This window comes from Corynebacterium sp., assembly GCF_022712195.1.
Classification (GTDB): domain Bacteria; phylum Actinomycetota; class Actinomycetes; order Mycobacteriales; family Mycobacteriaceae; genus Corynebacterium.
Window position 1 is genome coordinate 56,743 of the sequence record NZ_JALAGY010000085.1, and the last position, 49,481, is coordinate 106,223.

At 69.8% G+C, this 49,481-nt stretch carries 46 protein-coding genes (1 of these 46 running past the window's edge); 6 read left to right on the forward strand and 40 right to left on the reverse strand.

Annotation, left to right across the window (positions count from 1 at the left end; genetic code table 11):
* Positions 1-488, forward strand: the 3' portion of a protein-coding gene (locus Q0A34_RS11550; protein ID WP_291480180.1) for a heme A synthase. 553 nt of this gene lie to the left of the window's left edge; the window shows 488 of its 1,041 coding nt (coding positions 554-1,041); the start codon falls outside the window, past its left edge; the stop codon is at positions 486-488.
* Between the two features lie 107 nt (positions 489-595).
* Here the strand turns inward: Q0A34_RS11550 and Q0A34_RS11555 are convergent, their stop codons facing one another.
* Positions 596-1,522, reverse strand: a complete 927-nt coding sequence (locus Q0A34_RS11555) for a heme o synthase (protein WP_291480133.1) — start codon at positions 1,520-1,522, stop codon at positions 596-598.
* 276 nt (positions 1,523-1,798) lie between these two features.
* Between Q0A34_RS11555 and tkt the strand changes: the two genes are divergently transcribed.
* From tkt to pgl, 5 genes are all read left to right on the forward strand, one after another.
* Complete coding sequence (gene tkt, locus Q0A34_RS11560) at positions 1,799-3,880, forward strand: transketolase (RefSeq protein WP_291480134.1); 2,082 nt, start codon at positions 1,799-1,801, stop codon at positions 3,878-3,880.
* A 99-nt stretch (positions 3,881-3,979) separates the two neighbouring features.
* Positions 3,980-5,074: a transaldolase gene (gene tal / locus Q0A34_RS11565; RefSeq protein ID WP_291480135.1), complete on the forward strand. Its 1,095-nt coding sequence runs from the start codon at positions 3,980-3,982 to the stop codon at positions 5,072-5,074.
* Entirely contained in the window at positions 5,071-6,606 is a 1,536-nt protein-coding gene (zwf, locus tag Q0A34_RS11570; protein WP_291480136.1) for a glucose-6-phosphate dehydrogenase, read from the forward strand. The genes tal and zwf overlap by 4 nt, the downstream gene beginning before the upstream one ends.
* Positions 6,606-7,658, forward strand: coding sequence for a glucose-6-phosphate dehydrogenase assembly protein OpcA (locus Q0A34_RS11575; protein ID WP_291480137.1), 1,053 nt, complete (start codon positions 6,606-6,608; stop codon positions 7,656-7,658). Before zwf ends, Q0A34_RS11575 begins: the two co-directional genes overlap by 1 nt.
* A complete protein-coding gene (gene pgl, locus Q0A34_RS11580; RefSeq protein WP_291480138.1) occupies positions 7,655-8,458 on the forward strand; it encodes a 6-phosphogluconolactonase in 804 nt (267 codons plus the stop codon). Before Q0A34_RS11575 ends, pgl begins: the two co-directional genes overlap by 4 nt.
* A gap of 100 nt (positions 8,459-8,558) precedes the next feature.
* Here pgl and secG read toward each other — a convergent pair whose 3' ends face one another.
* From secG to Q0A34_RS11775, 39 genes are all read right to left on the reverse strand, one after another.
* A complete protein-coding gene (gene secG, locus Q0A34_RS11585; RefSeq protein WP_291480139.1) occupies positions 8,559-8,798 on the reverse strand; it encodes a preprotein translocase subunit SecG in 240 nt (79 codons plus the stop codon).
* Positions 8,799-8,879: 81 nt separating this feature from the next.
* A complete protein-coding gene (gene ppc, locus Q0A34_RS11590; RefSeq protein ID WP_291480181.1) occupies positions 8,880-11,639 on the reverse strand; it encodes a phosphoenolpyruvate carboxylase in 2,760 nt (919 codons plus the stop codon).
* A 99-nt stretch (positions 11,640-11,738) separates the two neighbouring features.
* Positions 11,739-12,521 (reverse strand): triose-phosphate isomerase, encoded by a 783-nt coding sequence (gene tpiA, locus Q0A34_RS11595; RefSeq protein ID WP_291480140.1) that lies wholly within the window; start codon positions 12,519-12,521, stop codon positions 11,739-11,741.
* Between the two features lie 12 nt (positions 12,522-12,533).
* Entirely contained in the window at positions 12,534-13,745 is a 1,212-nt protein-coding gene (locus Q0A34_RS11600) for a phosphoglycerate kinase (protein WP_291480141.1), read from the reverse strand.
* A 150-nt stretch (positions 13,746-13,895) separates the two neighbouring features.
* The gene (gene gap, locus Q0A34_RS11605) at positions 13,896-14,903 is read right to left on the reverse strand and encodes a type I glyceraldehyde-3-phosphate dehydrogenase (protein WP_291480142.1); all 1,008 of its coding nucleotides are present in this window, start codon (positions 14,901-14,903) and stop codon (positions 13,896-13,898) included.
* Between the two features lie 77 nt (positions 14,904-14,980).
* On the reverse strand, positions 14,981-16,030 hold the full coding sequence (gene whiA, locus Q0A34_RS11610; RefSeq protein WP_291480143.1) for a DNA-binding protein WhiA: 1,050 nt from the start codon (positions 16,028-16,030) through the stop codon (positions 14,981-14,983).
* The gene (gene yvcK, locus Q0A34_RS11615) at positions 16,014-17,114 is read right to left on the reverse strand and encodes a uridine diphosphate-N-acetylglucosamine-binding protein YvcK (RefSeq protein WP_291480144.1); all 1,101 of its coding nucleotides are present in this window, start codon (positions 17,112-17,114) and stop codon (positions 16,014-16,016) included. The genes whiA and yvcK overlap by 17 nt, the downstream gene beginning before the upstream one ends.
* Positions 17,111-18,055, reverse strand: a complete 945-nt coding sequence (gene rapZ, locus Q0A34_RS11620; RefSeq protein WP_291480145.1) for an RNase adapter RapZ — start codon at positions 18,053-18,055, stop codon at positions 17,111-17,113. The genes yvcK and rapZ overlap by 4 nt, the downstream gene beginning before the upstream one ends.
* Positions 18,056-18,064: 9 nt before the next feature.
* Positions 18,065-20,152, reverse strand: coding sequence for an excinuclease ABC subunit UvrC (uvrC, locus tag Q0A34_RS11625; RefSeq protein WP_291480146.1), 2,088 nt, complete (start codon positions 20,150-20,152; stop codon positions 18,065-18,067).
* Positions 20,153-20,171: 19 nt separating this feature from the next.
* On the reverse strand, positions 20,172-20,603 hold the full coding sequence (locus Q0A34_RS11630; protein ID WP_291480182.1) for a PH domain-containing protein: 432 nt from the start codon (positions 20,601-20,603) through the stop codon (positions 20,172-20,174).
* A 170-nt stretch (positions 20,604-20,773) separates the two neighbouring features.
* Positions 20,774-21,256, reverse strand: coding sequence for a 6,7-dimethyl-8-ribityllumazine synthase (gene ribH, locus Q0A34_RS11635; RefSeq protein WP_291480147.1), 483 nt, complete (start codon positions 21,254-21,256; stop codon positions 20,774-20,776).
* A gap of 27 nt (positions 21,257-21,283) precedes the next feature.
* Positions 21,284-22,519, reverse strand: coding sequence for a bifunctional 3,4-dihydroxy-2-butanone-4-phosphate synthase/GTP cyclohydrolase II (locus Q0A34_RS11640; RefSeq protein WP_291480183.1), 1,236 nt, complete (start codon positions 22,517-22,519; stop codon positions 21,284-21,286).
* A gap of 44 nt (positions 22,520-22,563) precedes the next feature.
* On the reverse strand, positions 22,564-23,214 hold the full coding sequence (locus Q0A34_RS11645) for a riboflavin synthase (RefSeq protein WP_291480148.1): 651 nt from the start codon (positions 23,212-23,214) through the stop codon (positions 22,564-22,566).
* A 49-nt stretch (positions 23,215-23,263) separates the two neighbouring features.
* Complete coding sequence (locus Q0A34_RS11650; protein ID WP_291480149.1) at positions 23,264-23,404, reverse strand: hypothetical protein; 141 nt, start codon at positions 23,402-23,404, stop codon at positions 23,264-23,266.
* 83 nt (positions 23,405-23,487) lie between these two features.
* Positions 23,488-24,576 (reverse strand): bifunctional diaminohydroxyphosphoribosylaminopyrimidine deaminase/5-amino-6-(5-phosphoribosylamino)uracil reductase RibD, encoded by a 1,089-nt coding sequence (ribD, locus tag Q0A34_RS11655; RefSeq protein ID WP_291480150.1) that lies wholly within the window; start codon positions 24,574-24,576, stop codon positions 23,488-23,490.
* Positions 24,573-25,256, reverse strand: coding sequence for a ribulose-phosphate 3-epimerase (gene rpe / locus Q0A34_RS11660; RefSeq protein ID WP_291480151.1), 684 nt, complete (start codon positions 25,254-25,256; stop codon positions 24,573-24,575). The genes ribD and rpe overlap by 4 nt, the downstream gene beginning before the upstream one ends.
* 47 nt (positions 25,257-25,303) lie before the next feature.
* Complete coding sequence (locus Q0A34_RS11665) at positions 25,304-26,806, reverse strand: transcription antitermination factor NusB (protein ID WP_291480152.1); 1,503 nt, start codon at positions 26,804-26,806, stop codon at positions 25,304-25,306.
* Positions 26,806-27,807, reverse strand: coding sequence for a methionyl-tRNA formyltransferase (gene fmt, locus Q0A34_RS11670; protein ID WP_291480153.1), 1,002 nt, complete (start codon positions 27,805-27,807; stop codon positions 26,806-26,808). The genes Q0A34_RS11665 and fmt overlap by 1 nt, the downstream gene beginning before the upstream one ends.
* Positions 27,804-28,307: a peptide deformylase gene (gene def / locus Q0A34_RS11675; RefSeq protein WP_291480154.1), complete on the reverse strand. Its 504-nt coding sequence runs from the start codon at positions 28,305-28,307 to the stop codon at positions 27,804-27,806. The genes fmt and def overlap by 4 nt, the downstream gene beginning before the upstream one ends.
* 67 nt (positions 28,308-28,374) lie before the next feature.
* Entirely contained in the window at positions 28,375-30,399 is a 2,025-nt protein-coding gene (locus Q0A34_RS11680) for a primosomal protein N' (RefSeq protein ID WP_291480184.1), read from the reverse strand.
* A 111-nt stretch (positions 30,400-30,510) separates the two neighbouring features.
* On the reverse strand, positions 30,511-31,770 hold the full coding sequence (gene metK, locus Q0A34_RS11685; protein WP_291480155.1) for a methionine adenosyltransferase: 1,260 nt from the start codon (positions 31,768-31,770) through the stop codon (positions 30,511-30,513).
* A 181-nt stretch (positions 31,771-31,951) separates the two neighbouring features.
* A complete protein-coding gene (gene coaBC / locus Q0A34_RS11690; protein ID WP_291480156.1) occupies positions 31,952-33,208 on the reverse strand; it encodes a bifunctional phosphopantothenoylcysteine decarboxylase/phosphopantothenate--cysteine ligase CoaBC in 1,257 nt (418 codons plus the stop codon).
* 129 nt (positions 33,209-33,337) lie between these two features.
* Entirely contained in the window at positions 33,338-33,610 is a 273-nt protein-coding gene (gene rpoZ / locus Q0A34_RS11695) for a DNA-directed RNA polymerase subunit omega (protein ID WP_038548496.1), read from the reverse strand.
* A gap of 26 nt (positions 33,611-33,636) precedes the next feature.
* Positions 33,637-34,242 carry a guanylate kinase gene (gmk, locus tag Q0A34_RS11700; RefSeq protein WP_291480157.1) on the reverse strand — a complete coding sequence of 202 codons (606 nt, stop codon included), beginning with the start codon at positions 34,240-34,242 and terminating at the stop codon, positions 33,637-33,639.
* 5 nt (positions 34,243-34,247) lie between these two features.
* On the reverse strand, positions 34,248-34,568 hold the full coding sequence (gene mihF, locus Q0A34_RS11705) for an integration host factor, actinobacterial type (RefSeq protein WP_291480158.1): 321 nt from the start codon (positions 34,566-34,568) through the stop codon (positions 34,248-34,250).
* A gap of 311 nt (positions 34,569-34,879) precedes the next feature.
* On the reverse strand, positions 34,880-35,713 hold the full coding sequence (pyrF, locus tag Q0A34_RS11710) for an orotidine-5'-phosphate decarboxylase (RefSeq protein ID WP_291480159.1): 834 nt from the start codon (positions 35,711-35,713) through the stop codon (positions 34,880-34,882).
* Positions 35,700-39,050, reverse strand: a complete 3,351-nt coding sequence (gene carB, locus Q0A34_RS11715) for a carbamoyl-phosphate synthase large subunit (protein ID WP_291480160.1) — start codon at positions 39,048-39,050, stop codon at positions 35,700-35,702. Before carB ends, pyrF begins: the two co-directional genes overlap by 14 nt.
* Positions 39,051-40,238, reverse strand: coding sequence for a glutamine-hydrolyzing carbamoyl-phosphate synthase small subunit (gene carA / locus Q0A34_RS11720; protein ID WP_291480161.1), 1,188 nt, complete (start codon positions 40,236-40,238; stop codon positions 39,051-39,053).
* Positions 40,235-41,626, reverse strand: a complete 1,392-nt coding sequence (locus tag Q0A34_RS11725) for a dihydroorotase (protein ID WP_291480162.1) — start codon at positions 41,624-41,626, stop codon at positions 40,235-40,237. The genes carA and Q0A34_RS11725 overlap by 4 nt, the downstream gene beginning before the upstream one ends.
* Positions 41,623-42,624 carry an aspartate carbamoyltransferase catalytic subunit gene (locus Q0A34_RS11730; RefSeq protein WP_291480163.1) on the reverse strand — a complete coding sequence of 334 codons (1,002 nt, stop codon included), beginning with the start codon at positions 42,622-42,624 and terminating at the stop codon, positions 41,623-41,625. The genes Q0A34_RS11725 and Q0A34_RS11730 overlap by 4 nt, the downstream gene beginning before the upstream one ends.
* Positions 42,621-43,217 (reverse strand): bifunctional pyr operon transcriptional regulator/uracil phosphoribosyltransferase PyrR, encoded by a 597-nt coding sequence (gene pyrR, locus Q0A34_RS11735; protein WP_291480164.1) that lies wholly within the window; start codon positions 43,215-43,217, stop codon positions 42,621-42,623. Before pyrR ends, Q0A34_RS11730 begins: the two co-directional genes overlap by 4 nt.
* A gap of 120 nt (positions 43,218-43,337) precedes the next feature.
* The gene (gene nusB, locus Q0A34_RS11740) at positions 43,338-43,943 is read right to left on the reverse strand and encodes a transcription antitermination factor NusB (protein ID WP_291480165.1); all 606 of its coding nucleotides are present in this window, start codon (positions 43,941-43,943) and stop codon (positions 43,338-43,340) included.
* Positions 43,944-43,949: 6 nt separating this feature from the next.
* Positions 43,950-44,513 (reverse strand): elongation factor P, encoded by a 564-nt coding sequence (gene efp, locus Q0A34_RS11745; RefSeq protein WP_291480166.1) that lies wholly within the window; start codon positions 44,511-44,513, stop codon positions 43,950-43,952.
* Between the two features lie 59 nt (positions 44,514-44,572).
* Positions 44,573-45,637, reverse strand: a complete 1,065-nt coding sequence (locus Q0A34_RS11750; protein ID WP_291480167.1) for an aminopeptidase P family protein — start codon at positions 45,635-45,637, stop codon at positions 44,573-44,575.
* Positions 45,638-45,647: 10 nt separating this feature from the next.
* Entirely contained in the window at positions 45,648-46,094 is a 447-nt protein-coding gene (aroQ, locus tag Q0A34_RS11755) for a type II 3-dehydroquinate dehydratase (protein WP_291480185.1), read from the reverse strand.
* A gap of 28 nt (positions 46,095-46,122) precedes the next feature.
* Positions 46,123-47,223 carry a 3-dehydroquinate synthase gene (aroB, locus tag Q0A34_RS11760; protein ID WP_291480168.1) on the reverse strand — a complete coding sequence of 367 codons (1,101 nt, stop codon included), beginning with the start codon at positions 47,221-47,223 and terminating at the stop codon, positions 46,123-46,125.
* Entirely contained in the window at positions 47,220-47,801 is a 582-nt protein-coding gene (locus Q0A34_RS11765) for a shikimate kinase (RefSeq protein WP_291480169.1), read from the reverse strand. The genes aroB and Q0A34_RS11765 overlap by 4 nt, the downstream gene beginning before the upstream one ends.
* Positions 47,802-49,028: a chorismate synthase gene (aroC, locus tag Q0A34_RS11770; RefSeq protein WP_291480170.1), complete on the reverse strand. Its 1,227-nt coding sequence runs from the start codon at positions 49,026-49,028 to the stop codon at positions 47,802-47,804. It lies immediately after the preceding gene.
* Positions 49,029-49,061: 33 nt separating this feature from the next.
* Positions 49,062-49,481, reverse strand: a 420-nt coding sequence (locus Q0A34_RS11775; protein ID WP_363316452.1) for an A24 family peptidase, incomplete at its 5' end; no start/stop codon positions are given.

Genomic DNA, 49,481 nt, shown 5'->3' on the forward strand with positions numbered 1-49,481 from the left:
GCGCGACCATGCCGAGGCCCCTGCGGTGGGCCACCTGGGGATCGGCCCTGACCCTGGCCGTCACCCTGGTGACCGGCACCATGACCACGAGTTCGGGGCCCCACGCCGGTGACGAGGCGATCCAGGAGGGTGACCGTCTGCAGGTCGCACTCTTCGAGATCGCGAACCTGCACGCCCACGCGATGTACCTCTACATGGGCATCACCGTCGGTCTGCTGGCCGGCCTGCTGGCCGTGCACGTCGACCGTCGGATCAAGACCGCGGCGACGGTCCTGATCGCCGGGATCATCGTCCAGGGCATCGTCGGCGTTGTCCAGTACAACCTGGGCGTGCCCCGGTGGACCGTGCCGCCGCACGTGCTCGGCTCGGCCATCGTCACCGCGGCCACCGGCCTGCTGTGGTCGATGCGGTTCCGCCGTGGTGACGATGCCGCCGACCGCGACTACGACACCGAGGACGCCGTCAGCGACGAGGCGGCGGGCCGGTAGAGGCAGTCACCCCTGTCCGGCCCCTGTGACCCGGTACAGCCCCGTCCCCCACCGAATGGGGGACGGGGCTGTACGGCGTCCGGTGTCCGACGGTCAGGGCCGGAGGGTCAGAGGCCGAGCATGGACGGGACGGTCTCCAGACCGAGCACCGCGTCCACGGAGAGGCCCACGAACAGCACCGAGAGGTAGTTGTTCGACAGGAAGAAGAGGTTCATCGGCTTGACCTTCACGCCCTTCTTCACACCGTTGTGTAGGCCGTGCGCCCGCAGGATGAACCAGGCGCCACTGAGCAGCGCCACGACGGTGTAGACCCAGCCCGTGGCAGGGACCAGCAGCAGTGAGGTGACCACCGTCGCCCACGTGTACCAGAGGATCTGGCGCGTGACCTCGAGCGGGGGCTTGACCACGGGCATCATCGGGACGCCGGCGGCCTCGTAGTCCTCGCGGTACCGCATGCCCAGCGCCCAGGTGTGCGGCGGCGTCCAGAAGAAGATGATGAGGAAGAGCACGAGTGCCTGGCCCCAGGACATCCAGCCGGCGTTGAAGGATCCCCCGTTGGCCTCGGTGACGGTGGCCCAGCCGACCATCACGGGCATGCAGCCGGCGGCACCGCCCCAGATCACGTTCTGCCAGGTACGCCGTTTGAGCCACTTGGTGTACACGAAGATGTAGAACCAGATGGTCAGCAGGATGAACCCAGACGCCAGCCACGAGTCGCACAGGAAGCCGAGCCACAGCACACTGCCGACGGTCAGTGACCACGCGAAGATCCTGGCCTCGGTCTTGTTCACCGTGTGCTTCGCCAGCGGGCGGCGGTGTGTGCGACGCATCTTCTGGTCGATGTCGTAGTCGGCGACCATGTTGAAGGTGTTCGCCGCCGCGGCGCCCATCCACCCGCCGACCAACGTCATCAGGATCAGTCCGAGGTTGATCTCCCCGCGCTGCGCCTGGAGCATCGACGGGATGGCGGCGACAAGCAGAAGCTCGATGACCCGGGGTTTCGTCAGCGAGATGTACGCCTTGATCTTGTCCACCGGTCAGTCCGCCTCCATAAACGCCATCGGTCACCGTGGGAACTGGGATGTCAGGACACACGGATCTGCCAAACCGACAGGTTACCCGAGCCGGTGGTGGGACCGAAAACCGTTGTTCCCGACCCGGGTGGGGGCCGGTCCCGCGAGATCCTCCAGTGACACGGTCGACCCCGGGCCACTACACTGGTCCGGGTTACACGGGCTCCGTCCTGCGACCAGCTGTGGTCACTGCGCCCGTGTCCTCTCATGCCACAGACGACAGGAAGGCTACCCAGCGTGACACTCCCCAAGGACCTCGAAGCCCGCACGGTCCGGAACTACCCGGGCGACTGGAGCGAGCTGGATACCCGTGCAGTGGACACGGCCCGCGTCCTCGCCGCCGACGCTGTCGAGAACTGCGGTTCGGGGCACCCCGGGACCGCGATGTCCCTCGCCCCGCTGGCCTACACCCTCTACCAGCGTGTGCTTCGCCATGACCCGTCGGACCACAACTGGCCCGGCCGTGACCGGTTCGTGCTGTCGGCGGGCCACAGCTCGCTGACCCAGTACATTCAGCTCTACCTCGGTGGCTTCGGTCTGGAACTGGACGACATCAAGGCGCTGCGCACCTGGGGCTCCAAGACCCCGGGCCACCCCGAGGTCGGCCACACCGACGGTGTGGAGATCACCACCGGTCCCCTGGGGCAGGGCCTGGCGTCCGCGGTGGGCATGGCTGTCGCCGCGCGCCGTGAGCGCGGGCTGTTCGACCCGGAGGCAGCGGAGGGCGAGTCGCCGTTCGACCACCACATCTACGTCATCGCCTCCGACGGCGACCTGCAGGAGGGTGTCACCTCCGAGGCGTCGTCCTTCGCGGGCACGCAGCAGTTGGGTAACCTCATCGTCTTCTGGGACGACAACAGCATCTCCATCGAGGACAACACCGACATCGCCTTCGGCGAGGACGTCACCGCACGGTACGGGGCCTACGGCTGGCAGACCCTCGAGGTGAACGCCGAGGACGTCACCGCGATCCTCGACGCCGTGGAGTCGGCGAAGGCCGACACCACCCGCCCGAGCTTCATCCGCGTGCGTTCGGTGATCGGCTACCCCGCACCGACCAAGATGAACACCGGTGCCGCCCACGGTGCCGCCCTGGGCGCCGAGGAGATCGTCGGGATCAAGGAGACCCTGGGCTTCCCCGTCGACGAGGACTTCCCCGTCGAGACGGAGGTGCTCGAGCACACCCGTCGGCTGGTCGACCGGGGCCGCGAGGCGCACGGCGAATGGCAGCGGAACTTCGACGCCTGGGCGGAGAGGAACCCGGAGGCCCGCGCTATGCACGACCGCATCGCCGCCCGTGAACTGCCGGAGGACTTCGACGCCGGGCTGCCCTCCTGGGACGCCGGCGACAACCTCGCCACCCGCAAGGCCTCCGAGGCCGCCCTCCAGGCACTGGGAGCGACGCTGCCGGAACTGTGGGGCGGGTCCGCCGACCTGGCCGGTTCCACCAACACGATCATCAAGGGCGAGAAGAGTGTGGGCCCGGAGTCCATCTCGACCGACGCCTGGGACGCCCACCCCTACGGCCGCAACCTCCACTTCGGCATCCGCGAGCACGGGATGGCGGCCATCCTCAACGGAATCGCCCTGCACGGTGCCACCCGTCCGTACGGGGCGACGTTCCTGCAGTTCTCGGACTACGCCCGTGGCGCGGTCCGGCTGGGTGCCCTGATGAGCAGTGACGTCTACCACGTGTGGACCCACGACTCCATCGGCCTCGGCGAGGACGGTCCCACCCACCAGCCGGTCGAGCACCTCGCGGCGCTGCGGGCCATCCCGAACTTCTCGGTGATCCGCCCGGCCGACGCCAACGAGACAGTCCAGGCGTGGGCGGCGGCACTGAAGGCGCCGGCCGCCCCGAAGGCGCTGGTGCTCACCCGGCAGGGTGTGCCCGTGCTCGACGGGACGAAGGAGAAGGCCGCCGAGGGCGTGGCACGTGGGGCGTACGTCCTGGTGGAGTCCTCCACCGCGACCCCGCAGGTCATCCTGATGGGCTCGGGCTCCGAGGTGCAGCTGGCCGTCGAGGCCGCCACCGCCCTGGAGGCCGAGGGCATCGGCACGCGCGTGGTCTCTGTCCCGTGCATGGAGTGGTTCGACCAGCAGGACGCCGGGTACCGGGAGTCCGTGCTCCCCTCCTCGGTCACCGCCCGGGTGTCTGTCGAGGCCGGCATCTCGATGCCGTGGAAGGGATACACCGGCACCGCGGGCCGCAACGTCTCCCTGGAGCACTTCGGTGCGTCCGCCGACTACAAGACGCTGTACCGCGAGTTCGGCATCACCGCGGACGCCGTCGCCGCCGCCGCCCGCGAGATCCTCTGACGGCCGGGCCGTCGCACACCGCCATCCACCACCGCACAACCTCCCCCCCCCGCCGTCCCGACTCTGACACCCCTAGAGCAGAAAGCTGGTTGATCACCCGTGAACCACGTACATGAACTCTCCGCCGCCGGTACCTCCGTGTGGCTGGACGACCTCTCCCGCGACCGACTCACCACCGGGAACCTCGCCGAACTGATCAGTGAGACCGGGATCGTCGGTGTCACCACCAACCCCGCGATCTTCGCCAAGGCAATGTCGTCCGGGAACGCCTACGACGAGCAGGTCGAGGCGCTGAAGTCGGCCGGTACCGACGTCTCCGACGCCGTGTTCACCATGGCCGTCGAGGACGTCCGCAACGCCTGTGACGCCTTCGCCCCGGTGTACCGGGCCACCGGCGGCGTCGACGGCCGGGTCTCCATCGAGGTCGACCCCGGCCTCGCCGACGACCGCGAGGGCACCGTGGCGCAGGCGAAGCAGCTGCACGCCGACGTCGGGCGCGAGAACGTGATGATCAAGATTCCCGCGACGGAGGCCTGCCTCCCCGCGATCACCGAGGTGCTGGCCGCCGGCATCAGCGTGAACGTCACCCTCATCTTCAGTGTGCAGCGCTACCGCCAGGTCATCGCCGCCTTCATCGAGGGTGTCACCCGTGCCCGTGACAACGGCCACGACATCTCCACCATCCACTCGGTGGCGAGTTTCTTCGTCTCCCGCGTGGATACCGAGATCGACCGTCGTCTCGACGACATCGGCACCGCGGCGGCGCTGGCGGTGCGGGGCAAGGCCGGTCTGGCCAACGCCCGTCTGGCCTACGAGGCCTTCACCGTCGACCTGCTGCAGGACTCCAGGTGGGAGCAGCTGCAGGCCGCAGGCGCCCACGCGCAGCGGCCCCTGTGGGCCTCCACCGGGGTGAAGAACCCCGACTACCCCGACACCCTGTACGTCACCGGTCTCGTCGGCCCGCAGACGGTCAACACCATGCCGGAGGACACCCTCAACGCCACCGTCGACCACGCCACGGTCACCGGCGACACCCTCACCGGCACCGGCGACGACGCCCGCGAGGTCTTCGCCGCGCTCGAGGACCTGGGTGTCGACCTCGACGACGTCTTCCGCGTGCTCGAGCACGAGGGCGTCGAGAAGTTCGTCAGCTCCTGGCAGGAGCTCCTCGACACCATCGGGGAGCGTCTGTGAGTTCCGGATCCCCGCTGTGGGAGAACCCCCTCCGCGATTCCGCGGACCGTCGTGTGCCCCGGATCGCCGGCCCCAGCGGTCTGGTGATCTTCGGCGTCACCGGTGACCTGGCCCGCAGGAAGCTTCTCCCGGCCGTGTACGACCTGGCGAACCGGGGACTGCTGCCGGCCGGCTTCAGCCTGATCGGGTACGGGCGCAGGGACTGGACGAAGGAGGAGTTCGAGTCGGAGGTCCTCTCCGCCGTCCGCGACCGGGTGCGTACCCCCTGGCGACAGGCGGTGTGGGACCAGCTCGCCGCCGGCATCCAGTTCGTCAAGGGCGACTTCGTCACCGACTCCGCCTTCGACGACCTGGCCGCGATGACCCGTCGGATGGACGAGGAACGCGGTACCGGCGGCAACTGGGCCTACTACCTGTCCGTCCCGCCCCAGTACTTCTCCGAGGTCTGCAACCAGCTGGAACGTTCCGGTCTGGCGGACTCCACCCAGGGGTGGAAGCGGGTCGTCATCGAGAAGCCCTTCGGGCACGACGAGCACTCCGCCACGGAGCTGAACCGTATCGTCAACTCGGTGTTCCCGGAGTCCTCGGTCTTCCGCATCGACCACTACCTGGGCAAGGAGACCGTCCAGAACATCCTGGTGCTGCGTTTCGCCAACCAGATGTTCGAGCCGCTCTTCGGCTCCGGCTACATCGACCACGTGCAGATCACCATGGCCGAGGACATCGGTCTCGGCGGCCGGGCCGGCTACTACGACGGCATCGGCGCCGCCCGGGACGTGATGCAGAACCACCTGCTGCAGCTCCTGGCGCTGGTGGCGATGGACGAGCCGGTGACCTTCTCCCCCGACGAACTCAAGGCCGAGAAGCTCAAGGTGCTCAAGGCGACGCGGCCGGTGGGCCCGTTCGCGCAGACCACCGCCCGTGGCCAGTACACCGCCGGCTGGCAGGGGTCGGAGTACGTGCCCGGCCTCCGTGAGGAGGAGGGTTTCGACCCGGCCTCCACCACGGAGACTTACGCCGCGGCCACCTTCGAGATCAACTCCCGGCGGTGGGCCGGTGTGCCCTTCTACCTGCGTACCGGTAAGCGGCTGGGCCGGCGTGTCACCGAGATCGCCCTGGTCTTCAAGGACGCCCCCCACCAGTCCTTCAGCCCGGAGCAGACCGAGGCCCAGAACTCCAATGTGCTCGTCATCCGGGTCCAGCCTGACGAGGGCGTGCTGCTGCGCTTCGGTTCGAAGGTGCCGGGGTCGGCCATGGACGTGCGCGACGTGAACATGGACTTCTCCTACTCCGAGGCGTTCACCGAACAGTCGCCGGAGGCCTACGAGCGGCTGATCCTCGACGCGCTGCTGGACGAGGCCAGCCTGTTCCCCACCAACGAGGAGGTCGAGGAGTCCTGGCGGATTCTCGACCCGGTGCTGAACTACTGGGCGACCGCGGGTCGTCCCGAAGACTACGAGTCCGGTACCTGGGGCCCCTCGGGTGCCGACAGGATGCTGTCCCGCCACGGCAGGAAATGGAGGCGTCCCTGATGCCGTCGACAACCTTCACCGACGCCGGCGACCACGCCGCTGTCGTCGACCTGGGAACCACGACCACCCACGAACTGACCGACCAGCTCCACCGCCTGCGGGAGGAGCGGGGCGAGATCGCCACCGGCCGGGTGCTGACCCTCATCGTGTCCGTGCGTTCCGAGGAGGACCTCGACACGGTGGTCAACGCCACGGTCGAGGCCTCCCGTGAACATCCGGCCCGGGTGATCTTCGTCGTCCACGACAGGTCCACCTCCGAGGTCAGCATGGACGCGGCGATCCACCTGGGCGGAACCGCGGGCGCCTCGGAGATGATCCTGATGCGCCTGCACGGTGCACTGGCCGACCACGCGGACAATGCGGTCACCCCCCTGCTGCTCCCGGACACCCCGGTGGTGGTGTGGTGGCCGTTCACCTCACCCCGCAACCCCGCCGCCGACTCCCTCGGTGCGCTGGCGACCCGTCGGATCACCGACAGTTTCGCCGACGCCGCCGCCGGGCGCGGGACCGAGGCGATCTTCCGCCGGCGGATCGGCTACTCCCTCGGCGACTCGGACCTGGTGTGGAGCAGGATCACCCCGTGGCGCGGCCTGCTGTCCAGCGCGCTGGACCAGCGCGCAGGGGACTCCATCCGCTCCGCGGAGGTCTCCGGTCCCGCCGACGATCCGGCCGTCGACATCGCCGCAGGTTGGCTCGCCGACCGTCTCGGTGTCCCGGTCACCCGGTGCGCCGACGGCTCCCCGGCGGTCCCCCTCGACGACGAGGGCGAACCGATGTCTCCGGTCCAACGGACCGTGATCCACTGTTCCGGTGGCACGGTGGAACTCACCGTACTCAACCACCGCTCCGTGCGGGTGAGCACCGGTGTCGGGACGGACACCGTGGTCAACCTCTCCCGTCGGCAGGTCGGTGACTGCCTGGCCGAGGAACTTCGGCACCTCGAGCCTGACCGTGCCTTCGGCCAGGCGCTGCACGGCCTGCCGCGCGTACGCACGCCGCGGGACGGCATGAGCGCCTCCATCCCCTTCTCGGCACAGGAGAGCACCCGATGAACGACACCAGGAACCTCACCGTCACCCGCTGGGAGTCGGGTGACGCCCTGGCGGAGGGCGTCGCGCGTGACATCGTCGAACTGGTCGCCGGCGTCCAGAGGGACGGCGGTGTCAGTGACGACGGTTACGCCCGGATCGTGGTGACCGGTGGCGGAGCCGGAGGCGCGGTCCTCCGGGAACTCGCCGCACTCGACCATGCCGCCCGGGTCTCCGCCGACTCCTTCCCCGTCACCGCGGTCGACTGGGGCAAGGTGCACGTCTTCTTCGGTGACGAGCGCTTCGTGCCGGTGGGCACGACCGGCCCCACGGCCCGCAACGACGGACTGGCGGACGCGGAGCTCCTCTCCCACGTGGATGTGCCGGAGACCAACGTCCACCGTGTCGCCGTCCCCCGGGAGGGTGAACCGGCTGACGGCCCGGCACTCGACGCGGCCGCCGCAGCGTACGCCGAGGCACTCGCAGCCTTCGCCCCGGACGGTTTCGACCTGCACCTTCTGGGCATGGGTCCGGAGGGGCACGTCAACTCGCTGTTCCCGTACACCCCAGAGCTGAACCCGGAACCGGGGACCACGGTGGTCCCGGTGCGAGGGTGCCCGAAACCTCCGGCGGAGCGGGTGTCCCTGACCCGTGAGGCGGTCCACCGCGCCGCGGAGGTGTGGCTCCTGGTCACCGGCGGGGCCAAGCGTGAGGCCGCCGCCGAGGTGCTGTCCGGGGCGGACCCGGAGCAGTGGCCCGCGGCGGGGGTGTCGGGGTCCCGACGGACCGTCCTGCATGTCGACGCAGAGGCGGATCCCCGCTGACCTGGCCGAGGAGACGTGAGGAAAGGCCGCTGCCCGTCAGGGACAGCGGCCTTTCCTCACGTCTCCTCAACGGCTCCCGGACGTCCGGGAACCTGGCGGGTCAGCCCACGTTGTAGTGGACGACCAGGTTCAGCCCGATGATGGCGGCGATCCAGATCACGGCGACGGTGACCGTCAGCCGGTCCAGGTTCTTCTCCACGACCGTGGAGCCGGAGAGACTCGACTGCATTCCACCGCCGAAGAGGCTGGACAGACCGCCGCCCTTCCCCTTGTGGAGAAGAACGGACAGCCCCAGGATGAGGCTGGTGACCACCAGAAGGATCTGGAGGGAGAGAACCATGCGAACTGCCTTACGTCGGTCGGGGCCATGCGATAACCACACCATCATAGCCCACGTGGGCGAAACGGGACACCCGCGACACTACCCGGAGTTGCGCAGTCCGGTCGCCAGGCCGTTCATCGTCAACCGGATTCCGTCGAGGACATCCTCGCTGCGGTCACCCGCACGGTAGCGTCGCAGGAGTTCCAGCTGCAGAAGGTTCAGCGGCAGCAGGTACGGGAAACGGTTGCGCACCGAGAGCGCCAGCGCGGGGTTGTCGGACAGCAGGCTGTCCTGACCGGTGATGTCCAGGCACATGCGCAGTGTCAGGTGAAACTCCTCGACGATGGTGTCGTAGATACGACGGGCGTCGTCGCTGTCGGGCACCAGGTGTGAGTAGAGCTCGGCCACCGACAGGTCTGCCTTGGCCATGACCTGCGCCATGTTCGACAGCACCGACCGGAAGAACGGCCAGGTACGGTGCAGCTCACGGAGGTAGTTGAGCCGGTCCTCCCCGGCGGCGATCCAGTCGCGGAGGGCTGAGCCCACGCCGAACCAGCCGGGCAGCATGATGCGGGACTGCGACCAGGACAGCACCCACGGGATGGCCCGCAGGTCGGAGATGCTGCTGGTCTGCTTGCGGGAACTGGGCCGGGACCCGATGTTGAGGTTGCCGATCTCCTCCAGCGGTGTCGAGGAGGTGAAGTAGTCGATGAAGCCGTCGTCCTCGTGCATCAGGGAGGAGTAGGCGGCACGCGACAGTTCGGCGATCTCGCGCATCGCCGCGTAGGCGCTGTCGGCGTCGTCGATCCGGTCGACGGGCAGCAGGCTGGCCTCCAGGGTGGCCGAGACCAGGGCCTCGAGGTTACGCCGGGCCACGGAGGGCACCCCGTACTTGGCGGAGATGATCTCGCCCTGTTCGGTGATCCGCACGCTGCCCTGTACCGCGCCCTCGGGTTGGGCGAGGATCGCCTCGTGGCTGGGTCCTCCCCCTCGCCCGACGGTGCCGCCGCGGCCGTGGAACAGCCGCAGGCCCACGCCGGCCTCACGGGCGGCCTCGACGAGTGACAGTTCGGCGTCGTAGAGGCCCCAGTTCGCCGCGAAGTACCCGCCGTCCTTGTTGGAGTCGGAGTAGCCCAGCATGATCTCCTGGACGCCGCCACGCTGGGTCACGTAGTCCCGGTAGAAGCCGTGCCCCCACAGTTCCTCCATCACCGTGGCACCGTTGGCGAGGTCGTCGATGGTCTCGAAGAGGGGGATCACGTCTACCCCGCCGGTCACCACCCCGTCCGTGACGTCGATGAGACCGACCTCCTTGAGCAGGACCATCGGTTCGAGGATGTCGGAGACACTCGAGGCCATGGAGATGATGCAGTGCGGGACGGCGTCAGGTCCGAGCCGGTCGACGGCGTCGGCGGCGGCGCGGAAGATCCCGAGTTCGCGTTCGGTCGCCTCGCTCCAGCGGGCCCGCTGGTCGGTGAGCGGTCTCGGTGAGTGCAGTTCCCTGGTCAGCAGGGCGACGCGCTGCTGTTCGTCGAGGGTGCCGTAGTCACCTGTGTCGCCGGTGACACCGGCGCGGGCGAACATCTCGGTGAGGATGTTCTCGAAGCTCTCGGAGTTCTGTCGCAGGTCGAGGCTGCTGAGGTGGAAGCCGAAGGACCGGGCGGCGGCGATGACGGTCGCGAGACGGTGGTCGGCGATGAGGTCGTCGGCGCTGGCGCGCAGGGAGGCGTCCACGGTGTGCAGGTCGGCGAGGAAGGCCTCGGCGTCCGCGTAGGGCTCGTGGGGGCCGAGGGAGGTGGTCTCCGGATGAACGATCTCGCTGAGCCGCGCGGTGGCGGTGGCGGCGATCCGCCCGCGGATGCCGTGGACGGCGCGCCGGTAGGGTTCGTCGACGCGGGACGGTACGTCGTTGTGGCCGCGTTCGGCCAGTTCGTCGAGCTCCGGGGTGACGTCGGTGAGGCGGCTGGACAGGCTGAGCTCGTGTTCGAGGTCGTGGAGTTGGCCGAGGTACCACTCGAAGACTGTCTGTGCCGCCCGTGAGGTCGCGTAGTCCACGGTGTCCCCGGTGACGAAGGGGTTGCCGTCGTGGTCGCCGCCGATCCAGCTGCCGGGGCGGACGACCGGGGTGGAGGGGACGGCGTCGCCGTAGCGTTCACGTAGTTCGCGGGTGACGCGACGGTTGATCTGCGGGATCTCCTGCAGCAGGCTGATGGTGAAGTACCTCAGGCCGACGTTGATCTCGTCCTCGATTCGCGGGCGCACTGACCGGATCAGGGCGGTCTGCCACAGGATGGTCACCCGGCGGCGGATGTTGCGGTCGATGCCGGCGAGACGCTCGTCGCTGCGTGCGGTACGGCCGGCGTTGAGTATCCGGCCGCGGTTGCGCATCAGGCGGGTGATGTCCCACTGCACGTCGAAGACGGTGCGGCGGCGGGTCTCGGTCGGGTGCGCGGTGAGGACGGGGGCGACGTAGGCCGACTCCATCACCCGGGAGACCTCCGCCGCGGTCACCCCACCGTCGTCGAGGGCCGACCAGGCCGCCTGCAGGGTGGCCCGGTGTGGTGGCTCGCCCTCGTCGGCGAGGCGTTCGCGGAGACGTTCCTCGTGGAGGTCCTCGGCGAGGTTCGCCAGCAGGGCGAAGTGGGAGAACGCCCGGATCAGCGGGAGCGACTTCTCGGAGGGCAGGTCCCGCAGCCGGTCGGCGAGCGCGGAGAGGTCCCCGTCGCCGTGGCGGACGCCGAAGGCCGCCCTGCGTGTCTCCTCCACGAGGGCGAGGACGTCCTCTCCCTCCTGTTCCCGGATGACGTCGCCGAGGATGGCGCCGAGGTAGCGCAGGTCCTGTCTCAGCCCGGGGACGATCTCCGGTTCGTCCCGGACCGGCGGGACGACGGGGATGGCGGTGCCGGGCACCGTCGAGTCAGAATCATCGTGGGGGGAAGTCATTCCCCCATTGTGCCTTCAGCTGCCGGCCTTCGCAGCGGCGGCGCACAGGCGCGCGAAGTCCTCGCCGTCGAGGCTGGCGCCGCCGACGAGACCGCCGTCCACGTCAGGCTGCCCGACGATCTCCGCGACCGAGTCGGTCTTCACCGAACCCCCGTAGAGGATGCGCACGCCGTCGGCGGTCTCCCGGTCGGCGAGTTCGGCGACGAGGTCACGGATCGCCTTGCAGACCTCCTGCGCGTCCGCGGCGGAGGCGACCTTGCCGGTGCCGATGGCCCACACCGGCTCATAGGCGATGACGACCCTGGCCAGGTCGTCGGAGGAGAGCCCCTCCAGGGAGGCGCGGGTCTGCTCGACGACGTAGCTGACGTGCTCGCCGGACTCACGGACCTCCAGCGGCTCGCCGACGCACACGATCGGTGCGAGGCCGGCGCCGAGGGCGGCCCGGGCCTTCGCGGCGACGGCGGCGTCGTCCTCACCGTGGTACTGGCGGCGTTCGGAGTGGCCGACCACGGCCCAGCTGCAGCCGAGTTTGGCGAGCATGGACGCGGAGACCTCACCGGTGTAGGCACCGGACTCGTGGACGGACACGTCCTGGGCACCGTAGGTCAGCGGGATCTTCTCGCCGTCGACGACGGTCTGCACGCTGCGGATGTCGGTGAACGGAGGGATGACCGCGACGTCGACGTGCTCGTAGTAGTCCTTGGGCAACGCGAAGGCGAACTTCTGGACCACCTGGATGGCCTCCAGGTGGTTGAGGTTCATCTTCCAGTTGCCGGCGATCAGGGGGGTGCGTGACATGGTGGGTGCTCCTCAGTTCTCGAGAACGGTGATTCCGGGCAGTTCCTTGCCCTCGAGGAACTCGAGGGAGGCGCCGCCGCCGGTGGAGATGTGGCTGAACCCGTCCTCGTCGAGGCCGAGGGTGCGCACTGCGGCGGCGGAGTCGCCACCGCCGACGACGGAGAAGGCGCCGGCCCCGGTGGCGGAGATGATCGCCTCTGCCACTCCCCTGGTCCCTTCGGCGAAGGCGGGGAACTCGAAGACTCCCATCGGGCCGTTCCAGAAGACGGTCTTCGCGGCACCGAGGGTGTCGGCGAAGGCCGCGACGGAGTCCGGTCCGATGTCGAGGCCCATCTGTCCGTCGGGGATGGCGTCGGCGGCGACGGTGGTGGCCGGCGCGTCGGCGGCGAACTCGGGTGCGACGACGACGTCGGGGGGCAGGGCGATGACGTCGCCGAACCGGGACAGCAGGTCACGGCAGGTGTCGACCATGTCCTCCTGCAGCAGGGAGCTGCCCACGGAGTGGCCCTGTGCGGCGAGGAAGGTGAAGCACATGCCGCCGCCGATGATCAGGGTGTCGACCTTCGGGGCGAGTGCCTCGATGACTCCGAGCTTGTCGGAGACCTTCGATCCGCCGAGCACCACCGCGTAGGGGTGGGCCGGGTTCTCGGAGACCGTGCGCAGCACCTCGAGCTCGGACTGGACCAGGCCGCCGGCGTAGTGAGGCAGCAGGGCGGCCACGTCGTACACCGAGGCCTGGCGGCGGTGGACCACGCCGAAACCGTCGGACACGAAGGCGCCGTCGTCACCGGTCAGCGCGGCGAGCTCGGCGGCGAAGGCCTGACGCTCGGCGTCGTCCTTGGAGGTTTCGCGGGCGTCGTAGCGGACGTTCTCCAGCAGGAGGATGTCGCCGTCGTTGAGACCGTTGGCGCGCTCGTGGGCGTCCTCCCCGGTGACGTCCTGTGCCAGCGGCACCCACTGGTCCAGGCGCTCGGCCAGGGCCTCGGCAACGGGCGCGAGGGAGAACTCCGGGGCGGGCTGCCCCTTCGGGCGGCCGAGGTGGGCGGTGACGATGACGCGGGCGCCGGCGTCGATCAGACGCCGCAGGGTGGGCACGGAGGCGTCGATGCGGCCGGGGTCGGTGATGTCGCCGTCCTTGAGGGGGACGTTCAGGTCGGCGCGGACGAGGACGTGCCGTCCCTCGACGCCGTCGGCGATGAGGTCGTCGATGGTCTTCACGGTCATGGCTTCATGTCTCCTGGGGATACGAACGGGGTAAGGACAGGTACTTACAGGTACGGACAGGTACGGACAGGGTGACGGCGGGTCGGCATGTGCCGACCCGCCGTGGGACCGGGGTTACCGGCCGGTACCGCCACCAGACTACTGGACGGACTAGAGACGCTCACCGACGTAGGCGGCGAGGTCGACGAGGCGGCGCGAGTAGCCCCACTCGTTGTCGTACCAGGAGACGACCTTGACCTGGTTGCCGATGACCTTGGTCAGGCCGGAGTCGAAGATCGAGGAGTGCGAGTCGCCCACGATGTCGGTGGAGACCAGCGGCTCGTCGTCGGAGTACGCCAGCACACCCTTGAGCTCACCCTCGGCGTGCTTCTTGATCGCGGCGTTGACCTGCTCCACGGTGACCTCGGAGGCGGCCTCGAAGGTCAGGTCGGTGACCGAACCGGTGGGCACCGGCACGCGCAGGGCGTAGCCGTCGAGCTTGCCCTTGAGCTGCGGGAGCACCAGGGACACGGCCTTGGCCGCACCGGTGGAGGTCGGCACGATGTTCAGGGCCGCGGCGCGGGCGCGACGCAGGTCCTTGTGGGGGGCGTCGTGCAGGCGCTGGTCACCGGTGTAGGCGTGGATGGTGGTCATCAGACCCTTGACGATGCCGAACTCCTCGTCGAGGACCTTGGCCATCGGCGCCAGGCAGTTGGTGGTGCACGAGGCGTTGGAGATGATGGTGTGCTTCGCCGGGTCGTAGTCGGTGTGGTTGACACCGACGACGAAGGTGGCGTCCTCGTTCTTCGCCGGTGCGGAGATGATGACCTTCTTGGCGCCGGCGTCGATGTGCGCCTTGGCGGCGGTGGCGTCGGTGAAGAACCCGGTGGACTCGATGACGATGTCGACGTCCAGCGAACCCCAGGTGAGGTTCTGGGGGTCGCGCTCGGCGGTGACCACGATGCGCTTGCCGTCGACGGTGATGGACTCGTCGTCGTAGCTGACCTCGGCGTCCAGACGACCCAGGATGGAGTCGTACTTCAGCAGGTTGGCCAGGGTCTTGTTGTCGGTGAGGTCGTTGAAGGCGACGACCTCGAGATCTGCGCCGCTCTCGCGGAGAGCCCGGAAGAAGTTGCGGCCGATCCTGCCGAACCCGTTGATTCCTACCCGTACCGTCACGATGAAGCTCCTGTTCTCGATGAGTGGTGAGTTGCCGCTGTCCAGACTACAGCGGAATCGGACGGGGTGCCGGGGAGCTATTCGGCGGCGGAGTTGTCCGTGGTGATCCGCTTATCTCCGTTGACATTGTCGTCGTCCGACCCCTCGTCGAGGTCGAAGATGTCGTCGGTGACGGCGGCGTGGGTGTCGGGGATGCCGAGTTCCGCCGCGCGCTGGTCGGCCATGGTGAGCAGGCGGCGGATCCGGCCGGCCACGGCGTCCTTCGTCATCTGCGGATCGGCCAGCTGGCCCAGTTCCTCCAGGGAGGCCTGACGGTGCCGGACACGAAGGGTGCCGGCCTGCACCAGGTGCTCGGGCACGTCGTCGCCGAGGATGGTCAGTGCCCGGTCCACCCTGGCGGCGGCGACGACGGCCGCGCGGGCGGACCGGCGCAGGTTGGCGTCGTCGAAGTTGGCCAGCCGGTTGGCGGTGGCGCGAACCTCGCGGCGCATCCGCTGCTCCTCCCAGTCCAGGCGGGTACGTTGCGCACCCATCCGGGTGAGCAGGTCACCGATCGTCTCGCCGTCGCGGATGACCACACGGATCACCCCACGGGTCTCCTTGGTCTTCGCGCTGATCCCGATCCGGCGGGCGGCGCCCACCAGTGCCAGCGCCGCCTCATTGCCCGGGGTGGTCACCTCCAGGGAGGACGACCGCCCGGGCTCGGTCAGTGAGCCCCGTGCCAGGAAGGCGCCGCGCCAGGCGGCGGTGCACTGGTCGGCCGTGCCGCCGATGATGTACGGCGGCAGTCCGCGCACCGGACGCCCGGCCCGGTCGATCAGGCCGGTCCGACGGGCCAGTTCGGTGCCGCCGTGGGCCCAGCGCAGGACGTACCGCGAGGAGTTGCGGAGGTTCCCGCCCCCGACGACCTGGAGTTCGGCGGTGAGGTCGAAGAGGTCGTCGACGAAACGGGAGACCCGGCGGGCGGTGGCACCGCTGTCGACCTCGGCCTCCACGACGATCTGCCCGGCCACCAGGTGCAGGCCCGCGCAGTAGCGCAGCAGGCCGGAGACCTCGGCGGTCATGACTTCCGGCCGGGTCTCGGTGACCCTGGCCAGCTCATCCTTCACCTCAGACGTCAGTGCCACTGTGGCTGTCGCCCCTTTCCTCCGGGTGCCCCGGCTCGTCGTGTGTACCGGGTGATCCTACCGTGGCGGTGGCGGGTCGTTCCCAGTCGGCGAGCTCACGCAGTACACCGGCGAGCTTCTCGGAGGAGTGCCGGTCGGTCCACCGGCCGCGGTCGTCGTCCTCGCGGACGTCGCGGTAGAGGACGGTGGCGCCCAGTCGGGCGGCGGCGCGTTCCATGTGGCGTCGTTCGTTGCCGGGCAGCAGGACGGAGGTGTCGACCACCACCACGTCGACGGTGAGGGTGGGACAGTGCTGCAGCAGCATGTGGATGTGGCGTTCCATCGAGAACCCGCTGGTCTCCCCCGGCTCGGCGACGAGGTTCATGATCACCGCGCGGGTCGCGGTGGTCTCGGCCAGAGCCTCGACGATGCCGGGCATCAGCAGGTGCGGGATCACCGAGGAGAACCAGGAGCCGGGCCCCAGGGTGACCAGGTCGGCGTCGAGGATGGCCTGAACGGCCTCGGGCGACGCCTCGGGGTTCTGCGGGATCAGGCGCACCCGGCGGACCTGGCCCAGGGTGGACGCCACGGCGACCTGACCCCGCACGGAATTCACCTCCCGGGGGTCGTCGCCGATGCCCTGGACCTCGGCCTCCAGGTCGAGGGGCTCCGGGGACATCGGCAGGACACGGCCCCGGATGCCGAGCAGGTCGCTGAGTTCGTCGAGCGCCTCGATGCTGGAACCCAGCACCTCGGACAGGCCCGTGAGCACAAGGTTCCCCACCGCGTGGCCGGCCAGTGCACCGTGCCCGGAGAACCGGTGCTGCAGGGCGCGTTCCCAGAGCCGTCCCCGTGGGGTGTCCCTCACCAGGGCGGCCAGAGCCATGCGGAGATCCCCCGGTGGCAGTGAACCGAGTTCGCGGCGCATCCGCCCCGAGGACCCGCCGTCGTCGGCGACGGTGACGACCGCGGTGACGTAGTCGGCCGCGGCGCGTGCCGAGCGCAGGGTGGCGAACAGGCCGTGCCCGCCGCCGAGCGCGGTGACCCGGTTGAGGACGGCTCCGGAGGAGTCGGAGGAGTCGGGTGCGTCAGGGGTGTCGGTCATGCCGTGGCTCCCTTCCCGGCGGCGGTGCGCCCCGGTCGGCCCGGCTCCAGGTCCCGGTGGATCGTCCGGACGTCCAGATCGGGGTTCGTCGACAATCGCGCTGCGAGGGCCTCGGTCACCGCCGGGCTGCGGTGCTGTCCGCCGGTGCACCCGATGGCGACCGTGATGAAACGCTTTCCCTCCCGCCGGTACCCGGGCAGTGCGGTGTTCACCATGGACTCGAGCAGGTCGAGGTAGTCGGTGGCCTCTGGACGGGACAGGACGAAGTCGGCGACGGGGGTGTCCAGGCCGCTGTAGTCGCGCAGGTCCTCCTCCCAGTACGGGTTGGGCAGGAACCGGGCGTCCAGCATGACGTCGACGTCGCGCGGGGTGCCGTTCTTGAATCCGAAGGACTGCACGGTGATGTGCTCGCGCCGGTCCGACAGCGCCTCGAAGTAGCCCTCGAGGGTGCGGCGCAGGTCGTGCACGCTGGTGCCGGAGGTGTCGATGACCAGGTCGGCACGCTGGCGGATGCCCTCCATCATCTCGCGTTCCCGGTCGATGCCCGCCTGGAGGGTCTCCCTGCCCTGCAGCGGGTGGGTACGTCGCACCCGTCCGTAGCGGCGGATGAGGGTTCTGTCGTCGGCGTCGAGGTAGAGCACCACAGGGCGCCGCCCGGAGTCGTGCAGGCTGGAGAGCACCTCGGTCAGGGAGCCGACGAAGTCACGGGAGCGCACGTCGGTGACCACAGCCAGGCGCTCCACCGGCGAGTCGGACTCGAAGCTGAGCTCGACCATGCGCATGATCAGCTCGGGCGGCAGGTTGTCGGCGACGTACCAGCCCATCTCCTCGAGGACCGTGGCGGCCTCCTTCCGGCCGGCCCCCGACATGCCGGTGATGAGGACCAGCGACGCCTCCTGCTGGTCAGGTCGCGTTCCCGTGTCTCGGGTGGCATCGTTCATGCCACGATTCTAGACCGAACTCCCCGGCTCCGTCAGCGCCTCGATGACGGCCTGCGCCAATGCAGGGCCGAAGCCGGGGACCTGCGACACCCCCTCCACCCCGGCCTCACGTACCTTCGCCACCGACCCGAAGGTCCTGACCAGTTCGGCACGCCTCTTCGGGCCGAGTCCCTTGACCTCGTCGAGGGCGGAACGGGTCATCCTCTTCCCGCGGCTGGAGCGGTGGAAGGTGATGGCGAAGCGGTGGGCCTCGTCGCGTAGCTGCTGGATGAGGTACAGCGCCTGGGAGTTCCGGGGCAGGATCACCGGGTACTCGTCGCCGGGAACCCACAGCTCCTCCAGGCGTTTGGCCACCCCCACGAGGGTGACATCGCTGACACCGAGCTCGTCGAGTACCTCCTGGGCCGCATTGACCTGTGGCTTTCCGCCGTCGACGACGAAGAGCTGCGGTGGGTAGGCGAACTTCCTCGACGCGGCCTCAGCCTGCTCCACGGTGACCTCTCCGTCGAGGAGATCGCCGCCGTCGTCACCCTCCGGCACGGCGGTACGGTCCTTGTGGTGGCGTTTGAAACGGCGGCGGACGACCTCCGCGATCGAGGCGACGTCGTCGGAGTGCCCGTCCCCGGCGGCCTCCCTGATGCGGTAGCGGCGGTAGTCGGACTTACGGGGCAGCCCGTCCTCGAACACCACCAGGCTGGCGACGACGTCGGTGCCCTGGATGTGGGAGATGTCGGTGCACTCGATGCGCAGCGGGGAATCGTCCATCCACAGCGCCTCCTGCAGCTCCTGCAGGGCGGCGGACCGGGTGGTGAGGTCGCCTGCCCGGGCGATCTTGTGCTGTCGCAGCGCCTGCTCGGCATTGGTGGTCGCCGTCTCCATGAGGGCCCTCTTGTCGCCGCGTCGGGGGACGCGCAGTGTCACCCGCGCGCCGCGCAGGACCGTGAGCCAGTCGGTGAGCCGGTCGTGGTCGGTCGGCAGGACCGGGACGAGGATCTCCCGCGGGACCGGCTCCAGGGTGACACCGTCAGGCTCGCTGACCCGAGAGTTCCCGCCCACCGCGGATTCAGTGGCGTCGGCGAGCTCGGCGTTCTCACCGTAGAACTGCGTGAGGAAGTCCTCCAGCAGCGTCGGCCAGGTGGGGTCTGCGGGGCCGGACCCGTCAGTGCTGCTCGTGTTGTCAGTCCCGCGCGCCGCGTCAGTGCTGTCGTCGGTCGACGCCTTCTTCTCCACCACCCAGCCACGCTGGCCGCGGATCCGGCCACCACGCACGTGGAAGACCTGCACGGCGGCCTCGAGTTCGTCACTGGCCACGGCGACGAGGTCGGCGTCTGTGTCGTCGGAGAACACCACCGACTGCTTCTCCACCGTCTTCTCCATCGCGCCGAGCTGGTCACGCAGGGACGCGGCACGTTCGAAGTCGAGGTTCTCCGCTGCCTCGGTCATCTCGCCCCGGACCTCACGCATCACCCGGTCGGTGTTGCCCCCGGCGAGGAAGGAACAGAACCCGTCGACCAGTTCACGGTGCTCCGACGGCGACACCCGGCCCACGCACGGCGCCGAGCAGCGGTCGATGTAGCCCAGCAGACAGGGCCGTCCCAGCTGTTCGTGGCGCCGGTACACCCCGGTGGTGCAGGTGCGTACCGGGAAGACGCGGGTCAGCGACTCCAGCGTGTCCCGGACCGCCCAGGCCTTGGGGTACGGGCCGAAGTAGCGCACACCCTTCTTCCGGGGCCCGCGGTACAGGAACGCCCGGGGGAAGGTCTCCTTCACGCTGACAGCGAGCATGGGGTAGGTCTTGTCGTCCCGGTACATCACGTTGAACCGGGGGGCGAACTTCTTGATCCACGTGTACTCGAGGTTCAGCGCCTCGATCTCGCTGCTGACGACGGTCCACTGGACATGGTCGGCGGTGTGCACCATGGTGCGGATCCGCGGTTCGAGGTGGCCGGGGTCCCGGAAGTAGTTGGACAGCCGGCTGCGGAGGTTCTTCGCCTTGCCGACGTAGATGACCCGGTCGTCGGAGTCACGGAACGTGTAGACCCCCGGGCTGGTGGGGATCGTTCCGGGGGCGGGGCGGTAGGAGGCGGGGTCGGCCATGGACCTGAAGCCTACCCTCCTACTCGTCGGGCATGTAACGGTCCTCCAGGACGCGGAAGCGCTCCACCTTCGACGCGACCGTGGACTTGTCGGCGACCTGGAATGCCATCATGGGGACGAACTCGAAGTCCGGAAGCTCCAGGCGTGCCCACCGGGCGTTGCGGGGGAACGAGAGCCCGTGGATGATCGACCAGCGGTAGAACTGGGCACCGAAGATGTTGCGGACCTCCACACCGTCCTCGTTGACACGCACCCGGGGGCGCAGCAGCATCAGCACCAGACCGGAGATGATCACCCCGATACCGACGAAGGCCCACTGGTCGACCGGGGTCACGGTGGCCCCGGTGTCCCCCACCCCGGAGACCACGGCCATGAAGACGTGCACGGCCATGACGACCACCGCGCCGATGACCGCCCACCACCGCAGACTGGTGGAGGTGACGGTCAGCAGCCACTCCCCCTGCTGCTTCTCCCCGCCCTGGGGCGTGCGTCCGGGCGTCGGAGCGGCGTCCTGTCCGGGAACGGACTCGGCGGTCTTGGACACTGATTCAGAGCTGCTCACGGCTCACCAGCCTACCCCCGCGTCGCGACCACGACGAAACCGGAAGCCGACCGGGGCACCTACCGTGCCGAGCGGATGTCGCGCAGCACCAGCAGGGAGTGCAATGCGGCACGGGCGGCGTCCGCCCCCTTGTCCTCCACCGCCCCGTCGCCACCGGCCCGGGCCACGGCCTGGTCCTGGTTCTCCACCGTGAGAACGCCGTTGCCCACGGGCTTGCCGGAGTCGAGCGACACCCTGGTCAGCCCGTAGGTCACGGCATTGCAGACGTGGTCGAAGTGGGCGGTCTCCCCGCGGATCACGCAGCCGTTGGCGACGACGGCGTCGAACTTCTTCGCGGCCTCGGCGGCGGCGACGGGAAGCTCCACCGCCCCGGCCACCCGCCACTGCCCGACATAGGCGCCGGTGTCGCGGAGCGCGGAGACCGCGTGGTCGTGCAGGCGGTCGGTGATCTCGGCGTTCCAGGAGGCGGTGATCACGGCGATGCGGTATCCGGCGCCGGAGTCACGGGTGAGGGTGATGTCGGCGAGGCCGTCCGAGGGCATGGTGTCTCCTAGTTCAGGGTCCGGGTGTCAGGGTGCTGCAGGGGTCAGTGAGTCGATCTGGTGGCCCATCCGGTCGCGCTTGGTGCGCAGGTAGGCCTCGTTCTCCGGGTTGGCGGGCAGTTCCACCGGCACCCGGCGGGTCACCGGGATGCCGTGGCGTTCCAGGTCCAGTCGCTTACCGGGGTTGTTGGAGAGCAGCGCCACCGAGGTGACCCCGAGGTCGCGGAGGATCTGCGCGGCCGCACTGTACTCGCGCGAGTCCACCGGCAGACCCTGCGCGGTGTTGGCGTCCACGGTGTCCAGGCCGGTGTCCTGCAGGTTGTAGGCCTTGAGCTTGGGCACAAGTCCGATGCCGCGCCCCTCCTGGCCGCGGAGGTACACCAGCACCCCCCTGCCTGCCTCGGTGATCAGGTCCAGTGAGGCGGAGAGCTGCTCGCCGCAGTCGCAGCGCAACGAGCCGAAGATGTCTCCGGTGAGGCACTCGGAGTGCACGCGCACCAGCACGTCCTCGCCGTTGTCGGAACGCAGGTCGCCGGCGACCAGGGCCACGTGCTCGACACCGTCGACCAGGCCGCTGTAGGCCACGGCGTGGAAGTCGCCGAAACGGGTGGGCAGGCGCGCCTCGACACTGCGGGAGACCACCGGGGTGTGCACGCGGCGCCACTCGGCGAGCTGCTCGATGGAGATCAGCGACAGTCCGTGTTCGTCGCAGAACCGGCGCAGTTCGGGAAGACGGGCCATGCCGGTGGGGTCGTCCTCCGAGACCACCTCGCACAGCACACCGGCGGGACGCAGCCCGGCGGCGCGGGCGAGGTCCACCGAGGCCTCGGTGTGCCCGCCGCGCTGGAGCACGCCGCCCTTCCTCGCCCGCAACGGCACCACGTGGCCCGGGCGGTTGAAGGACTCGCGGGTGGACGCCGGGTCGGCGAGCAGGCGCAGGGTGTGGGCCCGGTCGGTGGCGCTGATGCCGGTGGTGATCCCCTCGGCGGCGTCGACGGTGACGGTGTAGGCGGTGCCGCGGACGTCCTCGTTGCGCGCCACCATCGGCGGCAGGCCGAGACGGTCGGCCTCCTCGTCCGGCACGGCGGCGCAGATGTAGCCGGAGGAGTGCCGCACGGTGAAGGCGACGGTCTCCGGGGTGGCCATCTCGGCGGCGAAGATGATGTCGCCCTCGTTCTCACGGTCCTCGTCGTCGACGACGACGACCGGCTTACCGGCGGCGATGTCGGTGATGGCGTCCTCGACGGGGTCGAGCAGGCTCACCCGGTCAGAGGAGGTGGCCGGACGGGTGGTGTCGTTGAGGTCGCTCACTGGGCGTCTCCTTCTGATCCTTCTGATCCTACTGCTCCATCGGCCTCTGCGAGACGTTCGAGGTACTTGGCCAGGACGTCGCACTCAATGTTGACGGTGTCGCCGGCGGCGAGATCGCCGAGCATGGTGTCGGCGAGGGTGGTGGGGATCAGCGAGACCTCGAACCACGGGTCGGTGACGGGACCGACCTCGGCGACGGTCAGCGAGACACCGTTGACCGCGATGCTGCCCTTCTTGGCGATGTAGCGGGCCAGGCCGGCACCGCCACCGTCGGCGAGGGTGAAGCGGAAGACCTCCCACTCACTGCCCCGGGTGCGTGAGACGAGCGACCCAGTCCCGTCCACGTGTCCCTGGACGATGTGGCCGCCCAGGCGTCCGCCGGCCGGGGTGGCGCGCTCCAGGTTGACCCTGTCACCGGGGCGTGCGGACCCCAGGGCGGTGTAGTCGAGGGTGACCTTCATGCAGTCGGCCCAGAAGCCGGTGCCGTCGAACTCTGTGACGGTGAGACAGACCCCGTTGACGGCGACGGAGGCCCCGTGGGTGGCGTCCTGCAGCACCCGGCTGCAGGCGATGCGGATGCGCTGGGCGTCTGCGGTGCCGTCGACCTCGGCGACCGTGCCCGTCTCCTCGACGATTCCGGTGAACATAACTGTTCAGTCTAGGACAGGACGGCGGTCCGGTGTGCAGCGGGGCACATCAGTGGTCCGGGTTGTGCGCCAACTGCACCACACGTGCCGTACCGGCCCTGTCGACCCACTGTGCCCGGCCGGGAGGCATGCGGCGGAACTTCACCCCGGGCCAGATCAGTCCCTCCTGGCGCTCCCCTGACAACAGCACGCCGCTAGTCGGCGACGGTCCGTCCGTCCCTCACATCCGGCAACGGTGAAGGGAGCAGAACACCGTCGATGTGCGGCGATGTACTAGGAGCCCTGCCACGAACGCGTCGTCACAGTCAACACGTCCCCACCGATGGTGTCCGCCGACCTGAGCGTGAACCTGTGGATTCCCGCCATCGTGGTGGCGGTGCCCGGCCGTGCGGCCACCGCAGGCAGCCCCGCCCCCAGCAGTGCCGGGGCCGTGTAGGCCTCCACCGCGTCAACCAGGCCGGCGTCGATGAACGCGGCGGCCAGCTGCGGTCCACCCTCCACGAGTACGTCCACCAGTCCCCTGCCCGCCAGCTCACCGAGCACTGTGCCCGGATCGCGCGACGGGACATGCAGAGCCGGCCGGACCGCCGCCTCCTCCGGCAGCGCGGTGACCCCCACGACCACACGTAACGGCTGATGGTCGTAGAGCGTCCCGTCCGGTCGGCGCGCCGTCAGCCGCGGATTGTCCACCGCCACCGTCCCGGAACCCACCACGATCGCGTCCCGACGGGACCGGTCCAGGTGCACCCGCTGCCTAGCCTGCCCCCCGGTGATCCACTGCGATGACCCGTCCGTCGCCGCAGCGAACCCGTCCAGGGTGGCGGCGTACTTCAACGTGACATGCGGACGTCCCAGCCGTTGCGAGACGAGCCAGGGCTCCACGCTGAACACCGGTGTCCCGGGCGGCACAGCGCTGAGCCGGAGTAGCGGGCCGAGAACCTCGACGCCGTGTTCACGCAGGTACGTCGCCCCGCCACCCGCCGTCTCCCCGGGATCGGCGAACACGAAGACGACCCGGCGGACCCCCGCCTGCACCAGGGCCCTGCTGCACGGGCCGGTACGCCCGGTGTGGTTGCACGGCTCCAGGGTGACGACCGCAGTCCCCCCGCGCGCCTTCTCCCCCGCCGTGGCGAGAGCGGCGACCTCCGCGTGGGCGCCCCCGGGCGGACTCGTCGCACCGACCCCCACCACCGCGCCGTGCCGATCAAGCACCACCGCACCCACCGGAGGGTTCGGGGAGGTGGTCCCCCGCACCCGGTGGCCGGCCTCGTCCGCCGTGAGAACCGCCCGGGCAAGTGTCCCGGCCTCGTCCTGTCCGCTGCCCGCTGCGGTGAGCAGGGGAACGAGCACCTCCTCCGTCATGCCCCGGCGGCAGCCGCAGCGGTGTTCCGGAGCTCGGTGACCCGCGACTCAGGATTCTCCGCGCCGAAGACACTCGAACCGGCGACGAACACGTCCACCCCTGCCTCGGCACTGACCCCCACAGTGTCCGGACCGATGCCGCCGTCGATCTCCACCAGGGTCTCCAGGCCGTCGGCGTCGATCCGGGCCCTCAGCGCACGGACCTTGTCGAGCACCTCCGGCATGAACGACTGCCCGCCGAAGCCCGGCTCCACACTCATCACCAGCACGGTGTCGAACGAGGCGAGCCGGTCCAGCAACGGCTCCACCGGGGTACCCGGCCTGACACTGACCCCGGCCTTCGTCCCCGCTTCCCGCAGCGTGGCCGCCAGGGCGACCGCGGCGTCCACGTCCTCCACCGCCTCCAGGTGGAAGGTCACGTTGCCGAACGCGGCGTAGTCCGGCGCCCACCGGGCCGGATCCTCGATCATCAGGTGCACGTCCAGGAAGGTGTCCGTGGAACGCCGCACGGCCTCCGCCACCGGCAGCCCGAAACTCAGATTCGGCACGAAATGGCCGTCCATGACATCGATGTGCAGCCAGTCCGCCCCCGGAACCAGGGCGATGCTGCCCCGGATATCGGCGAAATCGGCGGCGAGGATGGACGGGGCGATCACGGGGGTTCGGCGTGTGGAACTCATGGCCGTGATTCTAGCCGTTCGGTCCCGCCACAGGTCGCCGCCCTGGGTCACTGCCGCCGCAGCACGGCGAAGAACATCGCGTCCGTGCCGTGACGGTGCGGCCACAACTGCACGAACGGGCCGTCGTTACCGGTGAGGTCCGGGAACAGCGCCGCGGCGTCCTCGATGACCGCGCCGGTCTCCTCCGCCACCGCACGCACCACCTCCGTGGTCTCCGCCGGGTGCGGTGAACAGGTCGAGTAGACCGTGACACCGCCAGGTGCCGTCGCCGCCAGCGCCGAACGCAGCAGGTCCCGCTGCAGGGACACCAGCGGCGGGACATCGTCGGACTTCTTGCGCCACCGGGCCTCCGGCCGCCGACGCAGTGCCCCCAGCCCCGTGCAGGGGGCGTCCACGAGCACACGGTCGAAACCGGGCCGCTCACCCGAGGGCACCTCCAGTCCGGGGATCCCGGCCAGCTCGCGACCGTCTCCCACGTGCACGTCCACCGGCAGCCCACGGGTGGCCTTCCGGACGAGCTCGGCACGGTGCTCCGCCGGTTCCACCGCATCCACCCGGGCACCGTCGCCCATGGCCCAGGAAGCCAGGAAGGCGGTCTTGCCGCCCGGTCCCGAACACAGGTCGAGCCACCGGCCCCGGTCACCGTCCACCCGGGCCCGGAGCATCGCCAGGGCGATGAGCTGACTGCCCTCGTCCTGCACCGACGCCAGCCCCTCCTGGACCGGTTGCAGTGTTCCGGGGTCACCTTCGGACAGGTACACCGCATACGGCGACCAGCGACCCTCCTCCCCGCCGGTGACCAGCGCAAGCTCCTCCGCGGAGATCTGCCCGGGCCGGGCAGCCAGGTGGACCAGCGGCCGCTGGTCGTCGGCGTCCAACGCCGCCTCCAGCTCCGCCGCCGGAGAATCCGGGCTGCCGCCGAGTGCCACGTTGAAGACCTCGGCGATCCACCGAGGGTGGGCGTGCCGGAGCGCCAGCGCCGCCAACGGCTCCATCCCGTCGGTCACCGTGTCCAGCCACTGCTGCGGCGTTGAGCGGGTGATCCGGCGCAGCACCCCGTTGGTGAAACCGGCGGCCTTCTCCTCTCCGTTGGCCTTGACCAGCTCCACCGTGGTGTTCACCGCGGCATGGTCGTCGACCCGGGTCCGCAGGATCTGGTAGGCGCCCAGTCGCAGCGCGTCCAGCACCGTCTCGTCGATCCTGCCCACCGGACGGCCGGACGCCTCGGCGATCACCGCGTCCAGCAACCCCTGGGCACGCAGTGTGCCGTAGGTGAGCTCCGTGGCGAAGGCGGCGTCGCGGCCCGTCAACCCCGCGGACTTCAGTGCACCCGGCAACACCAGGTTGGCGTAGGCGTCCTGCGAGCTGACCTGGCGCAACACACCGAAGATGACGTCGCGCACCCGGTCGCCGGACCCCCGGGCCGAACGCTTCTCCTCGTACTCCCTACGGTGCGACTCGCTTCGCCGCCGGTAGCCGGCGGTGTCCTTCTGCCCCGGGCGCCCCTTGGCGGGCTCCCCCGACGTCGACCGTGCGCGGAAACCCGCCATCAGGACTCTCCCTCTGCTGTGCTGTCGAATACCACCGTACGCCCGTCGCCGAACAGGTCAGGCCGGCCGCGGGCCCAGTCGGCGGCGGCCATCATCTTCTTGCCCGGCGGCTGGATACGGGTGACCTCCAGGACGTCGTCACCGGTGCCGACGAACACCGCCTCCTTTGTGGCCTGCACCTGCCCGGGGCCGAGCTGACCGATCGCCGGGGCCTCCCCGTCACCGGTGAAGCGCAGCAGCCCCAACTTGTACCGCTCCCCCTCGAGCACCGTCCACGGCCCCGGAGCCGGGGTGTGCGCCCGCGCCGTGCGCTGGACCACCGCCGCCGGTGCACGCCAGTCGACCCGGGCGTCGGCACTGCCGATCTTCGGAGCGTAGGTGGAACCGTCGTCGGACTGCGGTTCCGGCACCACCGCGCCGGACTGCAGGCCTGACAGGGTCTCAGCCAGCAGCACCCGTCCCGAGAAGGTCAGTCGGGTCAGCAGGTCGTCAGCGGTGTCCTCGGTGCCCACCGGTTCGGTGACCTCCCCGGTGACCGGGCCGGCGTCCAGCTCCGGGACGATGCGGAACGTCGTCGCCCCCGTCGTCTCGTCCCCCGCGGCGATCGCCGCCTGCACCGGTGCAGCGCCACGCCACCGGGGCAAGAGCGAGAAGTGCAGGTTGATCCACCCGTGGGTGAATATGTCCAGCACATCCTCCGGGAGGATCTGGCCGTAGGCCACCACGGCCGCCGCCTCGACGCCGTCACGGGCGTACCCCCGCAGGATGTCGCGGACCTCGGCGGCTTCCTCGTGCCCGGGCTTCAGCGAGGCGAACTTGTGCACCGGGACCCCGTGCGCCGCGGCGACCTCCGCGACATTCGAGGGGTGCAGGCTACGGCCGCGGCCCCGTCGCGCGTCAGGCTGTGTCAGCACGGCGACGACCTCGTGCTCGGACTCGGTGAGCAGGTACTCCAGGGTCACGGCCGCTGGTTCCGGGGTGCCGGCGAACAGGATCCTCATCGGTTGAACCACTCACTCGCCCGGATGTCCGCCATCACCGCACGCCGGTCGGCTGGCTCCATGCGCTGGAAGAACATTACCCCGTCCAGGTGATCGGTCTCATGCTGCACGCACCGTGCCATCAGGCCGGTGACCTCACGGTCCACCGGCGCGCCGTCCAACGTGAGCCCGGAGACCCGCACCCGCTCGTGCCGGGTCACCTGCCCACCGGTCTCCGGGACCGAGAGACAGCCCTCCCGTCCGGTCTGCACCCCCTCACCGACCGGCTCCCAGACCGGGTCGATGAGGTGCCCCCGGTCGCCGTCGCAGTCGTAGACGAAGACCCGGCGGGTCACACCGACCTGGTTGGCGGCCAGGCCGACGCCCCCGGCGGAATCCATGGTCTCCAGCATGTCGTCGATGAGGGTGAACAGTGCGTCGTCACCGGTGGGGTCTCCCACCGGGTCGGCGACCGTGCGCAACACGGGGTCGCCGAACAGACGGATATCGAGAACGGTCATGGGGCCACAGTCTACCGGCGCACGCCGGAGGGCCGGGGACGGGTGCCGGGAAGGGAGGCAGTCCCAGCTAACCCACCCGCACCGGGTCGACCACGATCCGCAGCGGATCGGTCTGCCGGCGGGTGGCCCGCAGGGACTGGGCCGCCCGCAGCGACGCCCCCAGGGCCTCCACGGTGTCGCCGGGGGCTTCCGACGGGACCGGCACGCGGATGATCAGCCTCCGGGCCCGGTCCGCCTCCCGCTCACCCAGTCCGGCGGGCAGACGCACCCCCGGGGGCAGTTCCACCGGCCCCAGACGCTCCACGGCACCGAGCTGTCCCGGTGGGGTCCAGGCGTCCTCGAACTGCTCCAGGGACGTGGACGTTCCGTCCACCGCGACGAGGGTGACCGCCGGCGGGAAGCCGGCCTCCCGGCGTCCCTGCAGCTCGCGGGCCGCCGCACCCTCAGGGTCCCACCGGATCAGCGCCTGCACCGTGGGGTCGTCCGGAGCCACGGCGACGACGACCTCCCCGCCACGCTCGCGCGGCACCGCCAGACAGGACGCCTCCATCCACTGCCTCAGCGCGTTCTCGACGGCCCGCAGGTCCTCGCGGCCCAACGTCAGCCAGGTGTCGAGCACGACCACCGCGCCGTAACCGCCACCGTCGTCGACGACCGGTTCCGACCCCGGGGTGGCCACCACCAGCCCCGGCTGGTCGGGGACCTCCGTGCGCATCTGCCCGCCACCGGAGACCACCACCGGCACCCCGGTGAAGGCACGGCCCAGTTCCTCGGCGGTCCGTTCCTGGCCGACCACCGACATGCGCAGGGTGTGACCACCGCAGTGGCCGCAGGTGAAGTGCCCCTCAAGTGCGCCGCACCACCTGCACCGGGGAGAAGATCCCGCGGCATCTGCGGAACTACCGCCCGGCAGTTCCAGCGGACCGTTGCACCGTCGGCACCGGGCCGGTGTGCGGCAGGTCGAGCACGCCACCGCGGGGGCGTAACCACGACGCGGCACCTGCACCAGGCAGGGCATACCGGCGTCCAGGCTCCGGCGCATCGCCTTGATCGCCGCCGAGGGCAGCCGGGCGTGACCGGCGTGCGCGTCGTGGATGTCGTCGAGGGCGTGGATCCACGGCATGCGCTGCCGGAGGGTCTCCGCGTCCGGGCGCAACGTCGGGGTGAACCCCTCCTCCACCCACTGCTGGACCTCCGCCGAGCGGTGTGCACCACCGACAAGCAGCGCGGTGGACTCCAGTTCGGAACGCAGGCGCAGAACCTCCCGCGCGTGCAGGTAGGGCGCCCTCGGGTCCACCAGACTGTCGTCGGCCTCACCCAGCAGCACGATCAGGCGCAGGTCCTTCACCGGAGCACTGGCCGCCGACCGCGTCCCGACCACCACCCGTCCCTGACCGGCGAGGACCGACAGGTAGTGCCGGTAACGTGCCGCGGGGCCGACCTTCGCGGTGAGTTCGGTGATCTGGGCCGCCGACAGGTACACCCGTAGTGCGGTGACCAGCCGGTCGACGTCGCGCTGGTCCGGCGCGACCACCAGGACCCCGCCGCCGGACCAGGCCACCGAGGAGACGGCCTCGGCCACCCGGGCCGCCCAGTCCTCCCCCGGTGTCCACAACCAGGAGGCCCGGGCGGCACGCCCCCCGTGGACGGCGCGCAGGAAACTGTCGGCGTGACGGTAGCCCGCCCAACCTGTCGCCGCGGCCTCACGCGGGGCGGACACCAGATCCTCACGTGCCACCAGGGAACCGTACAGCTCCTCCCAGTCTGCACCGCCGCCGAAGAGGCCGTCCTTCTCCGCGGAGGCGTGCCTCGCGGGCACCAGGGCACGGATCACGTCCGAACGGGTGCCGGCGTAGCGGTCCGCGAGATGGTTCACCAGCGCCCACAGGTGCGGCGGGACGAGCTGTACCGGACTGATCACCCTGTTCAACGGTGCCAGGGTGCCGACATGGTCGGTGGTGCGCCGGCGCTCCACCAGAAGGGCGTCCACCAGGCGTCCGGCGAACCTCACCCGTACCTTCACCCCGGGGCGGGCCTCGTCGGCGAGTTTCGCCGGGACGGCGTAGTCGAAGAGCCGGTCCAGGTGCGGCATGCCCAGCAGCGGCAGCACCCGGGCGACCGGGTCGCTCACCCCGGTCGGCTCAGCCACCCCGGGTGCGGTCCCGGCGGCGGGGGCGTCAGACGTCTCGGCCACCGCGTGGGCCTACTGTGCGACGTTCGCCGCGATGATCTCCTCGACCGCCGCGGTCAGGGCCCCGGCACGGTCGGTGTTCTCCCACGGCAGGTCGATGTCGGTCCGGCCGAAGTGACCGTAGGCGGCGGTCTGCGCGTAGATCGGGCGCAGCAGGTCCAGGTCCCGGATGATCGCCCCGGGGCGCAGGTCGAAGACCTCACTGACGGCCTGCTGGATCTGCTCGTCGCTGAGGCCGTGCTGTGCGGTGCCGAAGGTCTCCACGTACAGGCCGACCGGGCGGGCCCGGCCGATGGCGTAGGCCACCTGCACCTCGGCCCGGTGAGCCAGGCCGGCGGCGACGATGTTCTTCGCCACCCACCGCATGGCGTACGCCGCGGAGCGGTCCACCTTGCTCGGGTCCTTGCCGGAGAACGCGCCGCCGCCGTGCCGGGCCATACCGCCGTAGGTGTCGACGATGATCTTGCGGCCGGTGAGGCCCGCGTCACCCATCGGTCCGCCGAGGATGAAGGACCCGGACGGGTTGATCAGCAGGGTCAGCTCGCCGGTGACGAAGTCCTGCAGGCCGGCGTCCTCGATGACCCAGTCGACCACGTGGGTGCGCAGCTGCTCGGTGAGCTCCGCCTGGCTGATCTCCTCGTCGTGCTGGGTGGAGATGACCACGGTGTCCAGGTGGGACGGGCGGCCCTCGGCGTCGTAGGCGAAGGTGACCTGGGTCTTGCCGTCCGGACGCAGGTGGTTGACGATCCCCTCCTTGCGCACCTGGGTCAGCCGGCGCGACAGCCGGTGTGCCGTGGCGATCGGCAGGGGCATCAGCTCCGGGGTCTCGTCGGTGGCGTAACCGAACATCAGGCCCTGGTCGCCGGCGCCGGACTGGTCGACGTCCTCGTACTTGTCGTCGGCGGCGCCGCTGCGGATCTCGTGGGAGGTGTCCACGCCGTCACCGATCTCCTGCGACTGCTCACCGATGGCGATGTTGACGCCGCAGGTGCGGCCGTCGAAGCCCACCGAGGAGGAGGTGAAGCCGATGCTCAGCAGGGTCTCGCGGACAAGCTTGGGGATCTCGACGTAGGCGTCGGTACGGACCTCGCCGGCCACGTGCACCTGACCGGTGGTGACCAGGGTCTCCACGGCGACGTGGGAGTGCGGGTCCCTGGTCAGCAGTGCGTCGAGGATTGTGTCGGAGATGGCGTCGCAGATCTTGTCGGGGTGGCCCTCGGTCACGGACTCACTGGTGAAGAGGCGGGGGCTTGCATTGGACGAAGTGGTCACTGGCCTGAACTTCCTGACTTCCTGTCGTGATGTGTCTTGTGATTCCTGAGCGTGGGGCGTGCCCGAACGTCACCATCCTAGACCAAGCAGTCTGTAAGGTGGTGGCGCAGGGCCGCGGGGGACGTCCCCGTCGTCTCGTGCCGTGCGGCGACGTACGGTGCCGTACGGCGTCCTCCGGAGGTCAGCCGGGCAGAAGCTCCTCGAGTGCGTCGACGATGTACGAGGCGACGATCAGCTTCGACGCGTCCGGGACCTCGGTGACCTCCTCGGCACCCGGACGGTCCCCCGGGGTGAGGATCCAGCCCCTGCTGTCGTCCTGACCGAAGACGACCCCGTCGCCGACCGCGTTGCACATCAGCAGGTCGCAGCCCTTACGCTCCAGCTTTGCCCGGGCGTGGTCCAACGGCGAGTGACGGTCGTCCCCGGTCTCCGCGGCGAAACCGGCGATCACCAGGTCCTCCGGCAGCCCGCCGCCGCGGCGACGTTCCACCAGACCCTGGAGGATGTCCGGGTTCTCCGTGAGTGCCAGGGTCGACAGGTCGTCGTCCCCGCCCTTCTTCAACTTCGCGTCAGCGGCGCTGGCCGGCCGGAAGTCCGCCACCGCGGCGGCCATGACCACCGCGTCCACCCCGCCGGCGAGCTCCCCGACCACCGCCTCGAGTTCACGGGCGCTGCGCACGCGCGTCACCCGGGCACCCGAGGGCACAGGCAGGTCGTCGGTCACCCCGGCGACCAGCTCCACCTGGGCGCCACGCTGCACGGCGACGTCGGCCAGGGCGAAACCCTGGCGTCCGGAGGAGGCGTTGCCGAGGTAGCGCACCGGGTCGAGGGCCTCATGGGTTCCGCCGGCGGTCACCAGGACCCGCCGGCCCGCCAGCGACTGGCGGAACACGCCGAAGCGCTCCCGGGCCGCCGTCGCCAGCGCGCCGATGTGCTCCGGCTCGGGCAGACGCCCGGGACCGGAGTCCGTGCCGGTGAGCCGGCCGTGGGCGGGTTCCAGCACCGTGACGCCGCGACGCCGCAGCGTGGCCACGTTCTCCCGGGTGGCCGGGTTCTGCCACATCTCCGTGTGCATCGCCGGGGCCAGAACCACCGGACAGGTGGCGACGAGGACGCTGGCCGTCAGCAGGTCGTCCGCGCGGCCGTGCGCCAGCCGGGCCAGAAGGTCCGCGGTCGCCGGGGCGACGACGACGAGGTCGGCGTCCTGTCCGAGCCGGACATGGCGGACCTCATCCACCCCGTCGAAGACGGTCGTCGACACAGGGTTCCCCGACAGCGCCTCGAACGTCGCGGCACCGACGAAACGCAGGGCCGACTCCGTCGGGATGACATGCACGTCGTGCCCGGCCTCGGTGAAGTGGCGCACCAGGGCGCCGGACTTGTACGCGGCGATGCCGCCACCGACGCCCACGAGCACGTTCAGTTTGTTTTCGCTCACGGGAACCCAGCCTAGCCCACCGCCCTACGTCGTCGCGGAGCGGGAACGGGTCAGGCCCGCCACCGACGACTCCTCCCCCTGTGACAGGGGCGGGGACGTCCGTGACGGGCCCGGCACGGGGTGGGGCGGTCAGCCTTCGGTGTGCTCCAGCAGATCGCCCTCGATCTCACGGAGGGCCACCGACAGCGGCTTCTCGTGGGCTTCCGGGGTGACCAGCGGGCCGACGAACTCGAACACGCCGTCACCGACGGTCTGGAAGTAGTTGTTGATCTGACGCGCCCGCTTGGCCGCGAAGATCACCAGGGCGTACTTCGAGGACACCTTGGTCAGCAGATCATCGATCGGCGGGTTCGTGATGCCGACCGCCGGGTCGAAGACGGTTGAGTTGTCGTTGGTTTCCACTCCACACCTTTGTTTCTCGAATAGTCTTACTGTGCGCGTCCGGTCAGCAGAGCGCTGATCTCGGCGACGGCTTCGGTCACGTCCCGGTTGACGACGACCCGGTCGAACTCGTCCTTGGAGGCGAGCTCCTCACGGGCGGTCTCGAGCCGACGGCGGATGACGTCCTCACTCTCGGTACCGCGCCCGGTGAGCCGTTCCACCAGGTCCTCCCAGGTGGGAGGTGCCAGGAACACCGTGAGCGCCTCGGGCATCATCCGCTTGATGTTACGCGCCCCGGCGAGGTCGACCTCGACGAGGACCGGACGGCCCGAACGAAGAGCCTCGGTGACCGGCTGCCGGGGAGTGCCCGACAACTGCAGTCCGCCGTGGATCTCCGCCCACTCGAGCATGAGACCACGGTCCACCTCCTCCCGGAAACGCTCCCGGGTGACGTAGTGGTAGTCCCTCCCGTCGACCTCACCGGGACGGGGGTCCCGGGTGGTCCACGAGACGCTGAAGAACAGGTCAGGCACCGTTGCCTTCAACTGTGCGACGACCGTGGACTTCCCGACCGCCGACGGTCCCGCCAGGACGACCAGGTGCGGTCCGGACACGTCCGTGCCCTGCGCTTCGGCCTGCACTTGCGGGGTCAAGGCTCCTAGACCTCGAAACCGAAGCGCTCCAGCAGGGCGCGACGCTGACGGTCACCGAGACCGCGGAGGCGACGGGTGGGGGCGATCTCCAGCTCGGTCATGATCTCCTGGGCCTTGACCTTGCCGACCTTGGGCATGGCCTCGAGAAGGGCGGACACCTTCATCTTGCCGATGATGGGGTCTTCCTCGGCGTCAGCAAGGACCTGCTTGAGGTCGGTGCCTCCACGCTTGAGCTTCTCCTTGAGCTCGGCACGGGCCTTGCGGGCCTCGGCGGCCTTCTTCAGGGCTTCTGCACGCTGCTCCGGGGTCAACTGGGGAAGGGCCACGGGTTCCTCCGTCTTGTTCTGTGGTTCGATGTCACTTGCTTTGGGGTACTTCGGTGTTTCAGCCGGTCGGAACTGCGCCCGACCGTCAGCCTCGACGAATCCTAGCGATGCGCTGTGCCGGATGGCAACAGCCCCACACGGAAAGTACGCGCCTGGTGTCTGTTCGACGTCCGGCGCCGCCCCCCACGTTGACACGGGAGAAGCGTCGCAGGTCGCGACCATGAAACAACGCGCCAAGTGTAGCACTACGACCGGGGGATGTTGAACAAACCCCCAGTTCGCGTTCCGTGGGGCGGTGCCGGACGGGCCGGTCAGACCTGCGGGAACGCCGCCGCGGCCTCCACCACGGCCCGACGCAGATCCCCAACATCCGGGCCCGCGGAGAGCACGGACCGCGAGATGTTGGGGCTGGCCCACTTCTCGGCGGCACCGGCGATCCGGCGGATGTCCTCCACCGCCCCGCCCTGGGCACCGACCCCCGGCATCAGGACGACACCGCCGATGTCGTCCAGCTCCGGCGGGTCGGTGACGGTCGCACCGACGACCACGCCGACGTTGCCGCCACCGTGGTGCGGGGCGTTGTGCCCGGCGGCCCAGTCGACGACGCTCTGCGCCACGCTGCGGCCCCCGGGGGTGGCCAGGGTCTGGAACTGGGGCCCCTCGGGGTTGGAGGTCGCGGAGAGCACGACCACCCCCCTGCCGGAGGCCTCGCCGGCCTCCAGGGCAGGGGCCAGCGAGTCCAGCCCGAGGTACGGGGACACGGTGACCGCGTCCGCGCACAGCGGGGAGTCGTCGGACAACCACGCCCGGGCGTAGCCGGCCATGGTGGAGCCGATGTCGCCACGTTTGGCGTCGGCGATGACCAGGGTTCCGGCGCGGCGCAGTTCCGCCAGGGCCCGTTCCAGTACGGCGAGACCCGCGGAGCCGAACGCCTCGTAGAAGGCCACCTGGGGCTTGACCACGCAGGCGGTGTCGGCGAACGCCTCCACGCAGAGCCGGGAGAACGTCTCGAGGCCCGCCACGTCGACACCCAGGCCCCAGGACTCCAGGATGCCCGCGTGGGGGTCCATCCCCACACAGAGCCGCCCCAGGTCCCGTGACCGGGCGAGATAGCGCTCGCCGAAGGTGCCGTCAGAAGTTGTCATGCTCGACGTCCTGGATGGCACGGACCACGGTGGTGGACCCCTTCAGCGCCTCGATGCCCTGCACGGCGGCGACCGCCCCCTGCACCGTGGTGACGCAGGAGACGCCCTGGCGCACAGCGGCGGCCCGGATGTCGTAGCCGTCGCCACGGGCAGCGGCGGTGCTCGCCGGGGTGTTCAGGATGAAGTCGATCGAACCCTCGTCGATGAGGTCCACGATCGAGCGCTTGCCCGACGCGGCGGCACCTGACTCGATGTCGGTCTGCTTCGCCACGACCTCGCACTCCAGACCGTTGCGCCGCAGCATCGCCGCGGTGCCTTCGGTGGCGACCAGGTCGAAGCCCAGGGAGGCCAGACGCTGGATCGGCAGGATCATGGTCCGCTTGTCGCGGTTGGCCACCGAGACGAACACCCGTCCGCTGGTCGGCAGGGAGCCGGTCGCGGCCTCCTGGGACTTGGCGAAGGCGGTGCCGAAGTCGGAGTCCAGGCCCATGACCTCACCGGTGGACTTCATCTCCGGGCTGAGCAGGCTGTCGAGCATCTCGCCCTCCGGGCTGCGGAAACGGTTGAAGGGCATGACCGCCTCCTTCACCGCGATCGGGTGGCCCAGCGGCAGTGAACCGCCGTCCCGGTCCCCGGGGATCAGGCCCTCGGCGACGAGCTCCCGGATCGGGGTGCCGGTCATGATCCGCGAGGCGGCCTTGGCCAGCGGCACACCGGTGGCCTTCGAGACGAAGGGCACGGTGCGAGACGCCCGCGGGTTGGCCTCGATGACGTAGAGGATGTCGTCCTTCAGGGCGAACTGGATGTTCATCAGCCCCTTCACCCCGATGCCGTGGGCCAGGGCGGCGGTGGAGCGACGGACGTTGTCGATGTCGCTCTCGCCCAACGTCATCGGCGGCAGGGCGCAGGCGGAGTCACCGGAGTGGATGCCGGCCTCCTCGATGTGCTCCATCACGCCGGCGAGGTAGACCTCCTCGCCGTCGCAGAGGGCGTCGACGTCGATCTCGATGGCGTTGTCCAGGAACCGGTCCACCAGGACCGGGTGGTCCGAGGTGATCTCGGTGGCCCTGTTGATGTAGTCCTCCAGGGAGCTCTCGTCGTAGACGATCTCCATGCCACGGCCACCCAGCACGTAGGACGGACGGACCAGCACCGGGTAGCCGATGCGGGAGGCCACGTCGCGTGCCTCGGCGAAGCTGGTGGCGGTGCCGAAGGCCGGGGCCGGCAGGTCGGCCTTCTCCAGGACGGTGCCGAACTCGCCGCGGTCCTCGGCCAGGTTGATGGCTTCGGAGGTCGTTCCGATGACGGGGACGCCGGCGTCGGTGAGGCGCTGCGCCAGGCCCAGCGGGGTCTGGCCGCCGAGCTGGACGATCACACCGGCCACGGTGCCGGACTGCGTCTCCGCGTGGTACACCTCCATGACGTCCTCGAAGGTCAGCGGCTCGAAGTACAGGCGGTCGGCGGTGTCGTAGTCGGTGGAGACGGTCTCCGGGTTGCAGTTGACCATCACGGTCTCGTAGCCGACCCGGGACAGTTCCAGTGCGGCGTGCACACAGGAGTAGTCGAACTCGATGCCCTGGCCGATCCGGTTCGGGCCGGACCCCAGGATGATGATCTTCTCGCGGTCGCGCTGTTCGGCGACCTCGGACTCGGCCTCCGGGTCGAGCTCGTAGGCCGAGTAGTGGTACGGGGTCTGTGCCTCGAACTCCGCGGCGCAGGTGTCCACGGTCTTGAACACCGGACGGATGCCCAGCGACCAGCGCAGCGAGCGTACACCGTCCTCACCTGCCAGCTCCGGACGCAGCGCGGCGATCTGGGCGTCGGACAGGCCCATGTACTTCGCCTCACGCAGCAGTTCCTCGGACAGCACCGGGGCGCTCTCGAGCTCCGCGCGGAAGTCGACGAGGGCCTTGAGCTCGTGCAGGAACCAGGGGTCCACCCCCACCGAGGCACGGTGGACCTGGTCCACGGTCGCGCCCAGTCGCAGGGCGAGCTCCATGTCGTAGATCCGGCCCTCGGTGGGACGGCCCAGGTCGTCGAGCACGGCCGCGAGGTCGGTGGCCCGCTCGCCGGCGAAGTACTCGTCGCTGGTGGTCCAGAAGCCGGCCGGCCTGGTCTCCAGGGAGCGCAGCACCTTGTTCAGCGCGGCGATGTAGTTGCGGCCCACGGACATGGCCTCGCCCACCGCCTTCATGGTGGTGGTCAGGGTGTCGTCGGCGCCGGGGAACTTCTCGAAGGCGAACCGCGGTGCCTTGACGATCACGTAGTCCAGGGTGGGCTCGAAGGCGGCCGGGGTCACCTGGGTGATGTCGTTCCGCAGCTCGTCGAGGGTGTAGCCGATGGCCAGCAGGGCGGCGATCTTGGCGATCGGGAAGCCGGTGGCCTTGGAGGCCAGGGCCGAGGAGCGTGAGACGCGAGGGTTCATCTCGATGGTGATCAGACGGCCGTCCTCGGGGTTGACGGCGAACTGGATGTTGCAGCCGCCGGTGTCGACACCCACGGCGCGCAGGATCGCGATGCCCTGGTCACGCATGATCTGGTACTCGCGGTCGGTGAGCGTCATCGACGGTGCGACGGTCATCGAGTCACCCGTGTGGACGCCGAGGGCGTCGACGTTCTCGATGGAGCAGATCACCACGGCGTTGTCGTCGCCGTCTCGCATGAGCTCGAGCTCGTACTCCTTCCAGCCGAGGATGGACTCCTCGATGAGCACGTTGGCCTCCGGGGAGGCGGCGAGTCCGCCACCGGCGATGCGGTCGAGGTCCTCGTAGGTGAACGCCAGGCCGGAGCCCAGTCCGCCCATGGTGAAGGAGGGGCGCACCACGACGGGCAGGCCCAGCTCGGCGACGGTGTCGTGGACCTCGTCCATGTTGTGGCAGACCCGGGAACGGGCCGATTCCCCACCGATGGAGGCGACGATGTCCTTGAACTTCTGGCGGTCCTCGCCACGTTCGATGGCGTCGATGTCGGCACCGATGAGCTCGACGTCGTACTTGTCGAGGATGCCGGCGCGGTCCAGCTGGATGGCGGCGTTCAGCGCGGTCTGCCCGCCGAGGGTGGCGAGCACGGCGTCGACCGGGTGACCGGCCTCCTTCTCCGCGGCGAAGATCTTCTCGATGTACTCGGGCTGGATCGGTTCGATGTAGGTGTGGTCGGCGAACTCCGGGTCGGTCATGATGGTGGCCGGGTTGGAGTTGATCAGCGAGACCCGCAGGCCTTCCGCCTTCAGGGCGCGGCAGGCCTGGGTCCCGGAGTAGTCGAACTCACAGGCCTGGCCGATGACGATCGGGCCGGAGCCGATGACGAGGACGTGGTTGATGTCGGTGCGCTTCGGCATTTAGTTGTTCCCTTCCATCAGTTCGATGAACTGGTCGAACAGCGGATTGGCGTCATGAGGACCGGCGGCGGCCTCGGGGTGGTACTGGACGGAGAAGGCGAGGCCGTTGTCGAGGGCGACTCCCTCGACACAGTCGTCGTTGAGGCAGGTGTGGGTGACCTGGGCGGTGCCGAAGTCGGTGTCGAACGGCTCGCCGGCGCGGCCGCTGAGGGCGAAGCCGTGGTTCTGCGAGGTGATGTCGATCTTCCCGGTGAGGTGGTTGAGCACCGGCACGTTGATGCCGCGGTGGCCGAACTTCAGCTTGTAGGTGTCCATGCCCAGGGCGCGGCCCAGGATCTGGTTGCCGAAGCAGATGCCGAAGAGCGGGATCTTCTTCGCCAGCACGGTGCGGACCTGCTCGACCATCACGTCGGCGGTGGCGGGGTCGCCGGGCCCGTTGGAGATGAACACGCCGTCCGGCGCGTACTGCTCGATGAGCGGCTCGACCGGGGTGTTGGCGGGCACGACCACGGTGCGCACACCACGGGCGACGAAGTTGCGCGGGGTGTTGGTCTTGATGCCCATGTCGTAGGCCAGGACGGTGAAGCGCGCCTTGTCGGCGCCGCCCTCGGGCTCCAGCACGTAGGTCTCGTCGGTGGAGACCTCGGTGGCCAGGTCGGCACCGGCCATCGACTGCTGTGCGTTGACCTCGTCGACGAGCTCCGCGACCGGGCGGTCGGCGGCCTCGCCGCTGAAGACACCCGCGGCGACGGACCCCTTGTCGCGCAGGTGCCGCACGATGGCACGGGTGTCGACACCCTGGATGCCGATGACACCCTGGGCCTCCATCTCCTCCGGGAGGCTACGTGCGGCCCTCCAGTTGGACACGGTGCGCGACAGGTCGCGGATGACCAGCCCGGCGACCCAGATGCGGTCGCCGTGGGATTCGCCGTCCTCGTCGTTCCAGCCGGTGTTTCCGATCTGCGGTGCCGTGGCGACCACGATCTGCCGGTGGTAGGACGGGTCGGTCATCGTCTCCTGGTAGCCGGTCATGCCCGTGGTGAACACGGCCTCACCGAGGGTGGTGCCGGTGGCGCCGAAGGCCCGGCCACGGAACACCCGTCCGTCGCCGAGCACCAGCAGCGCGGGGGTGCGGGAGGAAGTCACAGCAGTACTCTTCTCTGTCGTCTCAGTCGTGGTAACGGTCATTTGTCGTTCACCTGGCCGTCGCGGCAGGTGACCTTCCCCCGCAGCAGCGTGGTGGTCACCTTCACGGGCAGGTCCATCCCCTCGTAGGGGGTGTTGGAGGATTTCGAGGCCATGTCGTCGCCGTGGGCGGTCCACCGCCGTCGCGGGTCGACCACGCACAGGTTCGCCGGCTCACCGACGGCCACCGGACGGCCGTGGCCGGGCAGGCGGAGAATCTCGGCGGGACGTTCCGACATCACCCGTGCCACGAACCGCCAGTCCTGGCGCTCCTGGTCCTCCGGCGGGTCGGTGACGAACAGCTGGGCGATGATCGCCAGCGAGGTCTCCAGGCCGAGCATCCCGGGGCGGGCCCGGTCGAACTCGCAGCACTTCTCCTCGGAACCGTGGGGGGCGTGGTCGGTCGCCACGCAGTCCACGGTCCCGTCGACCAGGGCACGGCGCAGGGCGAGGGTGTCGCGCGTCTCACGCAGCGGCGGGTTCACCCGGTAGTGCCCGTCGTAGGTCTCGAGCTTCTCGTCGGTGAGGATGAGGTGGTGCGGGGTGACCTCGGCGGACAGCGGGATGCCGTGCTCGCGGGCCCAGCCCAGCAGTTCCACGGTCCCCTCGGTGGAGGCGTGGCAGATGTGCAGGCGTCCGCCGTAGTCGCGGGCCAGCAGGGCGTCGCGGATCACGATGGACTCCTCGGCCACCCGCGGCCAGCCGCGCAGTCCGAGCCGGGCGGCGGTCTCGCCCTCATGCGCCACCGCGCCCTCGGTGAGGCGGGGTTCCTCGCAGTGCTGGGCGAGCAGCACGTCCAGTCCCCCGGCGTACTCCACGGCCCGGCGCATCAGGCGCGGGTCGTCGACGCACTTGCCGTCGTCGGAGAACATGCGCACCTTCGCGTCCGAGTCGGCCATCATGCCGAACTCGGTGAGCTCACGGCCCTGCAGGCCACGGCTGATGGAACCGACCGGGTGCACGTCACACAGGTTCCTCTGCTGGCCCTTGAGCCAGACCATCTCGGCGATGGCGGGGGTGTCGGTCACCGGGTCGGTGTTGGCCATGGTGAACACCGCGGTGAAACCGCCCCGGGCGGCGGCGGCCGACCCGGTGGCGATGGTCTCGGTGTCCTCGCGGCCGGGTTCACGCATGTGCACGTGCATGTCGACCAGACCCGGCAGGAGTACCTGTCCGTCGAGGTCGAGAACCTCCGCACCGGGGGCGTCGATCGCGCCGGCGGCGGCGATCTCGACGATCACGCCGTCGCGCACCAGGACGTCCTGCGGCTCGCCTTCGCCGTAGGGAAGGACGCCGCGCAGCAGCACCTCACCGTCGGCGGCCGGATGCAGCGCACCGGTGGCCGGGTAGTCGTTCACGTTCTTCTCCTCCGGGATGGGTGTGTTCGTCATCGGTGGTCCCCCGCCTCTCCCCGGGCACCGTCGGTACCGACAAGCAGGGTGAACAGGGCGGCCATGCGCACGTGCACACCCGCGGTGACCTGGTCGAGGACCACGGACTGGGGTGCGTCGGCGACGGCGTCGTTGATCTCCATGCCGCGCAGCATCGGGCCGGGGTGCAGCACCACGGCGTCGTCCTTCAGGGACTCCAGGCGGGCCTCGGACAGGCCGTAACGGGTGGCGTACTCGCGGTGCGACGGGAAGAAGCCGCCATCCATGCGCTCAGCCTGGACCCGCAGCATCATCACCGCGTCGGCACCGGCGATGGCCTCGTCCATGTCGTGGCTGATCCTGACGGTACCGGCGGCCGGGGCCCCGGCGGCGCCGGCGTGCGGGTTGACCCAGTGCTCGATGCCCGGGGCCAGCAGGGTGCGCGGGGCGACGAAGGTGACGTCGGCCCCGAGGGCGGTGAGCAGCAGTGCGTTCGACCGGGCCACCCGCGAGTGCAGGATGTCACCGACGACCACCACGTGGCTCCCGTCGAGGTCGCCGATCCGGTTGCGCAGGGTCACCGCGTCCAGCAGGGCCTGGGTGGGGTGCTCATGGGAGCCGTCGCCGGCGTTGAGCACGCTGATCCCCCCGGGCCCACGACCCACCCAGTCGGCCACCTGGCGTGCCGCACCCGACGAGGGGTGCCGCATGATGATCGCGTCCGCCCCGACGGCCCGCAGGGTCAGGGCGGTGTCCTTGAGGGACTCCCCCTTCTTCACCGAGGACGAGGAGGCGGAGATGTTGATGACGTCCGCGCTCATCCACTTCCCCGCGGTCTCGAAACTCGAACGGGTACGCGTGGAGTTCTCGTAGAACAGGGTGAACACAGTGCGGCCGCGCAGTGTCGGAAGCTTCTTGACCTCACGGTCGCGCAGGGAGTCGGCGAAACGGTCAGCCTCGTCCATCAGCAGGGTGATCTCGGAGGTGTCGAGGTCGGCGATACTCAGCAGGTGCTTCATGCGTGCTCTCCTTCGGGCGCCGTGTCCGCCGGGCGCAGGAGCTCCACGCGGTCGGCGCCGTCGATCTCGGCGAGGGAGACACGGACGTCTTCGCTGGTGGAGGTGGGGATGTTCTTGCCCACGTAGTCGGCCCGGATCGGCAGTTCCCGGTGTCCACGGTCGACCAGGACGGCGAGCTGGACAATGCGGGCACGTCCCACGTCCTGCAGGGCGTCCAGGGCCGCGCGGATGGTCCGACCGGAGTAGAGGACGTCGTCGACGAGGACGACGGTCGCACCGTCAATGCCTTCACGGGGCACACTGGTGGGCTTCAGCGCCCGGTGCGGGGTGGACGTCAGGTCATCCCGGTAGAGGGTGGCGTCCACGGAACCGTGGAAGACGCCGACACCGCTGAACTCCTCGATCCTGGCCGCCAGTCGCGCCGCCAACGGCACGCCCCCCGACGGGATCCCCAGGAGCACGACCCGGTCCGAACCGGGGCTGTCCAGAGCTGTCTTCTCGATGATCTGGTGCGCGATGCGTGCGACAGTACGTCCGACGTCGTCCGCGCCCATGAGGGCGACGGTGGTGCCGTCGGAATGCTGTGTGCTCATCGTGACCTCCTTCCCCGCCTCACTGGACGGATCGTTAAAGGTGGTCGGTGCCGGCCGGTGCCGGCTCCATGTTCCGTGCTGAAGTCTAGCACGGCCTTGACGTCGCGGACGTCGGGGACGTCACTTCTCCCCGGTCTCCCCGGTGCCGTCGGTGTCGTCGCTGACGATCCCGGCGATCAGGGAGTCCGCCTCGGCCCGGTCAGCGTCCTGCGCGGCACGCGACTCGGCGGCCTTGCGCTCCTCCTCGTCACGGGCAGCCGCCTCGTCCGCGAGACGCTTGTCCCTCGCGATACCGTCGAGCACGGCGTTGATGTAGGACGGTGCCTTGTCGTGGGAGTACTCCGCGGCGAGGCCGATGCCCTCCTTGAGAGCCACCCGGGCAGGGACCTCGTCGTTGTAGAGCAGCTCCCAGGCCGACACGCGCAGCACGGCACGGTCCACCGCAGGCAGTCGGTCCAGCCGCCAGGAACTGCTCAGGTGCCCGGCGATGGCCTCGTCGAGCTCGTCGAGTGTGGACGCGACCCCCGGCACGATCCGGGCGGTGTACTCCGGCACCGGCTTGACCTGGTTGGACTCGTCGCGGGCCAGCTCGACACGGTCCTGCACGATCTCGACGGGGTCGATGTCGCGGAACTCCGCCTCGAAGAGGATGTCGACGGCACGCTGGCGGGCCTTGAACCTGGCCCCGTGGCGGCGATAGGACTCGCCGGATTCTTTGTCTGCCATGGGGTTCTAGTTGTTGACGCGGGAGAGGTACTCGCCGGTACGGGTGTCGACCTTGACGACGTTGCCGGTCTCCAGGAACAGGGGAACCTGGATCTCGGCGCCGGTCTCCAGGGTGGCGGGCTTGCTGCCGCCGGTGGAGCGGTCACCCTGCAGACCCGGGTCGGTGTGCTCGATGGCCAGGTCGACGGAGACCGGAAGCTCGGCGAAGAGGATCTCGCCGTCGTGGAAGGACAGCTGCACCCGCATGTTCTCCAGCAGGAAACGACCGGCGTCGCCGAACTTGTCGGCGGAGACCTCGAACTGCTCGAAGTCCTTGTCGTCCATGACGACGTAGTTCTCGCCGTCGTTGTACAGGTAAGTCATGTCGCGACGGTCCACGGTGGCGGTCTCGACCTTGACACCGGCGTTGAACGTCTTGTCGATGGTCTTGCCGGAGACGACGTCCTTGAGCTTGGTCCGGACGAAGGCGGGCCCCTTGCCCGGCTTGACGTGCTGGAACTCGATGATCTGCTGCAGCTTGTTGTCGATCTTCAGCACGAGACCGTTCTTGAAATCCGCGGTTGTCGCCACGTGTTTGCTCCCTGGATGTCTTGGATGGGTGGACAGCCGAACAGTCTAGCAGCCTGCTGTCAGACCACCTGTAACCCGGTGGACGAGGGGTTGACGGACTCGGCGCCGTCCGCGGTGACGATGTAGGTGTTCTCGATCCGCAGCCCCGTACGGCCCGGCAGGTACACGCCCGGTTCAATCGTCAGCGTCATCGACTCCGCCAGGGTCCTGTCTTTCGGGGTGCGCGAGGCGGCGTACGGGGCCTCGTGGACGTCGAGCCCCACCCCGTGACCGGTGGAGTGGACGAAGTACTCGCCGTAGCCCGCCTCGGCGATGATGTCGCGGCAGACCCTGTCCACGTCGAACAGTCCCGCCCCGGGGCGCACCGCCTCCACGCCCGCGCTGAACGACCGGTGGACCAGGTCGTAGAGCTCGGTGGACAGGGCGTCCGGCTCCCCGACGCAGACCGTGCGGGTCTGGTCCGAGGCGTACCCGTCCAGCCACACGCCGAAGTCGACGGTGACCAGGCCCGGGACGATGACGTCGCGGGAGACCCCGGCGTGCGGTTTGGCCGCGTTGACACCCGAGGCCAGGATCGTGTCGAAGCTCAGTCCGTCGGCCCCGGCGGCGCGCAACCGGTACTCCAGGTCCGCGGCTGCCTCGATCTCGGTGATCCCCTCGCGGATCCCCCCGGCCGCGATGAACTCGGCGAAGACGGAGTCGGCCAGGCGGCCCGCCTCACGCAGCGCGTCGAGCTCCGCCGCGTCCTTCACCAGGCGAGCGTCCTCGACGGCGCCGTCGAGGACCGGCGGGTCGCCCAGTTCCCGCGCCGCGGCGACCGGCATGCCCGGTTCCACGGCGAACGGCCCGTCCCCGGCGACCGACTTCAGTTCACCGAGGAGGTCGCGGGTGGTGCGGATGTCCACCCCCGGGGAGCCGGCGGTCTCCTGACGCACCTGGGTGTCGTACCGTCCGTCCGTGGCGAGGGTGACGTTCCCGGCGGTGTCGAGAAGCACCGCGGCGTTCGAGCCGCTGAAGCCCGTCAGATAGCGGACGTTCTTCAGGTCGGTCACCAGAAGATAGTTGTGACCTGCGGTGGAGACGGTGTCGGCGACGGCCTGACGGCGGCGGAGGAAGTCTGTCATGCAGACCAGGTTACGCCCCGGCCCCCGCCTGGTGTGCAAGGTACTCCAGTGCCATGGTGTAGCCCTGTGCGCCGAGGCCGGCGATGACACCGCGGGCGATCGGCGAGAGGTAGCTGTGGTGCCGGAAGGCCTCGCGGGCGTGGATGTTCGACAGGTGGACCTCCACGAAGCCGGGCCCGTCGGCGACCTCGGCGAGTGCGTCACGGAGGGCCACCGAGGTGTGGGTCAGCCCGCCGGGGTTGATGATCACGGCCTCACCCTCGTCGGCGGCGCGGTGTACCCGGTCGATCAGCGTGCCCTCGTGGTTGGACTGCAGGAAGTCGACCTCCACGCCCAGGCGGGTGGCGTCGGCGCGGAGCCCCTCCTCGATGTCGGCGAGGGTGGTCGACCCGTAGATCTCGGGCTGACGACGTCCGAGACGGTTGAGGTTCGGGCCGTTGAGGACGACGATGCGAATGGCGGTGCTCACGGTGGCGGTTCCTTCTCTAGTGGTGGTTTTCAGGGACGGTGTTCCGGTAGGCGGCGGTGAGGTCGTCCGGCGACGGGTCCACCAGCGTCCGGGGAGTGTAGGAGCCGGTGTCGTCACCAACGACGACGACCCGCAGGCTGCCGTCCCTGTTCTTCTTGTCCCGGGCCATGACCTCGGTGAGTTCCTCCAGGGAGGCGTTGCCGTAGCTGGTGGGCAGTCCCACGCTCTGCAAGATGCTCCGGTGCCGGTCGACGGCCTCCCTGCTGAGGAGGCCGGCGGCGTGGGCGAGTTCGGCCTCGAAGACCATGCCCACGGCCACGGCGTGGCCGTGCCGCCACCGGTAGTTCTCGTGCTGCTCGACGGCGTGACCGTAGGTGTGGCCGTAGTTGAGGATCTCGCGCAACGAGGACTCGCGGAGATCCTGCCCGACCACGTCCGCCTTCACGGCGACCGCGGCGCCGATGAGCTCGGGAAGCGTTCCGCGGGGATCGCACGCTGCGGCGGGGTCAGCCTCGTAGAGGTCAAGGATGTGCGGGTCGCGGATGAAGCCCGCCTTGATGATCTCGGCACTGCCGGCGACGATCTCGGCGTGCGGGAGTGTCTCGAGCACGTCGAGGTCGACCAGCACGGCCGAGGGCTCGTGGAAGGCCCCGACGAGATTCTTGCCGGCGGCGGTGTTGATCCCTGTCTTGCCTCCCACGGCGGCGTCGACCATGGCCAGCAGCGTGGTGGGGTACTGCACGACCCGGATCCCACGCATCCAGGTCGCGGCGATGAACCCTGCCAGGTCGGTGGTCGCACCCCCGCCGACCCCGACGACGACGTCCTGCCGGGAGAGGCCGGCGTCGGCGCAGACGTCCCAGCATGCCGCGGCGCCGGTCACCGTCTTGGCGGCTTCGGCGTCCGGTGTCTCGTGGAGCACCGGCTCCACCCCGGCGGCGCGCAGACCTTCGGCGACCCGTGCCGCCAGCGCCGCCAGCGGAGGCTGGTGCAGCACCACGGCCCGGCGGGCGCCGGGTACGCTGTCCGCCACCGAGCCGGTGAGGTCACGGCCGATGACCACGTCGTACGGGTTGTCCGTGGCGACATGCACGGTACGGGCGGGATGCGCGTTCACAGCGGCGCCCCTTCCCCGGACCCCGGCTCGGCGGCGGGTTCCACGTGGACGTCGTGGACACCGATGAGAGCCAGCACCTCCGCCACGGTGTGACGCGGGGTGCGTCCGTCCGCGTCGACGATGTGCGTGGCGACACTGCGGTAGAGCTCCTCGCGCTGGGCGAGGATCTCACGGTAACGCTGAGCGGGGTCCTCCCCCTCCGCCGCGGCGAGAACAGGACGGGTGGCCAGGTGCGCCGTGCGCCGGGTCCCCTCCTCCGCGGAGACCCGCAGGTACACCACAGTGTACTCGGCGAGCAGTCGCCGGGTCGCCGCCGAGAGCACCGCGCCACCACCGAGAGACACGACGCCGTCGGAGTCCAGCGCCCGGGCGACGTAGATCTCCTCGATACGCCGGAACTCCGGCTCCCCGAGGGTGGTGAACAGTTCCCCGCAGGTCATCGCGTTGTCGCGTTCGAGCAGGGTGTCCGAGTCGACGACGTCACAGCGCATCACCTCGCCGAGGGCGTGCCCGACGGTGCTCTTGCCTGCACCCGGTGGTCCGACCAGGACGACCCGTGGCAGCTTCTTCGTGGTCATCTACGCCTCATCCCAGGTCAGTCGCCGGTCCACGTCGTCGACGTAGGCGAGGTAGTTGCGGCGGGTCTCGGCCACGCTGTCTCCCCCGAACTTCTCCAGGACCGCGCGGGCCAGCACCAGGGCGACCATCGACTCGGCGACCACCCCGGCAGCAGGGACCGCACACACATCGGACCGCTGGTGGATCCCGGTCGCCGGGCGGCCGTCGTCCATGTCGACAGTCGCCAGGGCACGGGGCACCGTGGAGATCGGTTTCATGGCGGCACGGACCCGCAACTGCTCGCCGTTGGTCATCCCGCCCTCGAGACCGCCCGCACGGTTGGTCCGCCGGGCCACCCCGGAACCGTTGCCGATCCGGTCGATCTCGTCGTGGGCCTCCGAGCCGCGACGGCGGGCCTCCTCGAAACCGTCCCCGATCTCGACGCCCTTGATCGCCTGTATGCTCATCACCGCCTGCGCCAGCTGACCGTCCAGACGTCCGTCCCAGCTGACGTGCGAGCCGAGACCGACCGGCAGGCCGGAGACCACGACCTCGACGACCCCGCCGAGGGTGTCGCCGGACTTCCGGGCCGCCTCGATCTCACTGATCATCGACTTCTCGTGGGAGTCGCCGTGCACGGTGAAGGCACGTACCGGTGACCCGTCGACGGCGTCGAGGTCCCCCGGTGCCGGAGGCGGGCCGGTGTAGGTCTCCGAGGGGCCGATGGACAGCACGTGACTGACCACCTCCGCGCCGGTGACCTCACGCAGCAGCGTCCGGGCGAAGGTCCCCGCGGCGACCCGGGCGGCGGTCTCCCGGGCGCTGGAGCGCTCCAGGACCGGACGGGCCTCCCCGTGGCCGTACTTGACCATGCCGGAGAAGTCCGCGTGACCGGGTCGCGGACGGGTCAGCCGGGCGCCCCGGCCGGAGTCCATCTCCTTGACCACGTTCTCGTCGGACATGTCCAACGGGTCCGCCGACATGATGGTGGTCCACTTGGGCCACTCGGTGTTGCCGATCATCACGGCGACCGGTGAACCTATCGTCAGGCCGTGGCGCACGCCCCCGAGGAAGGTCACCTCGTCCGCCTCGAACTTCATTCGGGCACCGCGGCCGTAGCCGAGGCGCCGTCTGGCGAGTTGGCGGGACACCTCGGCGCGGGTGACTGGCACCCCGGCGGGAATGTCCTCGACAACGGAAACAAGGGCCTGGCCGTGCGATTCCCCGGCAGTCGTCCATCGAAGCATGCCCCACATTGTCGCACGGTCACCTGTCAGACGTCACCACTGCCCGCCGTTTATGACCCCCGTCACCACCGCCGTGGCCGCGAGCATGCCCGGTCCGTGCGGCACGGAGTCGTTCCGGACACCCGGTATCAGGGCGAACAGCAGGGTGACGACGGAAGCCACCGCCACCGTCCACAGCAGCCCGACCACCCCGCCCGTCGCAGCGGCGACGGCCCCGAGACTCAGGGCGAGCTTCGCGTCGCCACCTCCGGCGCGCAGCCGGTCGGAGAGTCGTCCCGGCAGAACACACATGAGGAACCAGGACACCCCACCGAGAACCGCCCACCCGTGGCCGGTGACCAGCACGACGGCCCACACCACCGGCACCGCCGGCACGGTCAGCAGGTCGGGCAGCCGTCGGTGGCGCAGGTCCTGGACCGTCAGCGCCACCGCCCACGCCAGTACGGCCAGTCC

Excerpts from the sequence above, each read along its gene's own strand:
- yvcK (WP_291480144.1), bottom strand. The coding sequence starts at position 17,114 with ATGACCGACACCCCTGACGCACCCGACTCCTCCGACTCCTCCGGAGCC.
- secG (WP_291480139.1), bottom strand. The coding sequence starts at position 8,798 with ATGGTTCTCTCCCTCCAGATCCTTCTGGTGGTCACCAGCCTCATCCTG.
- pyrR (WP_291480164.1), bottom strand. The coding sequence starts at position 43,217 with ATGAGCACACAGCATTCCGACGGCACCACCGTCGCCCTCATGGGCGCG.
- Q0A34_RS11575 (WP_291480137.1), top strand. The coding sequence starts at position 6,606 with ATGCCGTCGACAACCTTCACCGACGCCGGCGACCACGCCGCTGTCGTC.
- carA (WP_291480161.1), bottom strand. The coding sequence starts at position 40,238 with ATGACCGTTACCACGACTGAGACGACAGAGAAGAGTACTGCTGTGACT.
- Q0A34_RS11665 (WP_291480152.1), bottom strand. The coding sequence starts at position 26,806 with ATGGCGGGTTTCCGCGCACGGTCGACGTCGGGGGAGCCCGCCAAGGGG.
- Q0A34_RS11725 (WP_291480162.1), bottom strand. The coding sequence starts at position 41,626 with ATGACGAACACACCCATCCCGGAGGAGAAGAACGTGAACGACTACCCG.
- tpiA (WP_291480140.1), bottom strand. The coding sequence starts at position 12,521 with ATGTCACGCACCCCCCTGATCGCCGGCAACTGGAAGATGAACCTCAAC.
- Q0A34_RS11750 (WP_291480167.1), bottom strand. The coding sequence starts at position 45,637 with ATGACAGACTTCCTCCGCCGCCGTCAGGCCGTCGCCGACACCGTCTCC.
- Q0A34_RS11730 (WP_291480163.1), bottom strand. The coding sequence starts at position 42,624 with ATGAAGCACCTGCTGAGTATCGCCGACCTCGACACCTCCGAGATCACC.
- Q0A34_RS11765 (WP_291480169.1), bottom strand. The coding sequence starts at position 47,801 with ATGACCACGAAGAAGCTGCCACGGGTCGTCCTGGTCGGACCACCGGGT.
- ribH (WP_291480147.1), bottom strand. The coding sequence starts at position 21,256 with ATGCCCTCGGACGGCCTCGCCGACATCACCCTCACCCGTGACTCCGGC.
- pgl (WP_291480138.1), top strand. The coding sequence starts at position 7,655 with ATGAACGACACCAGGAACCTCACCGTCACCCGCTGGGAGTCGGGTGAC.
- pyrF (WP_291480159.1), bottom strand. The coding sequence starts at position 35,713 with ATGACAACTTCTGACGGCACCTTCGGCGAGCGCTATCTCGCCCGGTCA.
- fmt (WP_291480153.1), bottom strand. The coding sequence starts at position 27,807 with ATGAGGATCCTGTTCGCCGGCACCCCGGAACCAGCGGCCGTGACCCTG.
- uvrC (WP_291480146.1), bottom strand. The coding sequence starts at position 20,152 with ATGGCCGACCCCGCCTCCTACCGCCCCGCCCCCGGAACGATCCCCACC.
- aroC (WP_291480170.1), bottom strand. The coding sequence starts at position 49,028 with ATGCTTCGATGGACGACTGCCGGGGAATCGCACGGCCAGGCCCTTGTT.
- Q0A34_RS11680 (WP_291480184.1), bottom strand. The coding sequence starts at position 30,399 with ATGCCGCACCTGGACCGGCTCTTCGACTACGCCGTCCCGGCGAAACTC.
- Q0A34_RS11600 (WP_291480141.1), bottom strand. The coding sequence starts at position 13,745 with ATGACCGTGAAGACCATCGACGACCTCATCGCCGACGGCGTCGAGGGA.
- rpe (WP_291480151.1), bottom strand. The coding sequence starts at position 25,256 with ATGAGTTCCACACGCCGAACCCCCGTGATCGCCCCGTCCATCCTCGCC.
- nusB (WP_291480165.1), bottom strand. The coding sequence starts at position 43,943 with ATGGCAGACAAAGAATCCGGCGAGTCCTATCGCCGCCACGGGGCCAGG.
- Q0A34_RS11645 (WP_291480148.1), bottom strand. The coding sequence starts at position 23,214 with ATGTTCACCGGAATCGTCGAGGAGACGGGCACGGTCGCCGAGGTCGAC.
- carB (WP_291480160.1), bottom strand. The coding sequence starts at position 39,050 with ATGCCGAAGCGCACCGACATCAACCACGTCCTCGTCATCGGCTCCGGC.
- def (WP_291480154.1), bottom strand. The coding sequence starts at position 28,307 with ATGACCGTTCTCGATATCCGTCTGTTCGGCGACCCCGTGTTGCGCACG.
- ribD (WP_291480150.1), bottom strand. The coding sequence starts at position 24,576 with ATGACGGAGGAGGTGCTCGTTCCCCTGCTCACCGCAGCGGGCAGCGGA.
- rapZ (WP_291480145.1), bottom strand. The coding sequence starts at position 18,055 with ATGAACGATGCCACCCGAGACACGGGAACGCGACCTGACCAGCAGGAG.